A 43,576-nucleotide genomic window follows, 5' to 3' on the forward strand; every position below is an offset into this window, starting at 1 on the left:
GAATGGGTCGACCGCAACACCATGGTCACCGTGCTCCTGCGCCACCACCCCGAACTCGCCCCGGCCCTCGACGGCGTCACCAACGCCTTCGCCCCCTGGAGGACCCTGTGAGCCGGATCCCCGCGCCCCGGGCCGAGATCCGGCCCCGGTCCGCGCCCGCCGAGGGGCTGCGCGCCCACTCGGACACCCTGCGCGAGCACGCCCGGCGGCTGCGGGCCGGGGCGCTCGCCCTCGACTGGAAGGGGCCGCAGGCCGAGGCCTTCCGGTGGCGGATCGAGGACCTGGCCGACCGCTGCGCGACGGCGGCGGAGAGCCTGGCCCGGTCCGCCGACCAACTGGACGCGGCCTCCGCGCGCACGCGCTGAACCCGCTGCCCCGCCCGGCCGCACTGCCGCACTGCCGCCCTCCCCCGCCCCCGCCCCGCCGGTCAGTCCGGCGGGGCGGTGTCCGTGGCGTCCACGGCGGTGCGCAGGGCCCGCGCGAGGACGACTCCGTCGTCGACCCCCCAGAAGTGGGTGTAGAAGAGGCGGGGTTCGTCCATCAGCCCGTGGTTGTGCAGCTCGATGACGGAGAGGCCGCCGGCGCGCAGCGCGGTGAGCACGTCCTGGACCTCGTGGGCGGTCATCACGAAGTCCCCGTTGACGGCGGCCCGCCCGCCGCCGAGGGGCTGGAAGGCGAGCACGGTGGTCACGCCCGTGGCCGACGGCAGGATGCGGTGCTCGTCGGTGACGGTCTCGCGACGGGCGAAGCTGTACTTGTAGATCCCGCCGTCATTGGTGCCGGTGGTGCCCAGTGCGGCATCCATGGCGGCGGTCTCCAGGTCGAGCGGCGGCGGCGTGGCCGGCGCCGCCACGGCCGGCGGCGTGGCGGTGGAGTCGAGGGCCGCCTTCAGGCCCCGCGCCAGTTCGACGGCGTCGGGGCCCGCCGCGTGGAAGTGGGTCCACCACACGTCGGGTTCGTGGGCGAGCAGGTGCTTGTGGATCGCGGTCTGCTCGAAGCCGTGGGCGTGCAGGGTGTCGGTGGCCCGCTGGAGTTCGGCCTCGATGACGACGAGGTCGCCGCGCACCACGGTCTGCCGGTCGTCGTACAGGGTGAAGGCGGCGTACGAGCTGAGTGCGAGGCCCGGTTGGATGGTGATGCCCTGCGAGACGACGTGGAGGTCCCGGCGGGGGAAGCCGACCCGGTACACGGTGCCCGCCATCACCCGGCCGGTGCGTCCCAGCGCGTCCGCGACTCCCTGCCAGTCCGCGTCGGTGGTGGTGAGCGGGTGGCTGGGCTGCGGCGCGGCCGGATCGGCGTCCCGGGCGGCGGTTCCCGCGGCCCGGCGGGGTGCGCCGGGCAGCGCGGGCGCGGCGCGGGCGACGCCGGGCAGCGCGCCCGAGCCGGCCAGTACGGGGGCCAGCGCGGCCGCGGCCAGCAGCCGGCGCCTGGGCGTCCCTGCGGGGGCGTCCCCGCCGCTTCGTCGGTCTCGGGTCATGGACCGGCACCTCCATCCGTGGGGCTGCCAGGCAAGCACGGGCGCGGCGCCGCCACGCGCAGACCCGTGACGGGTGCGAGCCGAACGGGTGACGGAAATCGCCCGTCGGGCCCGCACCCGATCAGGGGAGTCGGGCCGCCGGCTCTGCCGGGACGGTCCACTCCTTGCGCGCCCAGTCCTCCAGGGTGGCCAGCTGCGGGCGGCGGGCGCGCATCGCCGGCACGTCCGCCCGGAAGCCGACGGAGTCGAACCACTCGAACATGGCGGCCATCTCCTCGCTGTACTGCCGGACCTCCTCGACCGGCTGGGAGCGGAAGCGGACGGGACGGCCGGCGGCGCGGGCGAAGACCTCTGCCATCTGCGGGCCGGTCAGCTCGTCCGCGGCGAGCTCGACGGTGCGGCCGAGGTGGTCGGCGGGGGCGTCGAAGGCATCGGCGGCGAACGCCCCGATGTCCTCGGGGGTGATGAACTTCAAGGTGGTGTCCGGGGCGATCGCGAGGGACAGGACGAGTTCGCCGTCGACCCACTGCGGGCCCATGTCGTGGAAGTTGGTGGGGAAGAAGGTCGGGCGCAGGACCGTCGCGGGCAGGCCGAGCTCCTCGACGTACCGCTCGATCTCCCCCTTGCTGGCGAAGTGCGGGACGTTGCCGGGCCGTCCGGCCCCGTCGACGGAGGCGTACACGAAGTGCGCGACGCCGGCGCGGGCGGCGGCGTCCGCGACCGCCTTGCCCTGGCGGACCTCGCTCTCGGAGCCGCCGGGGCCGGGCTGTGGCATGGGCTGGACGCTGAAGACGCCGTACGCGCCGCGCGCCGCCGCCTCGAGGGAGCCGGGGTCGTCCAGGTCGCCGCGGACCAGGACCGCACCGTGGGCCCGCAGGGCGCGGGCCGCGGGGTGCTCCGGGTCGCGGACGAGCGCGCGGACGTCCCAGCCGCGGGAGATCAGGGCGCGGGCGGCGGCACCGCCCTGCCGGCCGGTGGCTCCGGTGACCAGGATGACGCGGGTGTCGGACATGGCGGGCTCCTCGATGGCGTGCGGGTTCCGGGGCCGGTGGTGCGGCCCGCTCTTGCTGCACGACAGCCTGTTACCTCAACCGGAGTTGAGGTCCAGCACCTGTGACCGTGATCACGGCCAGGGCGCGGCCGGGGCACCGGGCGGGCCCTGGCGGCGGCCGGCCGTGTCGAGGGCCTCGGCGACCAGCCGCTCCAGGTGGACGTCGGTCAGCGCGTAGACCACCCGGCGGCCCTCCTTGCGCGCGGTGACGAGGCCCGACATGCGCAGCCGGGCCAGGTGCTGGCTGACCGCGGGCCGGGCGGCGCCGACGGCGCCGGTCAGGGAGGCCACGTCGGCCTCGCCCGCGGCCAGGGTGTGCAGGAGCGCGAGGCGGGTCCGGTCGGCCAAAAGGGCGAGGAGCTCCGCCGCGGCCTCGTAGGTGCGGGAGCCCGGCTCTTGCGGGTGCGAGGCCTGCGCAGGTGACAGGTGCATGCGTGCGCTCATACGCACATAATAGGGCCGCGGGCGCCTGGTGCCCCCGCCCCCTGCCGTCCTCGTCGGAAGCGAGCACGCCGTGAGCGACCACCGGCACGTACACGAGCACCGGCACGTACACCGGCACGAGCACGGAGACGGACGCGGAGGGGGAGACGGCCGCCGCCGCAGCCGCCTGCGCGACCGCCTGGCCCATGCGGCCAGGCCGCACCGCCACGACACGGCGGAGAAGGTGGACCCGGAGCTGAAGGCCTCCCGGGAGGGCCTGCGGACGCTGTGGCTGTCCCTCGGCGTCCTGGGTCTGACCACGGCCGTCCAGGCCGGCGTGGTCGCCCTGTCGGGTTCGGTGGCGCTGCTCGGCGACACCGTCCACAACGCCGCCGACGCGCTGACCGCGCTGCCGCTCGGCATCGCCTTCGTCCTCGGGCGGCGCGCGGCGAACCGCCGCTACACCTACGGGTACGGCCGCGCCGAGGACCTGGCCGGGGTCGTCGTGGTGCTCACCATCGCGGCGTCCTGCGCCCTGGCCGCGTACCAGGGCGTCGAGCGGCTGCTGGCCCCGCGCGAGGTCACGCACCTGTGGGCGGTCGCGGGCGCCGCCCTGGCCGGGTTCGCGGGCAACGAGTGGGTGGCCCGGCTGCGGATCCGCACGGGCCGCCGGATCGGCTCGGCGGCGCTCGTCGCGGACGGACTGCACGCCCGTACCGACGGGTTCACCTCGCTCGCGGTGCTGCTCGGCGCGGGCGGGTCCGCGCTGGGCTGGAAGGCCGCCGACCCGCTGGTCGGCCTCCTGATCACCGGGGCCATCCTCATGGTGCTCCGGGACGCGGCGCGGGAGGTCGGGCGGCGCCTGATGGACTGCGTCGACCCCGCCCTGGTGGACGCCGCGCAGGGCGCGCTGCTCGGGGTGGGCGGCGTCCGGGGCACCGGGCAGGTCAGGATGCGGTGGATCGGGCACACGCTGCGGGCCGAGGCGGACATCGTCGTGGACCCGCACCTGACGGTGGTCCAGGCGCACGCCCTGGCCGTCGAGGCCGAGCACGCGCTGATCCACGCCGTTCCGCGGCTGACGGCGGCGACGGTGCACATCGACCACACCGGCGAGGACGGCGGCGGTGACCCCCACGCGGCCCTGGCCCACCACGGCCGTGCGGTCGTGACGTAGGGTCAGGCCCGCAGGTCCGGCGCGTGAGGGAGGCAGCGGCAGTGGACGAGAAGAAGAGGCGGCGCCGGCGACTGGGGGCCGGGGTGCTCGTCGTGGCCGCGGCCGCGCTGGGCCTCGGGCTGTACTGGTTCGAGCCGTGGAAGCTGTGGCAGGACGAGGCGGTCAGCGAGGCGCCGCCGGTGGCCGCGGCGGGCCCGTCGGCTCCCCCCACCTCAGCCGCCCCACGGGTCCTGGCGCAAGGCACCCTGATCAGCCACGAGCACACCACCACCGGCACGGTGAAGCTGCTGCGCCTCGCCGACGGGTCCCGGAGCCTGCGCCTGGAGAACCTCGACACCAGCAACGGCCCCGACCTGCGCGTGTGGCTGACCGATGCCCCGGTGAAGGAGGGCGTGGACGGCTGGCGCGTGTTCGACGACGGCCGGCACGTCAGCCTGGGCAAGCTCAAGGGCAACAAGGGCGACCAGAATTACCCGGTCCCCGCCGACGTCAACCTGACCGACTTCACCAGTGTCACCATCTGGTGCGACCGCTTCGACGTCTCCTTCGGCGCGGCCGCGCTCAGCCTCTGGCCGTAATTACCACCACTAGGACAGGGCGGAGGCCCGGAAGACCGCCTGGGCCGTTTCGCAGTCGATCAGCCGTGAGAGCCGCTGCAGCGGGTCCAGCCCCTCGGCGAGGGTGCCGCTGGACACGCTGGTGTCGATGTCCTGGCCGACCCGGTACCACAGGGGCGGGTTGGCCGCGAGGACGCGCGGGTCGACCTCGACGCGGTTGCCGAGGGTGTCGGTCAGCACGAGCCTCTGGGAGAGCCCTTCGTGCCAGACGACCGCGGCGAGCCGGTCGGTGCGGACCCGGCGGCGGCGCAGCAGCCCGCGGGTGGTCAGCAGCCCGGGTGCGGCGCTGACGCGGGTGGGCCACAGGACGGCGAACAGGACGGCGCCGAGCCCCGTCCAGACCGCGGCGCGCCGCCAGTCGCCGAATCCGGCGGCCGCGTCGACGCCCAGCAGCAGTGCCGTCAGCACCACGGCGGTGCCGGCCGAGGCCCGCGCGTCCGGGGCCCAGCCCCTGTCCTCGACCACCTTCGGTCCGGCCATCGCCCGCCCCTCCTCACTCGATCAAGATGTACGACGCATTCAACTACCCAGGGTCGGGTCCGGCATTCCGGATGTACGGCGTCGTGGCGCGAGTACGGCCTTTTCTGACGCGTTCCCGACCCTGCGACCGACGGAGCGTCAGCAGCGCGTACGGAACGGCGCCCTCGGCGTCAAGGTCCCGTCAGCAGACGGCACATACCGCGCGGCAGCGGGGATAGCTTCGGTGGCGCGCCCCGGCTGCCTCCCCGGGACCCGGGGCGCCACGGTCGTTGCATCTCTGCCCTGGGAGGGCCCCATGTGTCTGTTCCGCTACGACGACGACCCCGAGCCCGAGGAACGGGTCCCGGCCGGACTCCTGTACGTGCCCGTCCGGCCGGGAGGAGGCGGTGGCGGCGGCGGGACGGTGATCCGGCTCTTCCGCACCCCGCTGGGCACGCGCACCGCCGTCGGCTTCACCAGCGCCGAGCGGCTGACCGCGACGCTGGGCGAGGGGCACCCGTACATCCGGCTGGCCGATGCGGTGCTGCGGCGGCTGTGCGAGCCGCTGGGGGCGGGGCTGGTCACCGTCGACCCGACGCTGTCGGCGGCGCCGGTCCAGGCCCCCGCGCCGGAGCAGCAGCCGGAGCAGGGGCTCGGCCGGGCCGTCGGGCAGGGGGCCGGGCAGCAGCCCGGCCGGCTCCCGGTCCGGACCGTCTGACGGGGGGCGGGTTCCATGACCACGGCCCTGCGGTCCGCCGCCGCCACGGGCGCGGACGACCTCTCCGTCTGGCCCGCCTCGACGGCCCGGCTCCCCCACGGCGACCTCGCCGTCGGCGGGGTGCCGCTGACGGAGATCGCCGACCGGTTCGACACCCCCGCGTACGTCCTGGACGAGGGCGAGGTGCGGGCGCGCTGCCGGACGTACCGCGACGCCTTCCCGGACGCCGAGGTGCTGTACGCGGCCAAGGCCTTCCTGTCGCGCGCCATGGCGCGCTGGGTGGCCGAGGAGGGCCTCGGGCTCGACGTGTGCTCCGCGGGCGAGCTCGAACTCGCCGTCACCGCGAGCTTCCCGGCGGAGCGGATCGTCCTGCACGGCAACGCCAAATCGCCGCGCGACATCGCCGCGGCGCTGCGGCTCGGGGTCGGGCGGATCGTCATCGACAGCCCGTCGGAGATCGCGCGGCTGGCCGCCGCCGTGGGCCGCGGCGGCAGGCAGAAGGTGATGGTCCGCGTGGTGCCCGGGATCTCGGCCGGGGCGCACGAGAAGATCCGGACCGGGACCGACGGCCAGAAGTTCGGCCTGTCGCTGACCGACGGCTCCGCCCAGCACGCGATCCCGCGGATCCTCGGGCAGCCGCAGCTCGAACTGACCGGCCTGCACTGCCACATCGGCTCGCAGATCACCGAGGTCAAGCCGTACGTGGCCGCCCTGCGGCGGATGGTGGGCCTGATGGCCCGGATCCGCGACGCGCACGGCGTGGAGCTGCCCGAGCTCGACATGGGCGGCGGGCACGGCATCGCCTACCGCCCCGGCGAGCCCGCGCTCGACCTCACGGCCCTCGCGCGGCGGCTGCGCGCCGAGCTCAGGTCGAGCTGTGCGGCGGCGCGCCTGCCCGTGCCGCGGCTCGCGATCGAGCCCGGGCGGGCCGTGGCCGGCCCGGCGGGGGTGGCGCTGTACCGGGTCCTGGCCGTGAAGCACACCGCCGGCCAGGTGTTCGTGGCGGTGGACGGCGGCATGGGCGACAACCCGCGGCCCGCCCTGTACGGGGCGCGCTACGCGCCGCGGCTGATCGGCCGCCGCTCCGGGGCCGACCCGTGCACGGCCACGGTGGCCGGCCGGCACTGCGAGGCCGGTGACGTCCTCGCCGCGGGCGTGCAGCTGCCCGGCGACGTCCGGCCGGGTGATCTGCTCGCCGTCCCGGTGGCGGGGGCGTACCAGCTGTCCATGGCCTCCGGCTACAACATGGTCGGCCGCCCGCCGCTCGTCGCGGTGGACGCGGGCACGGCCCGCCTCCTGATCCGCCGCGAGACCCTGTCGGACTTCCGCAGCCGCGACATCGGCGTCTGAGGCCGCGGTCAGTCGCCCAGCTGCAGGACGCGGCCCGTTTCCGGACCCTCGACGGTGCGGACGTAGGCCTGGGCCACGTCGGCGAGCGGAACCGGGGGGAAGCCCGGGAAGTGGTCGCCGTAGACGTCCAGGGCCTCGGTGAAGACCGTGGGGCTGACCGCGTTGATGCGCTGCGGGGCGATCTCGACCGCTGCCGCGCGGACGAAGGCCTCGACGGCGCCGTTGGCCATCGAGGCGGCGGTGCCGGTGATGATCGGGCTGCGGGCCAGGACGCCCGTGATCAGGGTGAAGGAGCCGCGCGGCGAGATGCGTGCGGTGCCCTGGCGGACCAGTTCGACCTGGCTCTGGACCTTGCCGAGGAAGGCGGCCGTCCAGTCGGCGGGGGTCATGTCGGGCAGCGGCTTGTACGGGACGGAGCCGGCGGCGCTGGCCACCGCGTCCAGCGGTCCGGCCTGGCCGGCGGCATCGTACAAAGCGGTGATCTGCGCCGGGTCCGTGATGTCGAAGCGCAGGTCGCCGCTGGTCCGGCCGGCGGTGACCACCGCGTGGCCGCGGGCGGTCAGGGCCTGGTGGACGGCGGTGCCGAGCCGGCCGCCCGCACCGATGAGGAGGATTCGCATGCCCTCGACGCTAGGCGGGCGCACCCCGGCAGGGGAAATGCCGTTCGGGCAGCATCTATGCTCGATGGTCATGAATGTGGAGCTGCGGCACCTGCGGGCCCTGGCGGCGATCGGCGACGAGGGCACCATCACGGGCGCCGCGGCCGTGCTCCGGGTGAGTCAGCCCGCCCTGTCCCGCACCCTCGACCAGCTGGAGCAGCGCCTCGGCACCACGCTGGTGGAGCGCACGACGCGCCGCCTCGCCCTCACCCCCGAGGGCCGGCGCCTGTGGGAGCACGCCCACCGCATTCTCACGCAGCTGGACGACGCCCTCGCCGAGGCCGCGGCGGGCCCGCACCCCCGCCCGCTGCGGATCGGCTTCGCCTGGGCCGCCCTGGGCTCCCACACCGTGGCGCTGCTGCGCGACTGGCGCCGCGCGCACCCGGAGCTCCCGGTCCAGGTGCACCGGCTCGACGACCCGGTGGCCGCGCTGCGCCGCGGCGAGATCGACGCCGCGTTCGTACGCACCCTGCCCGAGGGCGGCGAGGCGGCCGGCCTGCGGGCCGCGGCCCTGTACCGCGAGCCGCGCGTCGCGGCCCTGAGCGAGGATGACCCGCTGGCCGGGCGGGCGGCGGTCACCCTGGCCGACCTCGCGGAGCGCACCGTCGTCCTGTGCGCGACCGCCGCCACCACGGGAACCGGCCTGTGGCCGCAGGGGCGCGGCCCGGCGGACACCCTGGAGGTGGCCAACGTCGACGAGTGGCTCACCGCCATCGCGACGGGCGAGGCCGTGGGCGTCACCGCCGAGGCCACCCGGCACAGCCACCCGTATCCCGGCGTCCGCTACCTGCCGATCAGCGGGGCCGAGCCGGTGACCGTCCGCTTCCTTGCGCCCGCGATGGCGACCCACTCCGCGACGGCCGCCTTCCTCGCCCACGCCCGGCGCAGCCTGTCCGACGCGGCCGCGGCCGCGGACCCGGGCACGGGCACGGACCCAGCCGCGGCCGCGGACGCCGGCTCCCCGGCGTCGCCGGCCGCCTGATCGCGAGAGGCGCTAGGCTCGGCGGATGGCGAAGTACTTCGACGTCCACCCCGAGAACCCGCAGCACCGCACGGTCAGCGGCGTCGCCGACAGCATCCGCTCCGGCGCGCTCGTCGCGTACCCGACCGACTCCTGCTACGCGCTGGGCTGCCAGTTGGGCAACCGCGACGGCCTCTCGCGCATCCGGTCCATCCGGCAGCTCGACGACCGGCACCACTTCACCCTGGTGTGCCAGAACTTCGCGCAGCTGGGCCAGTTCGTGAACGTCGGCAACGACGTGTTCCGTGCGATCAAGGCGGCCACGCCCGGCAGTTACACCTTCATCCTGCCGGCGACGCGGGAGGTGCCGCGCCAGCTGCTGCACCCGCGCAAGCGGACGGTCGGGGTGCGCATTCCCGACCACACCGTCACCCAGGCCCTGCTCGCCGAGCTCGGCGAGCCGATGGTGTCCAGCACGCTGCTCCTGCCCGACGAGGCCGAACCCCTCACCCAGGGCTGGGAGATCAAGGAGCGGCTCGACCACGTCGTGGACATCGTGGTGGACTCGGGCGACTGCGGGACCGAGCCGACCACGGTGGTGGACTTCTCCGGCGGCGGAGTGGAGATCGTGCGCCGCGGGGCGGGCGACACCACCCGCTTCGAGTGATGTGCCCGGGCCGCCGGGCCGTTACTTGGCGCGCAGCGCCCCGCGCCACACGGTGATGTCGGCGGTCACGTACCGGCTCGGGTCCGACTTCGACGAGCTGCCCTTGTAGGTGAGGAGGGCGATGTTCCCGTTCGCGCTGCGCACGCACAGCTCGGTGCCCTTCGCCAGCGACGGGACGACCACGTTCTGGGTGAAGCGCGTCGCGGAGCGGCAGGTCTCGAGGGAGCCCTTCTCGCCGCCGTCGAGGACCACGATCTTGGCGTTGTACGCGCCGAAGGTGCACTCGTCGAACAGGTCGCACAGGTAGTAGATGTCGTCGTAGTTGCTGTTGCGCGGCTGCAGCGGGTCGTCCCCGAACTCCAGGTGGTAGCCGGAGGGGAACTGGAAGTCCTGGTACACCGCGGGGGTGGGGTCCGTGCGCGGCTTGTCCGCGGCCGCGGCCCCGCCGCCGTTCCCGCCCCCGCTGCCGTTCCCGCCGCCGTTCCCGTCGCCGTCGGCCAGTTTGAGCACCGCGACGCCCGCCAGCAGGACGAGGAAGGCCACGAGGATCCCGGCCATGACGTTGGCCGCACGGCGGGCGGAGCGCGGCGGCGGCCGGTGGCCGAACGAGGACGGAGGCAGGGGCGCGGGTGCGGCGGGCGCGGCCCGCGGCGCGTACGGTCCGTAGCCGGGCGGGATCTGCTGCGGGGGCGCCGCCGGGTGTGCCGCAGCGGTCGGCAGGTACGCGGCCGGTACGGGCGGCTGCCCCCCGGGCGAGGGCTGCGGGACCGGCGCCGGTGCGGCCGGGGACGGGGCCGTCGGCACGACCGTCGGCACCGGCGCCGGGACGGACGGACGGCCCGCCAGCCCCGCGGCCACCCCGGCCGGCAGCCAGTCCTCGGACCGGCGCAGCCCGGCCCCTCCTGCGGCGGCCCGGCACAGCTCGAGGACCTCGGCCGGCGAGGGCCGCTCGGCCGGGTCCTTGGCGAGGCAGCGGGTGACCAGCGGCAGCAGCTCGGCGGGGACTGCGGAGAGGTCCGGCTCCTCGTGCACGATGCGGTACAGGATGCCGTGCGAGGATCCCTCGCCGTACGCCGGGGCGCCCAGGGCCGCGTAGGCGGCGACCTGGCCGAGGGCGAACACGTCGGTGGCCGGGCCGACTTGCCGGCCGGCGGCCTGCTCGGGCGCCATGAACGCCGGGGTGCCGACGGCGACGCCGCTCGCCGTGAGGGAGGTGGCGTCGGCGGCGCGCGCAATGCCGAAGTCGATGACGCGGGGGCCGTCGGAGGCGAGCAGGACGTTGGACGGCTTCAGGTCCCGGTGCACGATCCCGGCCCCGTGGATCACCTGGAGGGCCTCGGCGATCCCGGCGACCAGCATCAGGACGGTCTGCGGCGGCAGCGCGCCGTGCTCGGCGACCGCCGCGGCGAGGGTCGGGCCGGGGACGTAGGCGGTGGCCAGCCACGGGACCGGGCCTTCGGTGTCGCTGTCGATGACGGGCGCGGTGTACAGGCCCTGGACGCGTTCGGCGGACTTCACCTCCCGCCCGAAGCGGCTGCGGAACTCCGGATCCTCGGCGAATTCGGGCCGGATCACCTTGATGGCGACGGGCCGCCCGCCGGGCGTGTGCGACAGGTACACCTTGCCCATGCCGCCGGCACCGAGCACGGCGGCCAGCCGGTAGCCGGCGATCGTCTGCGGGTCGTCCGCCCCAAGTGGGCCGAACACCGCGTCGGTTGCGGACTGACTCATCGCTCTTCTTCCCCCGGGCGTACGGAACAGCCCCCACACCCTAGCCGCTGGTGATCGACTCGCTGGCCGAGGTGCGATGCGCCGCTCCCGGGCTGCGCGCATCATGGAGACAGGACGCTCCTTTCCGCCCGGCTAAGGAGGGCGCGGATGAGTTCCCAGGGGTACGAGCTGGTGTTTTCCGAGGGCCAGGACGCCGGTGAGGACGTCGTCGTCGTGACGGCCACCGGCCAGGCGGGGCCGGGCGGACACCCGGTCTACGCGGATGCGACGGGCATCGTGCGGGCCGAGATCAGCGACCGGGGCGAGGTGCGCGTGCTGGCCTCCGGAGGCGGCCAGAACCCGGCCCGCGTGGTCCGGGTCCGGCCGCTCGAGTGACCGCGGGACCGCACGACCGCGGGACCGTGTGACGGCCGCGTGACGGCCGTGTGACGGCCGCGGCGGGCCTGCCGCGCCCGGTCCCGGTGCGCGGACCCGGCATGGGCTCGATGCCCCAACCAACCTTTCTCATAAGCGACTTGACACCGCCCACTGCGGGGTACGATCAGCGCCGTGGGGCGGTCGGGGGCATACGGACATCAAGGGGCGCGGTGGGCGCTGCGCGCCGCAGGCTGCGCGGCGGCGGGGCTGCTCGCCCTCACCGGCTGCACGTCGTCGGCCGGTACGGGATCCGCGGGCGCCGGAGGCAGCCCGCCGGCGGCCACGGCCGTGCCGTCGGCGTCGGCGTCGGCGTCGGGAGCCACGCCCTCACCGGCACGGGCTCCCGGCGCCGGCGGCACAGGCAGCACCGGCAGCACCGGCGGGCCCAGTACCGCGCCGCTCGTGCCCCGGCTCGACGAGAGCAAGCAGCCGGTCGACGCCGCCGGTGCCCGGGCCCTGCTCGGCCGGATCGTCATCGACCGCGAGGCGTTCGGCCCCGAGGTGGTGCGCAGCAGCCCCTTCGAGAGCGCTCCGGACCGCTGGCCGGTCCTCGACGACGGGTGCGTGTGGCAGACGTCCACCCTGCCGCCCGACGTCCTGGCCACCAGCACGCGCCATTTCCAGGTGCCGGCGGGCGACGGCCACGGCCGCGTGCGGATCAACGCCACGGTGACGGTGCACCGCACCCGCGAGGAGTCCGGCTGGGAGACCGCGCACGCCATGGAGGAGGTGCTGCGCTGCCCCGGCCAGGTGCTGAGTGCCGGCGAGGAGCTGAAGAACCTGTGGGGCGCCTCGCTCTACCTGGGCGAGCAGCTCAACGGCTGGACGGAGGACGCCTTCACCGAATCCGGCCAGTACGTCAGCGAGGAGGACGGCGGCCCCTACCGGTACGTGTGGTCCCAGGGCCAGTTCGGCCCGGTGACCGTGGCCGTCGCCGGCAAGGGCGCGGCGGGCTTCACCGACGACGCCCTCAACGCCCTCGTCGTGCAGGGCACCGGCAGGCTGATGATCCAGCTCAAGCAGGCCCTCGCGAAGGAAGGCGGCTGATGGAGCGGCTCCACCCCTCCGACCCGTCCCGGATCGCCTCCTACCGCCTCCTCGGGCGGCTCGGCACGGGCGGCATGGGCGTGGTCTACCTCGGGCGCACGGACGACGGGGCGCTCGCCGCCGTCAAGGTGATCCGCGCCGAGTACGCCGACGAGGCCGACTTCCGGGCCCGCTTCCGCCGCGAGGCCGCCATCGCCGCCCGGGTGGCGAGCCCCTGGGCGGTGCGGGTCACCGGCTCCGACCCGGAGGCGGCCGAGCCGTGGCTGGCCACCGCGTTCGTCCCCGGCCCCTCGCTCGCCGAGGCCGTCGCCGCCCACGGGCCGCTCCCGCTGCGCTCCGTACGGATCCTCGGCAAGGCCCTGGCCCGGGCGCTGGGCGTGATGCACGGGCAGGGCCTGGTGCACCGGGACGTCAAGCCCGGGAACGTCCTGCTCGGCATGGACGGGCCCCGGCTCATCGACTTCGGCATCGCACGCGGCGGCGAGCACACCGCCCTGACCTCCACCGACGTGGTGATCGGCACGCCCGGTTTCCTCTCCCCCGAGCAGGCCCGCGGCCTCGCCGCCGAGCCGGCGGGCGACGTGTTCTCGCTGGGCTGCCTGCTCGCGTACGCGGCCACGGGCCGGCTGCCGTTCGGTACGGGGGCGGTGGACGCGGTGCTCTACCGCACGGTCCACGACGAACCCGATTTCGGCCCGGAGGTCCTCGCCGACCCCGAGCTGACCGCGCTGCTGCGCACGGCCCTGGCCAAGCACCCCGCCATACGGCCCAGCGCACGGGAGTTGGACGAGGCTCTGGTCGAGGACGAGCCCGGCGGGGGCACCGGCTGGCTGCCCGATCCGGTCGTGGCCTCGATCGCCGAGCGGGCCTCCGCGCTGCTCGCGCTGCCGGGGATCGAGCAGACCGTGGCGGACGAGGCAGCGGCACCCGTGGCCGAGGAGGACCGGGAGGGCGAGGGCGGCCGCGGGCTGACGCGCCGGCGGCTGCTGGGCCTCGGCTCCGCGGGGGCGCTGCTGGCGTCGGGCGGCGGTATCGCCGCCTGGCTCGCGCTGCGCGAACCGGGCGCCCGCACACCGCCCGCGCGGGCGGCTGCGCGCAAGTGGCTGATCGGGGTGCACGCCGACCTCTCCGGGCCGCAGCAGGCTGCCGGGCAGGCCCAGGAGCGCGGGGTGCGGCTGGCCGTGGAGGCCTTCAACTCCCGTACGGACAAGCCCTTCGAGTTCGGGGTGGTCACCGCCGACGACGCCGGCCTGGCCGCCCGCTCCGCGGCCGTGGCGGCCGGTCTCGTCGGCAACCGCGACGTCCTCGCCGTGATCGGCCCCACCGGCAACGCCTCCGTGATGCCCTGTCTGGAGCCGTACGGCGAGGCCGCGTTGCCGGTGCTGACGGTGTCCGCGCTGGGGACCGCCTTCGGCGTCACGGACCGGCGCAGCTTCTTCCAGAACTGCGCGCTCTCCCTGGGCCAGGGCGCCGCCGCCTCCCAGCAGCTCGCGGGTACCCAGGGAGCGCGCCTGCTGGGCCTGATGTGCGACCGCGACGGGGACTCCGAGGGCTGGCAGGCGGTGCTGAACGCGAGCCGCACCATCGGGTTCATCGCGCCGCAGGCCGGCCACTACGCGCGGGTCGTCCCCCGGGGCACCGCGGACCGCTCGCCGGTGGTCGGGGACCTGCTCGCCCGGGGCGTGGACGCGTTCTTCTACACCGGCACCCCGGCCGGGGCCGCGGACGTCGCGGGGCTGCTGGCCGCGGCCGGGTTCAAGGGGCCCCGGGCCGCCGACTACGCCGTCGCGGGGCCGGAGTTCCTCCGGGGAGCCGGCGGGGCCGCCGAGGGCTGGCAGTTCCTCGCCCCGTACACCGGGGCCGGGGAGCCGCGGGCTGCCGGGCTGGTCGAGGTCCACCGGGCCCGGTACGGCTCGCCGCCCGCCCCCTGGACGATCGAGGCGTACGACGCGGCCGCACTGGTCATGGACCGGCTCTCGGCAGCCGCGAAGGGTGGCGCCCGCCCGGCCCGCGCCGAGCTGCTGGCCGCGCTCGGCCGGGGCACGTACCGCGGGGTGGCGAAGGAGTACGTGTTCGACGAGCACCGGCAGGTGAAGGGCAACGCCTACTTCCTCCACCGGGTGGAGAACGGAGCGATCCGCTACGTGGGCCGGGTCGGCGAACCCGCCGCCGGGTAGCGGCCGGTGCGTCCGCTCTCCCCCGCCGACCCGGCCGCGGTCGGGGGGCACCGGCTGCTCGGCCGGCTCGGCTCCGGCGGCATGGGCACCGTGTACCTGGGGCGCTCCCCGGCGGGCGCGCTGGTCGCGGTGAAGGTGATCCGCGCCGACCACGCCGCGGAGCCGGCGTTCCGGGCCCGGTTCCGCCGCGAGGCCGAGGCCGCGGCCCGGCTGTCGGGGCGCTGGCTGGTCCCGGTGGTGGCCGCCGATCCGGAGGCGCGCGAGCCGTGGCTGGCCACCCCGTTCGTCCCCGGCCCGTCGCTGTCCGAGGCGGTCGGCGGGTACGGTCCGCTGCCCGCCGGGAGCGTGAGGGCGCTGGGGGTGCGGCTCGCGGAGGCGCTGGAGCAGGTGCACGCGGCCGGGCTGGTCCACCGCGACGTCAAACCGGGCAACATCCTGCTCGCCCCGGACGGGCCCCGGCTGATCGATTTCGGGATCGCGCGGGCCGTCGGGGCGACCACGCTGACGGCCGCCGACGCGGTGGTCGGCACCCCCGGCTACCTGGCTCCGGAGCAGGCCCGGGCGGGCGCGCCGGCGCCCGGCCCGGCCGGCGACGTGTTCTCCCTCGGCTGCGTCCTCGCGTACGCGGCGACCGGGCGCGGCCCGTTCGGCGGCGGGCATCCGGCCGCGGTGGTGTTCCGTACGGTCCACGACGCCCCCGTACTGGACGGGATGCCCGCGCAGCTGCTCGGGCCGGTCACCGCCTGTCTGGCCAAGGAGCCGGCCGACCGGCCCACTCCGGCGGGGCTGCGGGCCCTGCTCGGCGACGACCCGGACGCCGCGGGCAGCGGGGACTGGCTGCCGGCGCCGCTGCCCCGGCTGATCGCCGAGCGCTCCACCCGGGCCCTGGAGCTGCCCGTCCCGGAGCCCACCCGGCTCGACGCGACCGCCGCGGCGTCGGCCGGGGCACCCACCGCGGCGGCCCGGCCTCAGCCCGCCCGCCGGCTGCTGACGCGGCGGCGGCTGCTCGCCGCCGGCGGCTCCCTGATCGCCGCCGGGGCTCCGCTGGCGTGGTACGCCGCGCGCGGCCGGGGCGGTGGTGACCGCGGGAACGCGCCGTCCGGCGGCGGCGCGCCGCCCACGTACGCCCTCGCCCTCCAGGCCGACCTGAGCGGCCCCGGCGCGGCGGACGGCCAGGCGCACGAGCGGGGTGTCCGGCTCGGCGTGGACCGGCACAACGCCCGCAAGGACGCCGCGTTCCGGCTCGCCCTGCGCACCGCGGACGACGGCGGCGACACCGCGCGAGCGAAGCGGGCCGTGGAGGAGCTGGTCGCCGACCCGGCGGTGGTCGCCGACCCGGCGGTGGTCGCCGTCATCGGCCCCAGCTGGGAGGCACCCGTGCCCGCCCTGGCCGCGGCCTGTCTGGCCGCCGACCTGACACTGCTGCTGGTGGCGGTCAACAGCGGCCAGGCGTCGCAGGCCCAGTGGCGGACGGTGGTCGACACCCGGGCGGGCGCCGAAGGCATCGCGCTGCCGGTGCTGCACTACCTGACCCGGGTCCGGCCCGTGCACCGCACCGCCGTGGTGGAGGACGAGGGCGGCGCGGGCGGTGCCGACTGGCAGCTCACCCGCGCCCTCCAGCAGAGCCCGCCCTCGCAGGGCACGGTCAGCGTCCACAAGGTCCCGGCGGGCGGCTCCGATTTCGCCGGGGCCGTGGACGCGCTCACCCGGGCGGGCGCCGAGGCCGCCGTGTACGCGGGGACCTCCGCCGAACGCGCCGGGGCCTTCGCGCGGGCGCTGGCCGCCGCCGGGTTCGCCGGGCCGCGGATGGGCACGGGGCGGGTGATGGAGCCGGGGTTCCTGGCGGCGGCCGGTGCGGCGGGCGAGGGGTGGCTGTTCGGCACGTTCTTCGCCGACCCCGCGGGGGTGCCCGGCGCGCAGGGGTTCGTCGCCGCGCACCGGGCCGCGTACGGGCAGCCGCCGGCCCGCTGGGCCCTGGAGGCGTACGACGCGGTGGGGCTGGTGGCCGCCGCGCTGGGCGGCCTGGAGGGCGAGGGGCGCGACCGGCCGGGGCTGTCCCGGCGGATCTTCCGCACGCCGTACCAGGGGCTGGCGAAGCCGCTGGCCTTCGACGGGGACACGCACATGCTGTCCGGCACCCGGGTCGCGCACCTGTACCAGGTTCGGTCGGGCGCGTTCCGCTACCTCGGCCCGTACGCGGACGTGACCTCGGCTTCGTGAGCGCGTTACGCCGTCGGGGTTCTCCTGTGCGCCCGTTCGGCCGTACGACCCGAGTGGATGATCATTATTTCGGCTCGCGGGCGCTGTGATGCTGCCATCCGGTCAGGCGCGATCTGGGAGGGCAGCGGGCCGATGTCATCGACGCATGATGCACAAGGGGCAGGACAGGCGCAGACGGGGCAGGCGCAGACGGGGCAGGCGCAGCAGCCGCGGCGGGGCCTGGCGCACCGGGCGTGGGCCGTCGTGGCGGCGGTGACCGGTGTGGCCCTCTTGGTCGCCGCCGCGCCCGGCAGCGTCCCGCAGCCCGCCCGGACCGCCTACCTCGGCGGCCACGCGGACGCCTTCGTCACGCTGCTGGTGGGCCGCTCCCTGGAGGCGGGCCCCGGCGCGGGCGCCCCGGCCTGCAGCGCGGAGGCGTCCCGCGACGGGACGTGCGCCGGCCGGCACCGCCAGCGCGTGCGGGCCACCGCCCGCGGGGCGGGGGCCGTGCTGCGGGAGGCAGCCGGCGGATCCGGCGCTCCCGGGGCAGGACAGGCGGTCTTGCTCCCGACGGACGCCGCGGGCCCCTTCGAGATCGGGCTGGCCGAGCCGGGGCAGCTCACCGACGTCACCGTCCGCGACGCGCACGGGCGCTACGTGGGCGGCGCCCTCGACCGCCGCGGCCGCCGCTGGACCAACACCGAGCCGCTGCGGGCCGGCGAGCGGTACGCCGTCCACGTCGGGGCGCAGGACGCGGCCGGGACCTCGGTCGGGGCGACCCTGGAGTTCCGGACGGCGCCGCCCGCGCAGGGGGGCCGCCTGACGGCGGAATTCGGGCCGAGGCCGGGCACGTACGGCGCCGGGCAGATCGTCACGGCCGCCCTGAGCCGGCCGGTCCCCGCCTCCGACCGGGAGGCCCGCGCCCGGGTCGAGCGGGCGCTGCAGGTCACCTCGGTGCCCGCGGTCGAGGGCGCCTGGCACTGGGTGGACGGCTCGACGCTGCACTACCGGCCGCGTACGTACTGGCCGGCGCACGCGGTGGTGCACGTGCGCAGCGGGCTGGACGGGGTGGAGGTCGGCGAGCACACGTACGGCGGCCCGTCGGAGCCGGTGGACTTCACGGTCGGGGACCGGGTCGAGGCGATCACCGACGCCGCCGCGCACGAGATGACCGTACGGCGCAACGGGCAGGTGCTGCGGAGGATCCCGGTCACCACCGGCAAGGCCGGGTTCCGGACGCGGACCGGCATCAAAGTCGTACTGGGCCAGGAGTACAAGGTCCGGATGCGCGGGGACAGCGTCGGCATCGAGAAGGGCACGAGCGAGTTCTACGACATGCCCGTCTTCTACGCGACGCGGGTGACCTGGAGCGGCGAGTACGTCCATGCCGCGCCCTGGTCGGCCGCCTCGCACGGCGAGGAGAACGTCAGCCACGGCTGCACCGGGATGAGCACGGCGAACGCGGCCTGGTTCTTCGACACGGTGCGGATCGGGGACATCGTCCGGGTCGTGAACAGCGGCGGCGAGCCGATGGCGCCGTTCGACAACGGCTTCGGCGACTGGAACGTCGACTGGCGGGACTGGCTGGCGGGCAGCGCGCTCGCCGATGCGCCCGAGCCGGCCCCGGTGACGGTCTCGCAGCCGTCGGCGCGCACTGCGTCCCGGCTGCAGCCCCTGACCTGATGCCGCCGCACCGGCCGCTGACGGTCGGCCGGTTCGTCCACGAGTCCTAGCGGCGCGGGTTGGGGCACACCTGCCAGGCGAGGTGGTACAGGGTGCTGACGCTGGTGTCCGTGGAGTCCATCGTCATGAAGCTGGTGACGGCCTGCGGGTTGGACGTTCCCGCGTTGACGCGCAGTTCGGTGTTGATGTTGAAGTTTCGCTTCTCGCCGCAGGGCGCCCAGACGAGGTCCGCGTACTCGGTTTTGTCGGTCGCCTGCCAGTTGTCATTGTGCGGGCCGTTGAACTGGTGGGTGCGCTGGGTGGTCTGGGGCATTCCCTGGAAGTAGTAGTTGGCCCGTTCCTGGCCCCATGCGCCGGGCTGGAGGAATGCGAATCCGCGGTAATCCGCCTGGACGATCGCATAGGTGAATCCGGAAGGAACGTGGACGCGCAGATTGAGCTGGCAGTTCTTGCGGAACGAGGTCGGCGGCGCCCCGGGGCCGACCTGTGCCAGGTAGTCACTGTAGGTGACGGTGAAGGCGGTGTTGTCGGGGGCTACGGCCACCTGGGCGGTGCCCTCGCGGCAGCCGGATCCGTTGACCGTGGCGAGCTCGATCACGATCTTGTCGGGGGGTGCGGTGATCTGCGGGGTGTGGCCGGCGGCCCCGGCACCGGGCGTCGCCGTGGCGATCAGCGCGGCGGTCGCGGCGCCGGTGAACAGGGTGCGGGACAGGGAACGGGACATCGTTGTCTCTCCTGACCGTGGTGACCGTGGTGACCGTGATTCGGTGGTTCCTGCGTCGCTCACGTCGTGTCAGACCCCGGGGCATTCCTTCCAGGCGAAGTGGTAGACCGTGCTGACGCTGCCGTCGGTGGAGTCCATGCTCATGAAGCTCAGGGACTGCGGGCTGGACGAGCCCGGGTAGACCCGCAGTTCGGTGTTGACGTTGAGGTTCCGCTCCTCGCCGCAGGGGGCGAAGACCAGGTCGGCGTAGTCGGTCTGGTCGGAGGCCTGCCAGTTGTCGCTGTACGGGCCGTTGAACTGGTGGGCGGTGCGGGCCGTCTGCGCCATGCCCTGGAAGTAGTAGTTGGCGCGCTCCTGGCCGTACGCCCCGCGCTGGAGGTGGGCGAAGCCGCGGTAGTCGGCGCGGGCGATGGCGTACGTGAAGCCCTGCGGCACGTGGATCTGCAGGGCGAGCTGGCAGTTCTTGCGGAAGTCGGTCCCGCTGGAGCCGGCTCCCGCCTGGGCGAGGTAGTTGCTGTACGTGACGGTGAAGGAGGTGTTGTCGGAGGCGGCGGCCACGCTCGCCGTCCCCTGCGGGCACCCCGATCCGTTGACGCCGACGACGTCGACCGTGATTCTCCCGGGCGGATAGGTGGCCGTATCGGCCTGGGCGGGAAGGGCGAGTGCGGACAAGGCCGCCACCGCCGTCCCGACGGCCAGCTTGCGTCGCAGCACCATGCGTTTCTCCATTCATCCGGAGTCGCCGCGAATTTCGGCATGCACATGCCACCACGCGGTGCGGGGGCTGGGAAGGCCGGAAAACGGCCAACCCCGGGCGGGAGGCGGCTACTGGCCTGAAGGGGAGGGGAAGAGGGCGCGGAAGGCGCGGGCGTCGTGGACCGCCGCACCACCGGGATCGTTGTTGAAGTACGCGAACACGTCCGCCCCTTCGGGCCAGGTGTCGGCGATCCGCGCCGCCCACGTGCGCAGGGCCCGCGGCCCGTAGCGCGGCCAGGGCTGCGCCCGGCCCTCGTGGAAGCGGACGTAGCCCCAGTCGGCGGTCCGCCACAGCGGGGTCACCGGGCGCGAGCCGCGGTCGGCCCAGCACAGGGCGGCGGCGCGGGCCGTCAGGACCGCCTGCACGTCCGGATGCCACCAGGAGGGGTGGCGGGGCTCCACCGCCACCCGGGTCCCCGGCGGGAAACAGGCCAGGCAGGCGTCCAGGGCCTGCGGGTCGGCGCGCAGGGTGGGCGGCAGCTGCAGCAGGACCGGGCCGAGCCGGTCGCCGAGGGCGGCGGCGTGCCCCATGAGGCGGGCCACGGGTTCGGCGGGCTCGCGCAGGCGCTTGATGTGGGTCAGGAAGCGGCTGGCCTTCACCGCCATGACGAACCCCTGCGGGGTGCGCTCGCGCCAGGCCGCGAAGGTCTCCGGGGAGGGCAGCCGGTAGAAGGCGTTGTTGCTCTCCACCGTGGCGAACTGGCCGGCGTACTCCTCCAGCCACAGGCGCTGCGGCCGGCCGGCGGGATAGAGGACGCCCGCCCAGTCCCGGTACTGCCATCCGGAGGTTCCGACGAGCACGGGCATGGTGCCGATGATGGCGGGGCGCGGGACGCGGCGCATCCGGCCGGGGGCCGGGAGTGTGCCGGGTCCCCGGCTGGGCAGGCGCCCGGCATGACCTTCCGGCACCCCGCGGAACGCAGCAACGGCAAGGACCGCAAGGGCCGCTTCGAACGGCTGGCCGAGCTCGCCTCGAACTTCACGAGCTCCGCCGTCTTCTCGGTCCTGTGCGTGATCCTGGTGGCGGGTTTCCTCGCCGTCCACGCCGCCGGGCTGCCGATCGAATGGCAGCACCTGGCCGGGGACTCCATCGGGGCGGTGTCCCTCCTCCTGCTGGCCTTGCTGAAGAACACCGAGCGGCGGGCCGAACACGCCATCCAGCGCAAGCTCGACGCGATTGCCTCGGCCCTGCTGGAACAGCAGGAGGGCCGCCAGGGCGACGCCCACGAGGACCTGGAGGAAGCCATCCGCATGGAAGAACGCCTCTAGCCCCCGGCGGACCGGCCGAACCGGGCCGCCGCCCCCACCCCCTGGACGGGGCCCGGCATTCCCAGCCTCGCCGGCGTTCGAGGCGCGGGTCCGGGCGAAGCCGGGGCCCGGCAAAACCAGCCCCGCCGGGCCCGGGCTTCGGAGCCGGGGTCCGGCAAAACCAGCCTCGCCGGCGATTGAGTGGGGGTCCCCCCGGACGGAGTCTGGGGGAGGGTCCGGGCAGAGCCCGGTACCCGGCGAAGCCGGGTTCCTCGGGGCGCCGCCCCAAACCCCGCGCCTCAAATGCCGGCGAGGCTGGAAAGGCGAACCTCCCGCTCCGAAAGCAGGGGCAGCGGCCCCGCCATGGCCTACGGGGGGCGCCGCCCCGCCCGGGCTTGGGAGCCGGGGCCCGGCAAAACCAGCCCCGCCGGCGATTGAGTGGGGGTCCCCCCGGACGGAGTCTGGGGGGGTCCGGGCAGAGCCCGGTGCCCGTCGAAGCCGGGTTCCTCGGGGCGCCGCCCCAAACCCCGCGCCTCAAATGCCGGCGAGGCTGGAAAGGCCGGGCCCTCGGTTCAGGCGTCGGCGGAGCCGGCCGGGCTTCCGGGGCTCCGCCCCGGACTCCGCGCCTCAAACGCCGGCGGGGCTGAAATTGCCGGACCCCGGCTGCGAAGGCCGGAGCAGCTGGATCTTGCCGACCCTGGCTTCGACAGCGGAAGGGCAGGCTGAGATTGCCCGGTGCTTCGTCGGAGACGGCGCCTGCGGGCGAAGGCAGGGGCCGGCACATCCGGCCTCGCCGGCGATTGAGTGGGGGTCCCCCCGGACGGAGTCTGGGGGAGGGTCCGGGCGGAGACCGGGGCCCGGCGGGGCCGGGTTCCTCGGGCGCGGGTGGCTAGTCGGCGCCGGGGTGGGGCATTTGGAGGGCCAGGGCGATGAGGAGGGCGGCCAGGCCCGCGGCCAGCCAGGCCAGGTAATCGCCCACCAGCCCCGAGTGGAGGCGGCGCAGGGGCAGGACGGCGGCGCGGAGCGCGCTGCGCAGGCGGGCGCCGCCGGGCCACCACAGGCCGGCCGCGGCCAGCAGGCAGGCGAGGGCCGCGGACAGCACGCCGAGGCCCACGCCCGCCGCGGTCCACTCCATCGGCGGCGCGCTGCCGCCGGCCGAGGCGGCGTACCCCGTCCGGTCGGTGAACAGGGCCCCGCCGTGCCCGAGGCCCCGCGGCACGGACCCGACGGTGCCGACCAGCAGGCACATCCCGAGCAGCGCGGCCGGCACGGCCACCATGGGCCCGCGCGGTGACCGCCGGGCGGCCCGCACCTCCGGCTCCTCCCCCTCCCCCGTGGTCTCCGCGTCGGCGGCGCCCTCGCGCGGCCGCGGGCCCGCCCCCAGGAAGATCCGGGCGGCGGCGCGCAGCAGCGTGCCCCCGGTCACCGCCGACACCACCAGGAACACCGGCACCAGGGCGGTGCCCGCGGCCTCCTCCTCCAGCGCCTTGCCCAGCCCCGCCCCGAACGGCGGCAGCCCGGCCAGGACCAGCGCGCCGAGGGCGAAGAGGAGGCCGACGGTGCGGTGGGCGCGGGCCCTGCCGTACAGGCCGTGCTCGTCGACGGACCCGTACTGGTCGAGCAGGACCCCGCTGAGCCCGAACAGGGCGGCCTTGGCGCAGCCGTGCCCGGCCACGTACACGGCGGTGGCGCCGGTCGCGGCCGGCGTGAGGAGGGCGACGCCGACGAGGAACAGCCCGACGTGGCTGACGGTGGAGAAGGCCAGCATCCGCTTCAGGTGGCGCTGCGGCCAGCACATCAGCGCCCCCAGCAGGGCCGTGACCACGCCGACCGTCACGAAGGTGGCCCGGAAGGCATCCTGCGGGATCCCGCCGGGCCCGGCGAAGACTGTCCAGTAGACGCGGCCGACGCCGTACACGCCCAGTTCGACCATCACCCCGGACATGAGCATGCACACCGGCGTGGGCGCCACCGCATGCGCATCGGGCAGCCAGAAGTGGAACGGCACGGCGGCGGCCTTGACCAGGAAGGCGGTCATGACGAGGACGAACGCGGCCACGGTCAGGGCATCGGCGCCGTGCCCGGCCAGCTGCTTCCCGAGGCGGGCGAGGTTCAGCTCGCCGGTACGGGCGTACAGCATGGCGATGCCGAGCAGCGACCCGTACGCGGCGAAGGAGGTGACGAGGCCGAAGGCCAGGGCGCCCTGGAGCGGGCGCGGGTCCTCGATGCGGTAGCCGGTGAGCGCGTACGCGGCGACGCTCATCAGCTCGAAGAAGACGAAGGCGTTGAAGAGGTCGGCGGTGAGCGCGAAGCCGGTCATGCCCGCCTCGAAGAGCAGGATCAGCGCGGGGAAGAGCCCGGCACGGTCGCCGGACGGCTCGTCGAAGTAGCGCCAGGCGTAGACGATCACGGCGAGGACGAGGACCGAGGCCAGCAGGGCCAGGCCGGTGCCGAGCGGGTCCGCCAGCAGCACGATCCCGATCCGCGCCGGATGGCCGCCCATCCGGGCGGCCGCCCGCTCGGCCGCGTGGGGCCACAGCAGGGCCAGGCAGGCGACGTCGGCGGCCGCCGCGGCCGTCGCGAGGAGGTCGCAGCCGAGCCGGGGCAGCCGGCGGCCGGCCACGGCCAGGACGGCGGCCCCGATCAGCGGGATGGCCACGGCGAGCGGCAGCAGGGTCTCGGCGGCGAGGAGCGGCGCGGCGGCGAGGAGCACGGCCGCACTCAGCCCCGCAGCGCGGTGAGCGCCTGCGGGTCGACGGTGCCGTGGCGTTTGCGCAGCTGGATGGTGAGGGCGAGCAGGAGGGCGGTCACGGTGGCCCCGACGACGATGTCGGTGAGCGTCAGGGCCTGCACGACGGCGTCGACGACGGGCCGGCTGCCGGGGGTGAGGTCGCCGTAGACGGGGGCGGTGGCGCCGCGGCGGTAGCCGACGCCCAGCAGCATCAGGTACGTGGAGGACTGCGCGACGGCGAGGCAGCCGACGGCGTGGATGAGGTTGCGGCTGGTCACCAGGCCGTACAGGGCGACGAGCAGCACCCATCCGGCGGCCAGGAACGGCAGGGCGGCCATCGGCTCCTCCATCAGCTCTCGTCCTCCTTCGGGCCGCGCCCGGACGGCCCGCCCGGCTCGGTGATCTCGACGGCCTGGTCGAGGAAGTGGGCGAGCAGCACGATCAGCCCGGAGCCGACCTCGATGCCGACCGCGGCGTTGAAGAGCGGGACCATGCCGCCGGAGGTGATCGTGTTGAACTCGCCGAAGGGCAGCACGTTCTCCAGGAACGCGCCGCCGGCCGCGAGGCCCGCCAGGCCCAGCGCGGTGAAGGACGCCGCGGCGAGCACGTCGGCGGCGTCGAGCGCGGCCAGCGGCCGGACCCGTTCCAGGACCCGGTAGTCGGCGGCGAGGTAGGCCAGGTGGAGGGCGGTGGCGAGGACGACGCCGCCCTGGAAGCCGCCGCCCGGGGTGAGTTGCCCGTGGGCGACGATGTACGCGCCGACGGTCAGGGCGACGGGCAGCAGGGCGGCGCCGAACAGCCGGGTGGTGGGCAGGGCCTGCTCCGCGCGGGGCGGCGCCCGGTGCTCGTCGCGGGCGAGGCGCAGCAGCAGGGTGGAGGCCAGGACGGCGGCGAGCAGGATGGTCTCCTCGCCGAGGGTGTCGAGGGCGCGGAGGTCGAAGTTCACCGAGGACACCACGTTCGCGGTGCGGTGGGCGAGGGCGGCGGCGACGGCGCGCTCGCCGTAGGGGTGGCGGTCGGTGCCGAAGGGGGGCAGCCGCAGGGCGGCGGCGGCGAAGAAGGCGCCGATCACGGCGGCGGCGCAGCCGAAGAGGACGGTGCGGGGGAAGTCCTTCACGGCCGCCGCCCGCCCCGCTCCCCGGCCGCATGCCGCCCGCCCCCCTCCCCGGCCGCCCGCTCCTCCGGGGACGCGCAGGCCTGCTCGTCCGCCGGCGGGCGCCGGACCTTGCGGGCGGTCAGCAGGATCAGCAGCGGGGTCAGCGCCGTGCCGACCGCCAGTTGCGAGAGCGCGACGTCGGGGGCCTGGAGGACGGTGAACAGGACGGTCAGGGCGAGTCCGAGGACGGCGAGCGCCACCGCCTGGCGCACCGGCTCGCGGCACAGCACGGCGAGGGTCGCGGCCGCGACGACGAGCAGCAGGGCCGTGGCGGTCAGCGCGTCATCCATCCTGGTGCTCCTCGGCGACCGCCTTGCCGACGGCGATGGTGGTGACCGTGCCGCCGACGGCGAACAGCAGGCCGATCAGGAGCGTCTTCACGGCGGCCCGCCCCGCGCCCTGCTCCAGGGCCACGGCGCAGGCGATCAGCGGGACGCCGAGCCCGGACGCCGGGGTCAGCGCGTGCAGCCGCTCCAGGCCCCCGCGCAGCAGGGCGAGCGCCGCCGCGCCCGCGAGGACGCACGCGGTGCCCGCCCACAGCAGGACCGCGGCCACGTCAGCCGTCCCCGGAGGACGGCCGGGGCCCGGCGAAGCGGGTGAAGACCAGCACCCCCGCCGGGGAGAGCACGGCGAGGACGAGCGCCAGGTCCTGGTAGGAGGGCCGCCCGTACGCCATCGGCAGGACGAGCAGCACGGCGCCGACCACGGTCCCGGCCAGACAGAGCCCGACGAGGCGCCGCACGGCGCTCCCCCGGCCCGCGGCCCACAGGCAGACGGGGAACGCAACCGCGAGCAGCACGAGCGCAGCCGCCTGCCACGCGCCCGCCGGCAGGGAGCCGGCCGCGACCGGCCCGAGCGTCGAGGGCCGGGGCGGCAGAGGCGGGGTCACCGGGCGCCGCCCCGGTCGGTGACGGCGCGCTCCGGGGCGGCGGGGTGGCTCGCGAGGGTGTGGACGACGGCCTCCCGGGTGCCTTCCGGCAGGTCGACGACGCAGGTGTCCGCGGACCATCCGAGGGCCGCGCCGGCCCAGCCCGGGTCCGCCCCGGTCCTCAGGCGGACCCGCCGGGTGCGGGCGGTCCGGGTCCGCGGCCGGGCGAGGGCGGCCAGCAGTACGCCCAGGCCGCGCACCGCGGCCACCGGCAGCGCCGCGCACGCGCGGGGCGCGCCCGCCCAGCCGCGGACCCCGACCCCCGCCGCCCGCCGCGTCTGACGGGCCACGACGGCCGCAGCGGCCGCCACAGCCGCGGCCACGAGCAGTTCCACGGGGTCCGGCGAGCTGATCGACACCACCGTCATCCCCGTCAGCACCGCCCACCACACCAGCAACTCGACCGCCGCGCCGCGCACCGTGCCGTGCCTCCCGTCCCGTGCCGCCCCTTCGCCTGGCCGCAGGCACCGATTCTCGGCATCCGCGCCCCGTCCGCCGCCCGTGCCACACCCGGCGCGGGCGATGCGGCCGGGCCCCGTCACCCGTCCGGCGCAACCGCGGCCCGGCTCCGCTCCCGCCCGCCCGGGCCGGTCGGCGCGCGGCGGCCCGGGCCCGGCCGCGCTACGCTCGGACGGGGTGAGGGACGGGGCGTAGGAGAGGAATGATGCTGATGTGCCGATGGCTCGCCTACTCCGGCTCGCCGATGCTGCTCGACGCCGTGCTCTACCAGCCGGAGCACTCGCTGATCGACCAGAGCCTGCACTCCCGTATGGGGGTCGAGTCCACCAACGGCGACGGCTTCGGCATCGGCTGGTACAGCATGGACAACGAGGACGGCACGCCGGCCGTCTTCCGGGACATCGGGCCCGCGTGGAACAACCGCAACCTGCGCGAGCTGGCCGCGCACGTCCGCTCGCAGCTGTTCTTCGCGCACGTCCGGGCGTCCACCGGTTCGGCCATTCAGCAGACCAACTGTCACCCGTTCCGGCACGGTCGCTGGCTGTGGATGCACAACGGTGCGATCACCGACTTCCACCGCCTCCAGCGCGACCTGTGCATGGCCGTCGACCCGGCCCTCTTCCCGTGCATCGAGGGCTCGACCGACTCCGAGGTGATGTTCTACCTGGCCGTCACGTTCGGCCTCGACCAGGACGTCCCCGGCGCGGTCGCCCGGATGGCGGGCGTGGTGGAGCGGCTCGGCAAGGAGCACGGGGTGGCGGACCCGCTCCAGATGACGATCGCGGTCAGCGACGGACTGCGGGTGTGGGCCTTCCGCTACTCCAGCCAGGGCAAGTCCCGCTCGCTGTTCTACAGCAGCCGCGCCGACAGCGTGCGCCAGCTGTACCCGGAACTTCCCTACATGCGGAAGGTGTCAGACGACACCCGGCTGGTGGTCTCCGAACCCCTCGGTGACCTCCCGGGCCTGTGGAACGAGCTCCCCGAGGCGAGCTACGCGATCGTGCCCTCGGACGGGCCGGAGGACTACCTGCCGTTCATCCCCGAACTCCCCTGAGCGGGGCCGCCGGCCGCGGCGCCGCGGCCCCCGCCGGGGCCGCGGCCGGCGCATCCCTGCCGGTGGATCCGTACGTCAGCAGATGCGGGGCAGTTGTTCGCCGATCGGCAGGTCCACCACGCGGGTGCCGCCGAGGCCGGTGCGGGCCACGACGATCCCGGGATGGGCCTCGACCGCCTCGCCGATCACCGCCGCGCGCCGGCCCAGCGGGTGGGCGTGCATCGCGTCGAGGACGGCGTCGGCGTGCTCCCGGGGGACGAACGCGACCAGCTTGCCCTCGTTGGCCACGTACAGCGGGTCGAGACCGAGGATGGCGCAGGCGTTGCGCACCGTCTCGGGGACCGGCACCCGGCCCTCGTTGACGACGACGCCCGTACCGGCGGAGGCGGCGATCTCGCACAGGGCGGCGGCCAGGCCGCCCCGGGTGGGGTCCCGCAGGACGTGCAGGTCGGGGGTGACGGCCAGCATGGCCCGGACGAGCCCGTGCAGCGGGGCGCAGTCGCTGACGGTCTCCACGTCGAAGCCGAGGTTCTCGCGGACGCTCATGATGGCCACCCCGTGCAGGCCGATCTCGCCGCTGACGATGACCACGTCGCCGGGCACGACCCGCTGGGGGCGCAGGTCCACGCCGTCGGGGATCAGTCCGATGCCCGCGGTGTTGACGTAGATGCCGTCGCCGTGGCCCGCCTCGACGACCTTGGTGTCGCCGGTCGCCACCTCGACCCCGGCGGCGCGGGCCGCCGCGCCGAGGGCCTCGGCCACGCGGGCCACCACGGAGAGCTCCACGCCCTCCTCCAGGATGAACCCGCAGGACAGGTACGCGGGGTGGGCGCCGCTCATCGCGAGGTCGTTGACGGTGCCGTTGACCGCGAGGTCGCCGATGCTGCCGCCGGGGAAGAACAGCGGCCGGACCACGTAGGAGTCGGTGGAGAAGGCCAGTCGGGCGCCGCCGAGGGTGACGGCGGCGCTGTCGCCGAGCCGGCCCAGTACGGCGCCGCCGTAGGCGGGGGCGAAGACGTGCTGGACGAGTTCGGCGGAGAGCGCGCCCCCGCCGCCGTGGCCCATGACCACGCGGGGACGGTCGCGCAGCGGGGCGGGGCAGGTCCAGCCGGTGACGTCGAGTGCGGTGTCAGACAACGGGGGTCGCCTCCAGCGGTGCGGTGGCCGCGGCGGTCCCGTCACCGGCCGCCGGCACGGACCCGGGCAGGGACTCGGGCACGGGCGCCGGGCGGGGGGTGCGGGCGGCGGGGGTGATGTCGAGGCGCCGGTAGAGGTAGTACGCGGCGCACGCGCCCTCGCTGGAGACCATGGTGGCGCCGAGCGGGTTGCGCGGGGTGCAGGTGGTGCCGAACGCCTCGCACTCGTGCGGCTTGATCAGGCCCTGGAGGACCTCGCCGCTGCGGCAGGCGGCCGGCTCGCGGGTGGTGATGCCGGTGACGCAGAAGCGGTGTTCGGCGTCGAAGTCCCGGTAGCGGGCGGACAGCCGCCACCCGCTGTCGGGGATGACCCCGATGCCCCGCCAGGCCCGGTCGGTGACCTCGAAGACGTCCTCGAGCATGGCGAGGGCGGCCGGGTTGCCCTCCGGGCGCACGGCCCGGGCGTAGGCGTTGTCGACGGTGTGCTCGCCGCGTTCGAGCTGGCGTACGGCCCGGCGCACGCCTTCGAGGATGTCGAGCGGCTCGAAGCCGGTGACCACGATGGGGACGCGGTGGCGGGCGGCGAGGTCCGGGTACTCGGCCATGCCCATCACGCTGCACACGTGCCCGGCGGCGAGGAAGGCCTGCACCCGGCAGCTCGGCGCGTTCATGATGGCCTCGATGGCCGGGGGCACCCGGACGTGGGAGACGAGCAGGCTGAAGTTGGGGATGCCGAGCTTCTTCGCCTGGTACACGGTCATGGCGTTGGGCGGGGCGGTGGTCTCGAAGCCGATGCCGAAGAACACCACCTGGCGGTCGGGGTTCTCACGGGCGATCCGCAGGGCGTCGAGCGGGGAGTAGACGACGCGTACGTCGCCGCCCTCGCCGCGCACCTGGAACAGGTCGCGGCCGGTTCCGGGGACGCGGAGCATGTCGCCGAAGGAGCAGAAGACCACCTCGGGGCGGGAGGCGATCTCCAGGGCCTTGTCGATGACCTCCAGCGGGGTCACGCACACCGGGCAGCCCGGGCCGTGGATCAACTCGACCTGGTCGGGCAGGAGTTGGTCGATCCCGTGCCGGATGATGGTGTGGGTCTGGCCGCCGCAGACCTCCATGAGCGCCCAGGGGCGGGTCACGGTGGCGTGGATGTCGTCGAGCAGGCGCCGGGCGAGCTCGGGGTCCTGGAATTCGTCCATGTACTTCACTGCGCCTGTGCCTCCTGCACGGCCCCGCCGGCCTCCGCTGCCGCCCGCTCCCACGGGTCGCCGAACTCCTCCTGGAGCATGCCGAGTTCGGCGAAGAGTTCGAGGGTCTGCCGAGCGGACTCCTCGTCCAGGCGCTGCAGGGCGAACCCGACGTGGACGATGGCGTACTCGCCGACCTGCAGGTCCGGCAGGTACTCCAGGCACACCTCCTTGACCACTCCGCCGAAATCGACGGTCGCCATCCGGGTGCCGTCCTTCTCGCCGATGTCAAGCACTCTGCCGGGTACCGCCAGGCACATGGCCCTCTCCTTGCTGTGGGTGGTGCGGGGCGCAGGCCGCCACCATGAGCTGGCCGAGGGCCAGGCCGCCGTCGTTCGGCGGGACGCGGTGGTGGCGCAGGACGGTGAAGCCGCGCTCGCGCAAGCGGCGGGCGCAGGCCGAGGAGAGCACGGCGTTGGCGAAGACCCCGCCGGTGAGGGCGACGGTGCCGAGGCCGTGCCGTTCGCGCGCGAGGCCGGCGAGGGTGGCGACGAGGCCGGCTACGGCGGCGTGGAAGCGGGCGGCGACGAGCGGCGCCGCGGTGCCGGCCCGCAGGTCGGCCACCACGGCGGCGAGCAGGGGCGCCGGGTCGGCCAGGACGGGGGCCGCTGCCGGCACGCCCGGGCCGGAGGCGCCCGCGGACGGCTGCCCGGGCCGCAGGGCGAAGGCGTAGCCGTCACCCTCCCCTGCCGGGCCCGCCGACAGGGCGGCGGCCTCGAGCTCGATCGCGGCCTGGGCCTCGTACCCGGCGAGGTGGCAGACGCCGGCCAGGGAGGAGACCGCGTCGAAGAGCCGGCCCATGCTGGAGGTGGGCACGCAGTTCAAACCGCGCTCCAACTGTCGCTCCAGGACGCGCAGTTCCTCGGGCGTGCATACCGCGGCGCACGGCAGGTCCGGATCCCAGGTGAGGCCCGCGGCCCGCAGGTGGGCGAGGGCCATCCGGTACGGCCGGTGCACGGCGGCGTCGCCGCCCGGCAGCGGGACGTACGCCAGGTGGGCGAAGCGGTGGTGGCCGCGGTAGTCGGCGAGGAGGACCTCCCCGCCCCACACCGCACCGTCGTCGCCGTACCCGGTGCCGTCGAAGGCGATGCCGATGACGCGCTCGCCGCCGTCCAGGCCGTGTTCGGCCATGGCGGAGGCGATGTGGGCGTGGTGGTGCTGGACGCCGGTCAGCGGGCGGCCGGCGGCGGCGCGCCGGGCCCGGGCGGTGGAGCGGTAGCCGGGGTGCAGGTCCGCGGCGAGCAGGGCGGGCCGCACGCCCGTGATGGACTCCAACTGCTGCTCGGCGCGCGCGAAGGCGTCCTGCGTGGCCAGGTCGTCCATGTCGCCGATGTGCGCGGACAGCCAGGCCTTGCGGCCCTCGCCGAGGCAGAGGGCGTTCTTCAGGTCCCCGCCGGCGGCGAGTACGGGCGGCACCGGGAGCGGCAGGTCCAGCGGCAGCGGCGCATAGCCCCGGGCGCGGCGCACGAGGAGTGGTGCGCCGTCGCAGATGCGCACCACCGAGTCGTCGCAGGGCACGTGGATGGGGCGGTCGTGGGTGAGCCAGGCGTCGGCGAGTCCGGCGAGGCGCTCCAGGGCCTCGGCTTCGTCGGTGACGATGGGCTCGCCGGACAGGTTGCCGCTGGTCATGACGAGCAGGCGGGGGCCGGGCGGGTCGCCGGGCAGCCCCAGCAGCAGGTGGTGCACGGGCGTGTACGGGAGCATCACGCCGAGGTCGGGGCAGCGCGGGGCGACCTCCTCGGCGACCGCCCCGCGCTCCGCGCCCGGGCGGCGGCGCAGCAGGACGACGGGCCGGACGGGCCCGGTCAGCAGGGCCCGTTCGGCGGGGTCGATGCGCACCAGCGGTTCGATGTCGGCGGTGTCGCGGGCCATCAGCGCGAACGGCTTGTCCCCGCGGCCCTTGCGGCGGCGCAGCTCGGCGACGGCGCCGGGGTGGGCGGCGTCGCAGGCGAGGTGGTAGCCGCCGAGGCCCTTGACGGCGAGGACCGCCCCGCCGGCCAGGAGTCGGCGGGCCTCGGCGACCGGGTCCGCTCCGGCCGCCTCGCGCGGCGGCGACCCGACGAGGAGGCGCAGCCGGGGCCCGCAGGCGGGGCATGCCACGGGCTGGGCGTGGAAGCGCCGGTCGGCGGGGTCGGCGTACTCGCGGGCGCAGTCGGGGCACATCGGGAAGCGGGCCATGGTGGTGTGCGCCCGGTCGTACGGCAGCCCGGTGACGATGGTGAAGCGGGGGCCGCAGTGCGTGCAGGTGATGAAGGGGTGGCGGTGGCGCCGGTCGGCGGGGTCCGCGAGCTCCGCGAGGCAGGCGGCGCAGGTGGCCGTGTCCGGGGAGACGAGGGTGCGGGCGGGGCCGCCGGAGCGGGAGGCGACGATGGCGAAGCCGCGGCCTCCGGCGGCGGGGACCTCGCAGTGGTCCACGGCGTGGACGACGGCGAGCGGCGGGGCGTCGGCAGCGAGCCGCTCGCAGAAGGCCGACACGGCCGCCGGGGCGCCCTCGACCTCGGCGACCACGCCCTCGGGGGTGTTGGTGACGTGCCCGGCGAGGCCGAGCCCGGTCGCGCGGGTGTACACGTACGGCCGGAAGCCGACGCCCTGCACCACGCCGCGCACGGTGATCCGCCGGCGCTGCACGTCCTCCATCAGCGGGCGGCCGGTGCCGGGGCGTGCCGGTGGTCGCCGTGCGCGGCGTGGTCATCACCGTGCCCTGCGGGGCCGTGGTCGTGGTCGTCCGGGCCGTGGTCGTGCCCGTCTGCGTGCCCGTGCCCGTGCCCGTGCCCGTGCCCGTGCCCGTGGTGATGGTGGTGTGCGGGGTGCTGCTGCCCGGCCATGACGGGTGCGTGCACGGCCGAGCCGTCGCCGGCCGCCAGCGCCCGGTCCAGCAGCGCTCCCGCGCCCTCGCCGGTGCGCGCGGAGGTCAGGAGCACCTCCACGCCCGGGTTGACCTGCTGGACGTGGGCGCGGAAGGCGGCCTCGTCGAACTCCGCGGCCTGCGCGAGGTCGGTCTTGGTGACCACCACGAGCTGGGCCAGCCCGAACGCGGTCGGGTACTTCAGCGGCTTGTCCTCCCCCTCGGTGACGGAGGCGAGCACCACCCGCAGCGACTCCCCGAGGTCGTACGAGGCGGGGCAGACGAGGTTGCCGACGTTCTCGACGAACAGCAGCCGGGTGTCCTCGGGCAGCCAGCCGTCCAGGTGGCGGCCGAGCATGGCGGCCTCCAGGTGGCACAGCCCGTCGGTGAGCACCTGCTTGACGGGGACGCCCGAACGCGCCAGCCGCGTCGCGTCGTTCTCGGTGGCCAGGTCGGCCGTGAGGGCGGCGACGGGTACTGCGCGCCCGCGCGCCAGGCCGAGTTCGCGCTCCAGCAGGGCCGTCTTGCCGCTGCCGGGGCTGGACAGCAGGTTGACGACGGTGGTGCCGCGGGCGGTGAGTTCGCTGCGCAGGGCGTGCGCGGCTCCGTCGTTCTTGGCGAGGACCGCCTGCTTCAGGTCGACCACACGGCACATGCTTCAGCGCTCCTCGACGATCGGTTCGCGGGTGGGGGCGTACGGGCGCGGGGCCGGGGCGGTGCATCCGGCCGCCGGGCCGTCCTCCCAGCGGGCTCCGGTGATCTGCAGCTCGCGTCCGCAGACGAGTTCGACCTCGCCGGCCCGGTCGCAGCGGGGGCAGGCCAGCCGGGGCGGCATGCCGGCCGCCCAGTCGTGCGTGCAGGACCGGCAGCGGGCGCGGGCGGCCACCGTCTCGGTCTCGAGGGCGGCGCCTTCGAGGAGGGTGCCCGCGCAGGCCAGTTCGAAGCAGAAGGCCAGGGCGTCGGGTACGACGCCGGCCAGTTCACCGACCTGGAGCCGGACCGAGGTGACGGCGCGCGCGCCGGCGGCCTCGGCAGCCTCCTCCACCTGGCCCACCACGGCCATGGCGATCGACATCTCGTGCATGGGACTCCGTCCTGCCGGGCCTCATTAGACCGGGCGGCGCCCGCACGGGGGGCCGGGCACGCCGACGCGCCGGGCACGCCGTACGCCATTCGGGCGCGGGCGCGGCCACGGCGCGCGGGCAGGGGTCGGGGCGGCCGGCGGGCGGCCGTCACATACGGCGGATGCGCAGGTAGCGCTGGAGGTCCGGCAGGACCGACTTGAGCACGCAGGCGAGGGCTGCGGCGGCGGCCGCGCCGCCGATGATGGCTTTCTTCACAGGGGGTCCTCCTCAGGTGGCGGCGACGCCGGGGTCGGTCTCGATCGGTGCCCGGCCCGGCCGTTTTCGGACGAGGTCCAGCACCATCCGTACGGCCTCCGGCACGGCGGCGGCCACCGGGGCGCTGAGCCCGATCCCCTCGTCGAGGCAGTCGGGTTCGCAGCCGACGACCCAGATGTGCCGGGGCGGGGTGGCCCCGGTGCCGGCGCACAGGGTGCCGAGCAGGGCCAGCACGGCGTCGGGCGACATGTGGTGCCCGTCGAGTACGGCGCCCTGCGGGGCGACGGGCTCCGCGTCCGGGCCGGCGGCGTCGATCAGGTACAGGGTTCCGGGCTCGGCGCCGCGGGCGGTGGCGTCGACCAGGACGAGCGTGTCGTAGCCGTCCAGGAGCCGGTAGGCGAGGTGGACGCCGCGGATGCCGATGTCGGCGGTCTCCACCCCGTCGGGCAGGGGCGCCCCGGAGGCGGAGAGCCTGCGGACGGTCTCGACGCCGAAGCCGTCGTCGCCGAGGAAGACGTTGCCGATGCCCGCGATCAGGGTCCGGCCGCTCACGCGTCCTCCAGGGGGGCGAGTTCGTCGGGCTGGAAGTACAGGAACCGGCCCTGGGCGCGGCGGATGTCGGCCCCCGGGTCGCCGTCGACGGTGACGGCGAGGTGCACCCCGCCGTCGACGTCCCGCAGGACGGCCTCGACGAGGGCGGTGCGCCCCTGCAGGAACAGGTCCTGGGCGTCGGTGCGGCGCAGGCCGGGGCGCAGCACGACCCGGCTGCCCGGGCCCACCGGCGTCCCGCCGACCAGGACGCGGTCGCCGTGCGGGGCGGCCGGATCCGTGTGCTCCGGGTCCCACCAGGGGGTGTCCGGCCGGAACAGGGCCTCCCCGCCGGGGAGTTCGGGCCCGTCCTGGACCGGTTGCGCGGCCCCCGGCTCGGTGATCTCCCGCAGGGCCCGGACGGCGCCGTGGAGCCGCTCCAGGATCTCCGGGGGCATGGTGTCGGCGAGGTCGACCACGGCGGCCGCGCGGACGTCGGTCCCGCGGGCCTCGCGCTTCTCCTCGTCGGTCAGGGCCGCGGTGCGCAGGGCGAGGATCTCGTCGATCTCGGTGGCGTCGTACATCGCTCCGGCGCTCTCGGGGGCGATGCGGGGGTGGTCCTCCAGGATGATCGGGGAGGACAGGACCACGTCGGCCCGGCCGTCCTCGCCCGCGAGCACCGGCCAGGTGTGCCGGTTCGTGCAGCCCCCGACGACGGCCCGGGCCCACTCGGGCGGGTCGGTCATCGACAGGAACGAGCCGGCGCTCAGCCCGAGCAGCAGGTGGGAGGCGACCAGGGAGCGCGCCAGGGCGGCCTCGCGCCCGGCACCCTCGGGCGGCGGCGTCCAGTCGCCGGTGTTCTCGACGACGGCCGTGAGCTTCAGCGCCCGGTACGGCAGGTCGAGCGGGTCGGCGTGCAGCCGCACCACGCCGTCGACGCGCTCGGTGCGCCGCACCAGGCGGCCCACCGTCCGGCCGTCGGCGCCGGGGACGGGCTCGGTCTCCTCGCGGGCGGGCCGGGTGAAGGGCAGGCAGACCTCCCCGGCCTCCAGTTCGGCGACGGGGACGGTCATCTCCACGCGCTCCTCGGTCCCCTCGTCCCACGGGACGAGGACCCGGTCGGGCAGGTGGAGGGCCGGGACGTCCGCGAAGGTGCCGTCCGCGCGCACCTCCTCGACGGTGCGGCGGCAGGGGTGCAGGAAGCGCAGTTCGACGGCGACGTCCGCCCGGCCGCGCGGTTCCATCACCAGCTCGGTGCGCTGGCAGGAGGGTTCGCCGTGGTCGGGGCCCCAGGCGGGCGGGACCAGGACGCCGAACTGCCAGCGCATCCGGTTCTTCGCGGCCGACGCCCGGTACGGGTAGAGGACGTAGCCCTCGAACAGGACGGCGTCGGCGACCTGCCGGGCGAGGGCGAAGCGGGAGGCCGGCAGCTCCGTGGTGGCCGTGGTCATGGCGCCGTCCTCTCGGTGGCGCGCGGCAGGACCGCGCCGGACCGGGCGGCGCGGGAGGCGCGGGAGGCGTCCGGGGCGCGGGGCTCCGGGGGTGGCGGGCCGGCGGCCCCGGCCGCGTCGAGGAGGGAGCGTACGGTCGCCTCCCAGGACGCGAGCGCGTGGCGCGAGCGGTAGGCGAGCAGCTCCTCCAGGGTGGCGCGGGGCAGCCGGAGCCAGCCGGAGCCGGGGAAGTGCTGCTCGATCATCTCCCGCCAGACCGCGACGGGCATCCGGTACGCGGCCTCGCGGTCCCAGGGCACCGGCTCGACGTGGAAGCCGCCGGCCCCGGTAAAGGCCGTACCGGAGAACAGCATCAGCAGCGGCACCTCGCCGTCCTCGAGGGCGGCGAGGTAGCGGCCGGCCCCGATGTCCATGTCGTAGGTGCAGGGGACGGGCACGTCGGTCTCGGTCTCGCCTGTGAAGCCGGGGACCATGACGGCGACCTGGGCGAACTGGACGGGCTGGAGGGTGGTGCCCCACCGGGAGCGGTCGCCGAACAGGTCGTGCAGCGCCGCGGCTTCGGCGTCGCTGTAGGCGCCCCGCCGGGCGGGCTCGATGCGCAGTTGGCAGCGCAGAGCCAGGGCGTGCACCCGGGTGTCGCCGGTGGCGGTGATGCGCAGCCGGAAGACGAGGGTGGGGCCCGCGGCGTACGGGTCGGCGCGCACGCCGGTGCAGGTGAAGGTGAAGCCGGTCATGGCCGCTGCCCTTCCGGGACGGGTGTGGCGCGCCGCTCGACCGCCTCGAAGAAGGCGTTCAGGGCGGCGCGGGCCTCGGCGCCGCCGTCGAAGCCCTGCCACAGCAGCCGCATCCGCCCCACCAGTTCGTAGCAGATGTCGATCGGTACGAGGAAGCAGTCGGTGCGGTCGGGGGTGCGGCGCAGCAGCAGCGCCTCGACGTCGGGTTCGAGCAGGGCGGCGAGGCGGCCCGTGCCGAGGACGCTCTGCCAGGTGTCGGGGTCGAGTTCGCTCTCGGTGGCGCCGGCCGGGCTGGGGTAGAGCGCGACGAGCCGGTCGAGCTCGGCGTTGCGGAAGAAGAAGGCGACGCCGACGGGGATGCGCAGCCGGTCCCAGGCGCCGTCGTCCAGGTGGTGGCCGGGGTCGGTGAGGTAGCGGTCGGGGACGGTGCGGTAGCGGCCCCCGCCGGATCCGGGCCGGTCGAAGAGCAGGGAGCAGGGGGTGCACGCGCAGACGAGGCTGCGCCGCTCGGTCTCGACGAGGTGGCGGTGGCCGTCCTCGGGCACCGCCGTCCCGCACAGCTCGCACACCTCGGGGCGCCGTGCGCGAGGCCCGGTGAACCGCCGCAGCCCGGGCACGGCGCTGCGGCCGGGCGCACCGCCGGAGGCGGGCGCGGGGCGCCGGGCGGGGGCGCCGGGGGCAGGGGCGCTGCCGGGCCCCGGGGCCGGCGCGACCCGCGGGTGGGCCGCGGTCACGGTACGCGCGCCGGGGTCTGCGGCCGGGTGCCGATCTGGAGCAGGGCGGGCTGTGGGGCCGCCTCTTCCGTTTCGACCGCGGTCACCTCGGGCGCGAAGCGGGCGAGGGCCTCCTCCACGCTGCGGCGGGCGGCCCCGCCGCCGCTCCCGCAGCCGCAGCCGCCTCCTGCGCCGGCGGCCGTCCTCAGCCGCACCGTGCCGGTGGCCGGGTCGAAGCCGAGCAGCTCGACCGGCTCGCGTACGTGGTCCAGGGCGCGGGCGATCCGGGTGCGGACGTCCTCGGGGTGCAGGTCGTGCAGGGCCAGCAGGCCCGCCACCAGCTCGTCGTCCAGGAGCCGGGCGAGCGGCCCGCCGCCCGCCGGGCCCGCCCCCGCGGGATCCGGGTCCGCCGCGGTGAGGTGCTCCACGATCCGGGCGAGCCCGGCGCCGTAGAAGTCCATCAGCACCCGCACGAGTTCCTCGGCCGCCGCGCACGCCTCCCGGTCGCCGCCGGCCGCGAGCCGGTCGAGGACCTCCTCGACGCGCCGGCCCGCCTCGCGGGCGTCGGTCACCGGCGCGCTCATCCGCCCAGTCCGCTCAGGCCGGTCGGCACGTGCATCGACTTCACCGTCTTGCCGCCGCCCACGTACATGTGGACTCCGCACGGCAGGCAGGGGTCGAAGCTGCGCACCGTCCGCATGATGTCGATGCCCTTGAAGTTCTCCGGCGGGTTCTCCTCGAAGATGGGCGTGTTCTGCACGGCGTCCTCGTACGGGCCGGGCGTGCCGTAGCTGTCACGGACGCTGGCGTTCCACGGGGTCGGCGGGTACGGGTGGTAGTTGGCGATCTTGCCGTCGCGGATGACCATGTGGTGCGAGAGGACGCCGCGGACGGCCTCGGTGAAGCCGCAGCCGATGGACTCGTCCGGGACCTCGAACTTCTCCCAGGTCTGGGTGCGGCCGGCGCGGACCTCGTTCAGCCCCTGCTCGGCGCAGTGCAGCGCGATCGCGGCGGCGTACGCCTGGAAGTAGGTGCGGGCCCGGTTGCGCTCCAGCGCGTTGCTCCACTGCGGGATCTTCCACTCGAAGGTGGTCTCGGGCTTGGTCATGGTGCGCGGCAGGTTGATGACGACGCTGTGGCCGGTGGCCTTGACGTAGCCGACGTCGACGAGCCCGGACAGGGCGGTGGACCACAGGCGGGCGATGGGGCCGCCGCCGGTGTCGAGGGCGAGGTGGTCCTTGCCGTCGTACCAGCGCGGGGACATCACCCAGCTGTACTTGTCGTCGAAGTCGCGCTTCTGCGGGGCGGGGATGGTGTGCTGGTTCCAGGGGTGGCGGGGGTCGACCGGGTTGCCGAGCGGGTCCTGGCGGACGAACTGCTCCTGGCCGGCCCAGTCGTCGTAGTAGGAGCTGCCCAGCAGGATGCGGATGCCGAGGTTGATCTGCGTGAGGTCGTTGGTGACCAGCTTGCCGTCGACGACGATGCCCGGGGTGACGAACATCTTCCGTCCCCAGTCGGTCATGTTGGCGTACGTGAAGTCGCAGTACTCGGGGTCGTTGAGGGCGCCCCAGCAGCCCAGCAGGACGCGCCGGCGGCCGACCTCCTCGTAGCCGGGCAGGGCCTCGTAGAAGAAGTCGAAGAGGTCGTCGTGCAGGGGGACGACGCGCTTCATGAACTCGACGTACCGCATGAGGCGGCTCATGTAGTCGGTGAACAGCTGGACGGAGGCGATGGTGCCCACGCCGCCGGGGTAGAGGGTGGAGGGGTGCACGTGGCGGCCCTCCATCAGGCAGAACATCTCGCGCGTGTAGCGGCTGACCTGGAGGGCCTCGCGGTAGAACTCGCCCTCGATGGGGTTGAGGGAGCGCATGATGTCGGCGATGGTGCGGTAGCCGTGGTCGGCGGCGTGGGGGGCCTCGGTGCGTTCGGCGAGTTCGAGGACGCCGGGGTTGGTCTCGCGGACCATCTTCTCGCAGTAGTCGACCCCGACCAGGTTCTCCTGGAAGATGTTGTGGTCGAACATGTACTCCGCCGACTCGCCGAGGTTGATGATCCACTCGGCGAGGTGGGGCGGCTTCACTCCGTACGCCATGTTCTGCGTGTAGACGGAGCAGGTGGCGTGGTTGTCACCGCAGATGCCGCAGATGCGGCTGGTGATGAAGTGCGCGTCGCGGGGGTCCTTGCCGCGCATGAAGACGCTGTAGCCGCGGAAGACGGACGAGGTGCTGTAGCACTCGGCGACCCGCTTCTGCTTGAAGTCGATCTTCGTGTGGATGCCGAGGCTGCCCACGATCCGGGTGATCGGATCCCAGGCCATCTCCACCAGGCCGCTGCCGTCGCCGGCCGCCTTCGTCTTCGGTGTCATCGTGTCTGCCGTGACCCTTCCTGGAGCCGTGAGCGGGGGGTTGTGGGAGGAGACGGGTGGTTCGGGTGGTGCGCGGGGTGCGGCCGGCGGGGCCGGGTCACCAGGGCGGGCGGTAGCCGGTGGTCAGCTTCTGTCCGCTCCGGCGCCACTTGGGCTCCTCGTCCACGGTGTGCTGGGTGATCGAGCGGAGTTTGCGGATCACCATGCCGTAGGCGCCGCTGGCCGTGCTGGAGACGGTGGCGCCGGGCGGCTGGTCCATGAACGGCATGAACTTGTCGGGGAAGCCGGGCATGGTGCAGGCGATGCAGATGCCGCCGACGTTCGGGCAGCCGCCGATGCCGTTCATCCAGCCGCGCTTGGGGACGTTGCACTTCACCACGGGCCCCCAGCAGCCGAGTCTGACCAGGCACTTCGGGGAGTCGTAGGTGGTGGCGAACTGGCCCTGCTCGTAGAAGCCGGCCCGGTCGCAGCCCTCGTGGACGGTCTGCCCGAACAGCCAGGTCGGCCGCAGCTTGTCGTCGAGCGGGATCATGGGGGCGGAGCCGGCCGCCTGGTAGAGCAGGTAGGTCAGGGTCTCGGCGAAGTTGTCCGGCTGGATCGGGCAGCCCGGGACGCACACGATCGGGATGCCGGCCTTGGAGGTCCAGTCCCAGCCGAGGTAGTCCGGCACGCCCATGGCCCCGGTGGGGTTGCCCTGCATGGCGTGGATGCCGCCGTACGTGGCGCACGTGCCGATGGCGACGACGGCGAGGGCATGGGGGGCCAGGCGGTCGATCCACTCGCTGGTGGTGATGGGCTGGCCCGTCTCCGGGTCGTCGCCGAAGCCGCACCAGTAGCCCTCGGGCTTGATCTTCTCGTTGGGGATCGAGCCCTCGATGACCAACACGAACGGGTCGATCTCGCCGCGCTCGCCCTTGAAGAACCATTCGATGAACGTGTCGGCGCCGCCGACCGGCCCGCACTCGAAGTCGATCAGCGGCCAGTGCACGGCGATCTTGGGCAGGCCGGGAAGCGCACCGGTGGCGATCTCCTCGATGCTGGGCTGCATCGCTGCCGTCAGGGCCACCGAGTCACCGTCGCAGCTCAGGCCGGCGTTGATCCAGAGGATGTGGATCGGGGGGTCCTCTACCGTGCTCGGCGTTGCAGCTGCCATGGGGATCGCTCCTTGGGGAGGGATGCGGGGGGCGTGGGTCGCGCGGGGCGGGAGCGGCCGCAGGGGAAGGTCAGCGGCCGCCCCCACCCTTCTTGCTAGCAGCCGGCGGGCCCGGGTGCCCTGCGCTGTTCGGCCGATCCGGTGACGCCGGGCCGCCGGGCGGGGAGGGTGGCGGCGCGCCGTCCGGGGGTGGTGCGGGCCAGGTGCGGCGGGGTCTGCCGCAGCGGCTCCTTGCGTACGAAGGCACGGCGCAGCGCGTGGTACGGGGCTCCGGGGTCGAAGAAGACCTCGCGCATCCGGGCCAGCTCGGCCTCCCGGTAGGCGGCGAGCGGTTTGACCGCCTCGTCGACGCCGCGGCGGGCCTTCTTGCCGGCGATGCGGGACTGCGTGGCGGGCCAGTCGGCCAGCCGGACCGCGAGGCGGGCGGCCTCTCCGGCGAACTCCTGCGGGGCGCAGGCGATCGTGCGGTCGACCAGGCCGAGCCGGCGGGCGCCCTCGGCGCTCAGCGGCAGGGCCTCGGCCATGAGGCGCTCGGCGACGCCGGTGCCGGTCCGGCGGGGCAGGGTGTAGGTCCAGTACTCGGATCCGTACAGCCCCATCAGCCGGTAGTGCGGGTTGAGGACGGCCCCGGAGCGGCACCAGACCTCGTCGGCGGCGAGGGCGAGCATGGCGCCGCCGGCAGCCGCGTTGCCTGCGACGGCGGCCACGACGAGCCGGTCGGTGGTGGTCAGGACGGCCTCCACCAGGTCGTCCATGGCGTTGATGTTGGCCCAGGACTCCTCGGCGGGATCGGCCGCCGCCTCGATGACGCCCAGGTGGATGCCGTTGGAGAAGAAGTCGCGGGCACCGCCGAGGACGAGCACGGAGGTGGGGCGGGAGCAGGCCGTGCGGTAGGCGGCGAGCAGGCGCCGGCACTGTTCGGTGCTCATCGCGCCGCCGGGGAAGGAGAAGGACAGGAAGCCGGCCGCCCCCTCCTCGCGGTAGGCGATGTCGGACCAGGTGGCCGGTGCCGGGCCGCCGGGGCCGACGTCCAGGCCCTCGCCGTCGCCGTGGCTGTCGCCGTGGTCTTGGTCTGCGGCCGTGGCGAACAGCGGCGCGGGGAGTTCGGGCAGCGGCGGCAGCCGGTCGCCGAGGGCGACGGTGGCGGGCAGTTTGACCGGGGCCGGCCCGCCCGGGAGGCGGCGGGCGCGCAGCTCCGGGATCCACACGGCGCCGTCGGCCGTGGCCCGGCAGATCGCCCCCGCCCGGGTGGCCAGCAGCTCGCCGGGGCGGCCGCGCAGCCGGCCCTCGGGGTGGCCGCCGTGCAGGTACCAGGAGGCGCCGAGCAGTTCGTCGAGGACGCCGGGCCGCGAATCGGCGGCGCGCAGCACGCGGACGACGCGGTCGGTCGTGTCGGTGTGCCAGTCGATCCGGCGGTGCTCCTGGCGCAGGTAGGGCCGGGCGCGGCCGGTGTGCTGCGGTTGCGGGGTGTACGCGCCGGAGGCGAAGCGGTCGACGGCCGTCAGGACGGCGGCCAGGGCCGCGTCGGCGATCTCCCCGCGGTAGGCGTCGCTCTTGCCGACGGGCGGCAGGGGGCACTCGGCGGTGGCCCACACGTCTCCGGCGTCGAGCTCGGCGGCGGCCTGCAGGACGGTGACGCCCCAGCGGGTGGCGCCCTCGGTGAGGGCCCAGTCGAGCGAGGAGGGGCCGCGGTCGCCGACCGGGCCCGGGTGGACGACGAGGCAGACGTGGGCGGAGAAGACCTCTTCGGGGATGGCGGTCTTCAGCATCGTCGCGAGGACCAGGTCGGGTGCGTGGCGGCCGACGGCCTCGGTGAGGACGGTGGCGGGGAGGGCGAGTTCGACCGCCACGCTGTGCCCGCGGTCCCTCAGTTCTGCGTGCACCCGCTGGGTGAGACTGTTGAACGCGCTCGCGACGAGCAGGATGTGCACGTGATCTCCCAGGCGTCCGGCCTCGGCGACGGGCGGCGCCTCGGCGGCCGGAAGCAGGTCCGGCCGCTGGCGATCGTCGACGACGGCGGGCCGCCGGTCGGCGAGACGTTCTGGGGTGTCACTCGGAAGGGACCGCCGGGGCCGCCATCTGGTGGACCGCGGCCGGTGCGCCCCGGCCGGTGGTCCCCGGCGCCGGGATTGCGGCGCCCGGGGGCGGGCCCCGCGGCGGGGGCGCCCGGGCAGGGGATGGGGTCGGGGACGGCCGAG

At 75.3% G+C, this 43,576-nt stretch carries 45 protein-coding genes; 14 read left to right on the forward strand and 31 right to left on the reverse strand.

All coding sequences use genetic code 11. From position 1 onward, the window contains the following. The first annotated feature begins 107 nt into the window (after window positions 1-107). Complete coding sequence (locus tag ABZ924_RS25700) at window positions 108-365, forward strand: hypothetical protein (RefSeq protein WP_361914212.1); 258 nt, start codon at window positions 108-110, stop codon at window positions 363-365. A gap of 62 nt (window positions 366-427) precedes the next feature. On the opposite strand, the gene ABZ924_RS25705 is transcribed toward ABZ924_RS25700, so the two are convergent. The 3 genes from ABZ924_RS25705 to ABZ924_RS25715 all read right to left on the reverse strand — a co-directional run bounded on the left by ABZ924_RS25705 (window position 428) and on the right by ABZ924_RS25715 (window position 2,972). Then, window positions 428-1,477 carry a DUF1259 domain-containing protein gene (locus tag ABZ924_RS25705; RefSeq protein ID WP_361914215.1) on the reverse strand — a complete coding sequence of 350 codons (1,050 nt, stop codon included), beginning with the start codon at window positions 1,475-1,477 and terminating at the stop codon, window positions 428-430. A gap of 121 nt (window positions 1,478-1,598) precedes the next feature. Next, the gene (locus ABZ924_RS25710) at window positions 1,599-2,489 is read right to left on the reverse strand and encodes an NmrA/HSCARG family protein (protein WP_361914218.1); all 891 of its coding nucleotides are present in this window, start codon (window positions 2,487-2,489) and stop codon (window positions 1,599-1,601) included. Between the two features lie 111 nt (window positions 2,490-2,600). Continuing rightward, entirely contained in the window at window positions 2,601-2,972 is a 372-nt protein-coding gene (locus ABZ924_RS25715; protein ID WP_361914221.1) for a metalloregulator ArsR/SmtB family transcription factor, read from the reverse strand. A 70-nt stretch (window positions 2,973-3,042) separates the two neighbouring features. On the opposite strand from ABZ924_RS25715, the gene ABZ924_RS25720 reads away from it, so the two are divergent. Both ABZ924_RS25720 and ABZ924_RS25725 read left to right on the forward strand, forming a co-directional pair. Beyond that, the gene (locus ABZ924_RS25720) at window positions 3,043-4,128 is read left to right on the forward strand and encodes a cation diffusion facilitator family transporter (RefSeq protein WP_361914224.1); all 1,086 of its coding nucleotides are present in this window, start codon (window positions 3,043-3,045) and stop codon (window positions 4,126-4,128) included. 41 nt (window positions 4,129-4,169) lie between these two features. Further along, entirely contained in the window at window positions 4,170-4,706 is a 537-nt protein-coding gene (locus ABZ924_RS25725; protein ID WP_361914226.1) for a DM13 domain-containing protein, read from the forward strand. Between the two features lie 9 nt (window positions 4,707-4,715). Here the strand turns inward: ABZ924_RS25725 and ABZ924_RS25730 are convergent, their stop codons facing one another. Continuing rightward, window positions 4,716-5,225, reverse strand: a complete 510-nt coding sequence (locus tag ABZ924_RS25730) for a hypothetical protein (RefSeq protein WP_361914229.1) — start codon at window positions 5,223-5,225, stop codon at window positions 4,716-4,718. Window positions 5,226-5,520: 295 nt separating this feature from the next. On the opposite strand from ABZ924_RS25730, the gene ABZ924_RS25735 reads away from it, so the two are divergent. Together ABZ924_RS25735 and lysA are read left to right on the forward strand one after the other, a co-directional pair. Beyond that, complete coding sequence (locus ABZ924_RS25735; protein ID WP_361914232.1) at window positions 5,521-5,922, forward strand: SAV_915 family protein; 402 nt, start codon at window positions 5,521-5,523, stop codon at window positions 5,920-5,922. Window positions 5,923-5,937: 15 nt separating this feature from the next. After that, on the forward strand, window positions 5,938-7,272 hold the full coding sequence (gene lysA / locus ABZ924_RS25740; RefSeq protein ID WP_361914235.1) for a diaminopimelate decarboxylase: 1,335 nt from the start codon (window positions 5,938-5,940) through the stop codon (window positions 7,270-7,272). Between the two features lie 8 nt (window positions 7,273-7,280). On the opposite strand, the gene ABZ924_RS25745 is transcribed toward lysA, so the two are convergent. Then, window positions 7,281-7,892: a short chain dehydrogenase gene (locus ABZ924_RS25745; protein WP_361914237.1), complete on the reverse strand. Its 612-nt coding sequence runs from the start codon at window positions 7,890-7,892 to the stop codon at window positions 7,281-7,283. Between the two features lie 70 nt (window positions 7,893-7,962). Here ABZ924_RS25745 and ABZ924_RS25750 point away from each other — a divergent pair, with 70 nt between their 5' ends. Together ABZ924_RS25750 and ABZ924_RS25755 are read left to right on the forward strand one after the other, a co-directional pair. Beyond that, the gene (locus ABZ924_RS25750; protein WP_361914240.1) at window positions 7,963-8,913 is read left to right on the forward strand and encodes a LysR family transcriptional regulator; all 951 of its coding nucleotides are present in this window, start codon (window positions 7,963-7,965) and stop codon (window positions 8,911-8,913) included. Window positions 8,914-8,938: 25 nt separating this feature from the next. Next, window positions 8,939-9,559: an L-threonylcarbamoyladenylate synthase gene (locus ABZ924_RS25755; RefSeq protein WP_361914242.1), complete on the forward strand. Its 621-nt coding sequence runs from the start codon at window positions 8,939-8,941 to the stop codon at window positions 9,557-9,559. Between the two features lie 21 nt (window positions 9,560-9,580). On the opposite strand, the gene ABZ924_RS25760 is transcribed toward ABZ924_RS25755, so the two are convergent. Next, a complete protein-coding gene (locus tag ABZ924_RS25760; RefSeq protein ID WP_361914245.1) occupies window positions 9,581-11,290 on the reverse strand; it encodes a serine/threonine-protein kinase in 1,710 nt (569 codons plus the stop codon). Between the two features lie 147 nt (window positions 11,291-11,437). Between ABZ924_RS25760 and ABZ924_RS25765 the strand changes: the two genes are divergently transcribed. Continuing rightward, window positions 11,438-11,665, forward strand: coding sequence for a DUF6296 family protein (locus ABZ924_RS25765; RefSeq protein WP_361914248.1), 228 nt, complete (start codon window positions 11,438-11,440; stop codon window positions 11,663-11,665). Between the two features lie 200 nt (window positions 11,666-11,865). Here the strand turns inward: ABZ924_RS25765 and ABZ924_RS25770 are convergent, their stop codons facing one another. Beyond that, on the reverse strand, window positions 11,866-12,030 hold the full coding sequence (locus tag ABZ924_RS25770; protein WP_361914251.1) for a hypothetical protein: 165 nt from the start codon (window positions 12,028-12,030) through the stop codon (window positions 11,866-11,868). A 79-nt stretch (window positions 12,031-12,109) separates the two neighbouring features. Here ABZ924_RS25770 and ABZ924_RS25775 point away from each other — a divergent pair, with 79 nt between their 5' ends. The 4 genes from ABZ924_RS25775 to ABZ924_RS25790 all read left to right on the forward strand — a co-directional run bounded on the left by ABZ924_RS25775 (window position 12,110) and on the right by ABZ924_RS25790 (window position 18,813). Next, window positions 12,110-12,754, forward strand: coding sequence for a hypothetical protein (locus tag ABZ924_RS25775; RefSeq protein ID WP_361914254.1), 645 nt, complete (start codon window positions 12,110-12,112; stop codon window positions 12,752-12,754). Continuing rightward, complete coding sequence (locus ABZ924_RS25780; protein WP_361914256.1) at window positions 12,754-14,931, forward strand: bifunctional serine/threonine-protein kinase/ABC transporter substrate-binding protein; 2,178 nt, start codon at window positions 12,754-12,756, stop codon at window positions 14,929-14,931. The genes ABZ924_RS25775 and ABZ924_RS25780 overlap by 1 nt, the downstream gene beginning before the upstream one ends. Before the next feature lie 6 nt (window positions 14,932-14,937). Next, on the forward strand, window positions 14,938-17,151 hold the full coding sequence (locus tag ABZ924_RS25785; protein WP_361914259.1) for a bifunctional serine/threonine-protein kinase/ABC transporter substrate-binding protein: 2,214 nt from the start codon (window positions 14,938-14,940) through the stop codon (window positions 17,149-17,151). Window positions 17,152-17,283: 132 nt separating this feature from the next. After that, a complete protein-coding gene (locus tag ABZ924_RS25790; RefSeq protein WP_361914262.1) occupies window positions 17,284-18,813 on the forward strand; it encodes an Ig-like domain-containing protein in 1,530 nt (509 codons plus the stop codon). Between the two features lie 46 nt (window positions 18,814-18,859). Here ABZ924_RS25790 and ABZ924_RS25795 read toward each other — a convergent pair whose 3' ends face one another. The 3 genes from ABZ924_RS25795 to ABZ924_RS25805 all read right to left on the reverse strand — a co-directional run bounded on the left by ABZ924_RS25795 (window position 18,860) and on the right by ABZ924_RS25805 (window position 21,100). Next, entirely contained in the window at window positions 18,860-19,537 is a 678-nt protein-coding gene (locus ABZ924_RS25795; protein WP_361914265.1) for a DUF4360 domain-containing protein, read from the reverse strand. 69 nt (window positions 19,538-19,606) lie between these two features. Then, window positions 19,607-20,254 carry a DUF4360 domain-containing protein gene (locus ABZ924_RS25800; protein WP_361914268.1) on the reverse strand — a complete coding sequence of 216 codons (648 nt, stop codon included), beginning with the start codon at window positions 20,252-20,254 and terminating at the stop codon, window positions 19,607-19,609. 108 nt (window positions 20,255-20,362) lie between these two features. Continuing rightward, window positions 20,363-21,100 (reverse strand): DUF72 domain-containing protein, encoded by a 738-nt coding sequence (locus ABZ924_RS25805; RefSeq protein WP_361914271.1) that lies wholly within the window; start codon window positions 21,098-21,100, stop codon window positions 20,363-20,365. Between the two features lie 87 nt (window positions 21,101-21,187). On the opposite strand from ABZ924_RS25805, the gene ABZ924_RS25810 reads away from it, so the two are divergent. After that, window positions 21,188-21,562: a hypothetical protein gene (locus ABZ924_RS25810; RefSeq protein WP_361914274.1), complete on the forward strand. Its 375-nt coding sequence runs from the start codon at window positions 21,188-21,190 to the stop codon at window positions 21,560-21,562. A gap of 868 nt (window positions 21,563-22,430) precedes the next feature. Here ABZ924_RS25810 and ABZ924_RS25815 read toward each other — a convergent pair. From ABZ924_RS25815 to ABZ924_RS25845, 7 genes are read right to left on the reverse strand one after another with little or no spacing between them, the layout of a single operon-like run. Continuing rightward, window positions 22,431-24,254: a proton-conducting transporter membrane subunit gene (locus ABZ924_RS25815; protein WP_361914277.1), complete on the reverse strand. Its 1,824-nt coding sequence runs from the start codon at window positions 24,252-24,254 to the stop codon at window positions 22,431-22,433. Window positions 24,255-24,262: 8 nt separating this feature from the next. Next, window positions 24,263-24,610, reverse strand: coding sequence for a sodium:proton antiporter (locus ABZ924_RS25820; protein ID WP_361914330.1), 348 nt, complete (start codon window positions 24,608-24,610; stop codon window positions 24,263-24,265). An 11-nt stretch (window positions 24,611-24,621) separates the two neighbouring features. Continuing rightward, window positions 24,622-25,344 carry an MnhB domain-containing protein gene (locus tag ABZ924_RS25825; RefSeq protein WP_361914333.1) on the reverse strand — a complete coding sequence of 241 codons (723 nt, stop codon included), beginning with the start codon at window positions 25,342-25,344 and terminating at the stop codon, window positions 24,622-24,624. Window positions 25,345-25,385: 41 nt separating this feature from the next. Next, entirely contained in the window at window positions 25,386-25,718 is a 333-nt protein-coding gene (locus tag ABZ924_RS25830; protein WP_361914279.1) for a DUF4040 domain-containing protein, read from the reverse strand. After that, window positions 25,711-25,983, reverse strand: coding sequence for a monovalent cation/H(+) antiporter subunit G (locus tag ABZ924_RS25835; protein WP_361914282.1), 273 nt, complete (start codon window positions 25,981-25,983; stop codon window positions 25,711-25,713). Before ABZ924_RS25835 ends, ABZ924_RS25830 begins: the two co-directional genes overlap by 8 nt. 1 nt (window position 25,984) lies before the next feature. Then, entirely contained in the window at window positions 25,985-26,317 is a 333-nt protein-coding gene (locus ABZ924_RS25840) for an MrpF/PhaF family protein (RefSeq protein ID WP_361914285.1), read from the reverse strand. Further along, window positions 26,314-26,775, reverse strand: a complete 462-nt coding sequence (locus ABZ924_RS25845) for a hypothetical protein (RefSeq protein ID WP_361914288.1) — start codon at window positions 26,773-26,775, stop codon at window positions 26,314-26,316. The genes ABZ924_RS25840 and ABZ924_RS25845 overlap by 4 nt, the downstream gene beginning before the upstream one ends. 251 nt (window positions 26,776-27,026) lie before the next feature. Here ABZ924_RS25845 and ABZ924_RS25850 point away from each other — a divergent pair, with 251 nt between their 5' ends. Further along, complete coding sequence (locus ABZ924_RS25850; RefSeq protein WP_361914291.1) at window positions 27,027-27,869, forward strand: class II glutamine amidotransferase; 843 nt, start codon at window positions 27,027-27,029, stop codon at window positions 27,867-27,869. A 75-nt stretch (window positions 27,870-27,944) separates the two neighbouring features. Here the strand turns inward: ABZ924_RS25850 and hypE are convergent, their stop codons facing one another. The 14 genes from hypE to ABZ924_RS25920 form a co-directional block, all read right to left on the reverse strand. Further along, the gene (hypE, locus tag ABZ924_RS25855) at window positions 27,945-29,006 is read right to left on the reverse strand and encodes a hydrogenase expression/formation protein HypE (protein ID WP_361914294.1); all 1,062 of its coding nucleotides are present in this window, start codon (window positions 29,004-29,006) and stop codon (window positions 27,945-27,947) included. Further along, on the reverse strand, window positions 28,999-30,210 hold the full coding sequence (gene hypD, locus ABZ924_RS25860; RefSeq protein WP_361914297.1) for a hydrogenase formation protein HypD: 1,212 nt from the start codon (window positions 30,208-30,210) through the stop codon (window positions 28,999-29,001). Before hypD ends, hypE begins: the two co-directional genes overlap by 8 nt. Next, window positions 30,207-30,509 carry a HypC/HybG/HupF family hydrogenase formation chaperone gene (locus tag ABZ924_RS25865; RefSeq protein ID WP_361914300.1) on the reverse strand — a complete coding sequence of 101 codons (303 nt, stop codon included), beginning with the start codon at window positions 30,507-30,509 and terminating at the stop codon, window positions 30,207-30,209. Before ABZ924_RS25865 ends, hypD begins: the two co-directional genes overlap by 4 nt. Then, complete coding sequence (gene hypF / locus ABZ924_RS25870) at window positions 30,478-32,886, reverse strand: carbamoyltransferase HypF (protein ID WP_361914303.1); 2,409 nt, start codon at window positions 32,884-32,886, stop codon at window positions 30,478-30,480. Before hypF ends, ABZ924_RS25865 begins: the two co-directional genes overlap by 32 nt. After that, on the reverse strand, window positions 32,886-33,749 hold the full coding sequence (hypB, locus tag ABZ924_RS25875) for a hydrogenase nickel incorporation protein HypB (RefSeq protein WP_361914306.1): 864 nt from the start codon (window positions 33,747-33,749) through the stop codon (window positions 32,886-32,888). Before hypB ends, hypF begins: the two co-directional genes overlap by 1 nt. A gap of 3 nt (window positions 33,750-33,752) precedes the next feature. Then, window positions 33,753-34,178 carry a hydrogenase maturation nickel metallochaperone HypA gene (hypA, locus tag ABZ924_RS25880; RefSeq protein WP_361914309.1) on the reverse strand — a complete coding sequence of 142 codons (426 nt, stop codon included), beginning with the start codon at window positions 34,176-34,178 and terminating at the stop codon, window positions 33,753-33,755. Window positions 34,179-34,446: 268 nt separating this feature from the next. Further along, the gene (locus ABZ924_RS25885; protein WP_361914312.1) at window positions 34,447-34,986 is read right to left on the reverse strand and encodes a hydrogenase maturation protease; all 540 of its coding nucleotides are present in this window, start codon (window positions 34,984-34,986) and stop codon (window positions 34,447-34,449) included. After that, window positions 34,983-36,413 (reverse strand): hypothetical protein, encoded by a 1,431-nt coding sequence (locus ABZ924_RS25890; protein WP_361914314.1) that lies wholly within the window; start codon window positions 36,411-36,413, stop codon window positions 34,983-34,985. The genes ABZ924_RS25885 and ABZ924_RS25890 overlap by 4 nt, the downstream gene beginning before the upstream one ends. Then, on the reverse strand, window positions 36,410-37,147 hold the full coding sequence (locus tag ABZ924_RS25895; protein WP_361914316.1) for a DUF6084 family protein: 738 nt from the start codon (window positions 37,145-37,147) through the stop codon (window positions 36,410-36,412). The genes ABZ924_RS25890 and ABZ924_RS25895 overlap by 4 nt, the downstream gene beginning before the upstream one ends. Then, window positions 37,144-37,716 carry a DUF5947 family protein gene (locus ABZ924_RS25900; protein WP_361914336.1) on the reverse strand — a complete coding sequence of 191 codons (573 nt, stop codon included), beginning with the start codon at window positions 37,714-37,716 and terminating at the stop codon, window positions 37,144-37,146. The genes ABZ924_RS25895 and ABZ924_RS25900 overlap by 4 nt, the downstream gene beginning before the upstream one ends. Window positions 37,717-37,877: 161 nt before the next feature. Next, entirely contained in the window at window positions 37,878-38,444 is a 567-nt protein-coding gene (locus tag ABZ924_RS25905; protein WP_361914319.1) for a hypothetical protein, read from the reverse strand. Then, window positions 38,441-40,225 carry a nickel-dependent hydrogenase large subunit gene (locus ABZ924_RS25910; protein ID WP_361914322.1) on the reverse strand — a complete coding sequence of 595 codons (1,785 nt, stop codon included), beginning with the start codon at window positions 40,223-40,225 and terminating at the stop codon, window positions 38,441-38,443. The genes ABZ924_RS25905 and ABZ924_RS25910 overlap by 4 nt, the downstream gene beginning before the upstream one ends. A 97-nt stretch (window positions 40,226-40,322) precedes the next feature. Next, entirely contained in the window at window positions 40,323-41,378 is a 1,056-nt protein-coding gene (locus ABZ924_RS25915; RefSeq protein WP_361914325.1) for a hydrogenase expression protein HypE, read from the reverse strand. A gap of 95 nt (window positions 41,379-41,473) precedes the next feature. Then, window positions 41,474-43,309: a hydrogenase maturation protein gene (locus tag ABZ924_RS25920; protein ID WP_361914328.1), complete on the reverse strand. Its 1,836-nt coding sequence runs from the start codon at window positions 43,307-43,309 to the stop codon at window positions 41,474-41,476. Between the last annotated feature and the right edge of the window lie 267 nt (window positions 43,310-43,576).

The organism is Streptomyces sp. NPDC046876 (assembly GCF_040645035.1).
GTDB lineage: Bacteria > Actinomycetota > Actinomycetes > Streptomycetales > Streptomycetaceae > Streptomyces.

Excerpts from the sequence above, each read along its gene's own strand:
- ABZ924_RS25705 (WP_361914215.1), bottom strand. The coding sequence starts at position 1,477 with ATGACCCGAGACCGACGAAGCGGCGGGGACGCCCCCGCAGGGACGCCC.
- ABZ924_RS25710 (WP_361914218.1), bottom strand. The coding sequence starts at position 2,489 with ATGTCCGACACCCGCGTCATCCTGGTCACCGGAGCCACCGGCCGGCAG.
- ABZ924_RS25715 (WP_361914221.1), bottom strand. The coding sequence starts at position 2,972 with ATGAGCGCACGCATGCACCTGTCACCTGCGCAGGCCTCGCACCCGCAA.
- ABZ924_RS25730 (WP_361914229.1), bottom strand. The coding sequence starts at position 5,225 with ATGGCCGGACCGAAGGTGGTCGAGGACAGGGGCTGGGCCCCGGACGCG.
- ABZ924_RS25735 (WP_361914232.1), top strand. The coding sequence starts at position 5,521 with ATGTGTCTGTTCCGCTACGACGACGACCCCGAGCCCGAGGAACGGGTC.
- lysA (WP_361914235.1), top strand. The coding sequence starts at position 5,938 with ATGACCACGGCCCTGCGGTCCGCCGCCGCCACGGGCGCGGACGACCTC.
- ABZ924_RS25745 (WP_361914237.1), bottom strand. The coding sequence starts at position 7,892 with ATGCGAATCCTCCTCATCGGTGCGGGCGGCCGGCTCGGCACCGCCGTC.
- ABZ924_RS25750 (WP_361914240.1), top strand. The coding sequence starts at position 7,963 with ATGAATGTGGAGCTGCGGCACCTGCGGGCCCTGGCGGCGATCGGCGAC.
- ABZ924_RS25755 (WP_361914242.1), top strand. The coding sequence starts at position 8,939 with ATGGCGAAGTACTTCGACGTCCACCCCGAGAACCCGCAGCACCGCACG.
- ABZ924_RS25760 (WP_361914245.1), bottom strand. The coding sequence starts at position 11,290 with ATGAGTCAGTCCGCAACCGACGCGGTGTTCGGCCCACTTGGGGCGGAC.
- ABZ924_RS25765 (WP_361914248.1), top strand. The coding sequence starts at position 11,438 with ATGAGTTCCCAGGGGTACGAGCTGGTGTTTTCCGAGGGCCAGGACGCC.
- ABZ924_RS25780 (WP_361914256.1), top strand. The coding sequence starts at position 12,754 with ATGGAGCGGCTCCACCCCTCCGACCCGTCCCGGATCGCCTCCTACCGC.
- ABZ924_RS25790 (WP_361914262.1), top strand. The coding sequence starts at position 17,284 with ATGTCATCGACGCATGATGCACAAGGGGCAGGACAGGCGCAGACGGGG.
- ABZ924_RS25795 (WP_361914265.1), bottom strand. The coding sequence starts at position 19,537 with ATGTCCCGTTCCCTGTCCCGCACCCTGTTCACCGGCGCCGCGACCGCC.
- ABZ924_RS25800 (WP_361914268.1), bottom strand. The coding sequence starts at position 20,254 with ATGGTGCTGCGACGCAAGCTGGCCGTCGGGACGGCGGTGGCGGCCTTG.
- ABZ924_RS25805 (WP_361914271.1), bottom strand. The coding sequence starts at position 21,100 with ATGCCCGTGCTCGTCGGAACCTCCGGATGGCAGTACCGGGACTGGGCG.
- ABZ924_RS25810 (WP_361914274.1), top strand. The coding sequence starts at position 21,188 with ATGACCTTCCGGCACCCCGCGGAACGCAGCAACGGCAAGGACCGCAAG.
- ABZ924_RS25820 (WP_361914330.1), bottom strand. The coding sequence starts at position 24,610 with ATGGCCGCCCTGCCGTTCCTGGCCGCCGGATGGGTGCTGCTCGTCGCC.
- ABZ924_RS25830 (WP_361914279.1), bottom strand. The coding sequence starts at position 25,718 with ATGGATGACGCGCTGACCGCCACGGCCCTGCTGCTCGTCGTCGCGGCC.
- ABZ924_RS25850 (WP_361914291.1), top strand. The coding sequence starts at position 27,027 with ATGTGCCGATGGCTCGCCTACTCCGGCTCGCCGATGCTGCTCGACGCC.
- ABZ924_RS25865 (WP_361914300.1), bottom strand. The coding sequence starts at position 30,509 with ATGTGCCTGGCGGTACCCGGCAGAGTGCTTGACATCGGCGAGAAGGAC.
- hypF (WP_361914303.1), bottom strand. The coding sequence starts at position 32,886 with ATGGAGGACGTGCAGCGCCGGCGGATCACCGTGCGCGGCGTGGTGCAG.
- hypB (WP_361914306.1), bottom strand. The coding sequence starts at position 33,749 with ATGTGCCGTGTGGTCGACCTGAAGCAGGCGGTCCTCGCCAAGAACGAC.
- hypA (WP_361914309.1), bottom strand. The coding sequence starts at position 34,178 with ATGCACGAGATGTCGATCGCCATGGCCGTGGTGGGCCAGGTGGAGGAG.
- ABZ924_RS25890 (WP_361914314.1), bottom strand. The coding sequence starts at position 36,413 with ATGACCACGGCCACCACGGAGCTGCCGGCCTCCCGCTTCGCCCTCGCC.
- ABZ924_RS25895 (WP_361914316.1), bottom strand. The coding sequence starts at position 37,147 with ATGACCGGCTTCACCTTCACCTGCACCGGCGTGCGCGCCGACCCGTAC.
- ABZ924_RS25905 (WP_361914319.1), bottom strand. The coding sequence starts at position 38,444 with ATGAGCGCGCCGGTGACCGACGCCCGCGAGGCGGGCCGGCGCGTCGAG.
- ABZ924_RS25910 (WP_361914322.1), bottom strand. The coding sequence starts at position 40,225 with ATGACACCGAAGACGAAGGCGGCCGGCGACGGCAGCGGCCTGGTGGAG.
- ABZ924_RS25915 (WP_361914325.1), bottom strand. The coding sequence starts at position 41,378 with ATGGCAGCTGCAACGCCGAGCACGGTAGAGGACCCCCCGATCCACATC.